Origin of the sequence: Streptomyces gardneri, assembly GCF_006539185.1 — a bacterium.
Lineage (GTDB): Bacteria > Actinomycetota > Actinomycetes > Streptomycetales > Streptomycetaceae > Streptomyces > Streptomyces gardneri.
Genome location: NZ_BJMN01000037.1, coordinates 1 through 56829 on the forward strand (window position 1 = coordinate 1; position 56829 = coordinate 56829).

Annotated in this window: 50 protein-coding genes (1 of these 50 only partly in view); 33 read left to right on the forward strand and 17 right to left on the reverse strand. The window is 72.8% G+C overall.

Translation table 11 applies throughout. The features are described 5' to 3' along the window. Nucleotides 1-85: 85 nt before the first annotated feature. Nucleotides 86-1024, reverse strand: a complete 939-nt coding sequence (ku, locus tag SGA01_RS26910; RefSeq protein WP_141299238.1) for a non-homologous end joining protein Ku — start codon at nucleotides 1022-1024, stop codon at nucleotides 86-88. 66 nt (nucleotides 1025-1090) lie between these two features. Between ku and ligD the strand changes: the two genes are divergently transcribed. The 7 genes from ligD to SGA01_RS26945 all read left to right on the forward strand — a co-directional run bounded on the left by ligD (nucleotide 1091) and on the right by SGA01_RS26945 (nucleotide 10663). Continuing rightward, a complete protein-coding gene (ligD, locus tag SGA01_RS26915) occupies nucleotides 1091-1987 on the forward strand; it encodes a non-homologous end-joining DNA ligase (protein WP_141299240.1) in 897 nt (298 codons plus the stop codon). Nucleotides 1988-2003: 16 nt separating this feature from the next. Then, entirely contained in the window at nucleotides 2004-2912 is a 909-nt protein-coding gene (locus tag SGA01_RS26920) for an ATP-dependent DNA ligase (RefSeq protein ID WP_229917610.1), read from the forward strand. Between the two features lie 200 nt (nucleotides 2913-3112). After that, nucleotides 3113-5299, forward strand: a complete 2187-nt coding sequence (locus SGA01_RS26925; protein ID WP_141299242.1) for a HEAT repeat domain-containing protein — start codon at nucleotides 3113-3115, stop codon at nucleotides 5297-5299. Nucleotides 5300-5603: 304 nt separating this feature from the next. Next, nucleotides 5604-6365: a hypothetical protein gene (locus SGA01_RS26930; RefSeq protein WP_141299381.1), complete on the forward strand. Its 762-nt coding sequence runs from the start codon at nucleotides 5604-5606 to the stop codon at nucleotides 6363-6365. Continuing rightward, complete coding sequence (locus tag SGA01_RS26935; protein ID WP_141299244.1) at nucleotides 6362-7714, forward strand: histidine kinase dimerization/phospho-acceptor domain-containing protein; 1353 nt, start codon at nucleotides 6362-6364, stop codon at nucleotides 7712-7714. Before SGA01_RS26930 ends, SGA01_RS26935 begins: the two co-directional genes overlap by 4 nt. Before the next feature lie 67 nt (nucleotides 7715-7781). Further along, the gene (locus tag SGA01_RS26940; protein ID WP_055641337.1) at nucleotides 7782-9185 is read left to right on the forward strand and encodes an FtsW/RodA/SpoVE family cell cycle protein; all 1404 of its coding nucleotides are present in this window, start codon (nucleotides 7782-7784) and stop codon (nucleotides 9183-9185) included. Then, nucleotides 9182-10663 (forward strand): penicillin-binding transpeptidase domain-containing protein, encoded by a 1482-nt coding sequence (locus tag SGA01_RS26945; protein WP_141299246.1) that lies wholly within the window; start codon nucleotides 9182-9184, stop codon nucleotides 10661-10663. The genes SGA01_RS26940 and SGA01_RS26945 overlap by 4 nt, the downstream gene beginning before the upstream one ends. Before the next feature lie 113 nt (nucleotides 10664-10776). On the opposite strand, the gene SGA01_RS26950 is transcribed toward SGA01_RS26945, so the two are convergent. Beyond that, nucleotides 10777-11886 carry a ferritin-like domain-containing protein gene (locus SGA01_RS26950; RefSeq protein ID WP_141299248.1) on the reverse strand — a complete coding sequence of 370 codons (1110 nt, stop codon included), beginning with the start codon at nucleotides 11884-11886 and terminating at the stop codon, nucleotides 10777-10779. A gap of 193 nt (nucleotides 11887-12079) precedes the next feature. On the opposite strand from SGA01_RS26950, the gene SGA01_RS26955 reads away from it, so the two are divergent. The 5 genes from SGA01_RS26955 (at nucleotide 12080) to SGA01_RS26975 (ending at nucleotide 17181) form a co-directional block, all read left to right on the forward strand. Continuing rightward, a complete protein-coding gene (locus SGA01_RS26955) occupies nucleotides 12080-13024 on the forward strand; it encodes an AurF N-oxygenase family protein (protein ID WP_141299250.1) in 945 nt (314 codons plus the stop codon). 124 nt (nucleotides 13025-13148) lie between these two features. After that, nucleotides 13149-13871 (forward strand): TetR/AcrR family transcriptional regulator, encoded by a 723-nt coding sequence (locus tag SGA01_RS26960; protein WP_141299252.1) that lies wholly within the window; start codon nucleotides 13149-13151, stop codon nucleotides 13869-13871. A gap of 27 nt (nucleotides 13872-13898) precedes the next feature. Then, nucleotides 13899-14213 (forward strand): DUF8847 domain-containing protein, encoded by a 315-nt coding sequence (locus SGA01_RS26965; RefSeq protein ID WP_141299254.1) that lies wholly within the window; start codon nucleotides 13899-13901, stop codon nucleotides 14211-14213. 470 nt (nucleotides 14214-14683) lie between these two features. Next, on the forward strand, nucleotides 14684-15817 hold the full coding sequence (locus SGA01_RS26970; protein ID WP_308699072.1) for a C40 family peptidase: 1134 nt from the start codon (nucleotides 14684-14686) through the stop codon (nucleotides 15815-15817). A 95-nt stretch (nucleotides 15818-15912) separates the two neighbouring features. After that, nucleotides 15913-17181 (forward strand): MFS transporter, encoded by a 1269-nt coding sequence (locus tag SGA01_RS26975; protein ID WP_141299257.1) that lies wholly within the window; start codon nucleotides 15913-15915, stop codon nucleotides 17179-17181. On the opposite strand, the gene SGA01_RS26980 is transcribed toward SGA01_RS26975, so the two are convergent. The 6 genes from SGA01_RS26980 to SGA01_RS27005 form a co-directional block, all read right to left on the reverse strand. Next, complete coding sequence (locus SGA01_RS26980; protein WP_141299259.1) at nucleotides 17162-17689, reverse strand: DUF6584 family protein; 528 nt, start codon at nucleotides 17687-17689, stop codon at nucleotides 17162-17164. The two genes, SGA01_RS26975 and SGA01_RS26980, sit on opposite strands and share 20 nt — an antisense overlap. A gap of 76 nt (nucleotides 17690-17765) precedes the next feature. Then, nucleotides 17766-19001, reverse strand: coding sequence for a styrene monooxygenase/indole monooxygenase family protein (locus tag SGA01_RS26985; RefSeq protein WP_141299261.1), 1236 nt, complete (start codon nucleotides 18999-19001; stop codon nucleotides 17766-17768). A gap of 104 nt (nucleotides 19002-19105) precedes the next feature. Further along, a complete protein-coding gene (locus SGA01_RS26990; protein WP_099054333.1) occupies nucleotides 19106-19801 on the reverse strand; it encodes a GTP-binding protein in 696 nt (231 codons plus the stop codon). Continuing rightward, complete coding sequence (locus SGA01_RS26995) at nucleotides 19782-20204, reverse strand: DUF742 domain-containing protein (protein WP_055641348.1); 423 nt, start codon at nucleotides 20202-20204, stop codon at nucleotides 19782-19784. Before SGA01_RS26995 ends, SGA01_RS26990 begins: the two co-directional genes overlap by 20 nt. A 13-nt stretch (nucleotides 20205-20217) precedes the next feature. Next, nucleotides 20218-20709: a roadblock/LC7 domain-containing protein gene (locus tag SGA01_RS27000; protein WP_141299263.1), complete on the reverse strand. Its 492-nt coding sequence runs from the start codon at nucleotides 20707-20709 to the stop codon at nucleotides 20218-20220. After that, complete coding sequence (locus SGA01_RS27005; RefSeq protein WP_174867509.1) at nucleotides 20706-23735, reverse strand: nitrate- and nitrite sensing domain-containing protein; 3030 nt, start codon at nucleotides 23733-23735, stop codon at nucleotides 20706-20708. The genes SGA01_RS27000 and SGA01_RS27005 overlap by 4 nt, the downstream gene beginning before the upstream one ends. 359 nt (nucleotides 23736-24094) lie before the next feature. Between SGA01_RS27005 and SGA01_RS27010 the strand changes: the two genes are divergently transcribed. Continuing rightward, a complete protein-coding gene (locus SGA01_RS27010) occupies nucleotides 24095-24886 on the forward strand; it encodes a protein phosphatase 2C domain-containing protein (protein WP_141299265.1) in 792 nt (263 codons plus the stop codon). A 97-nt stretch (nucleotides 24887-24983) separates the two neighbouring features. On the opposite strand, the gene SGA01_RS27015 is transcribed toward SGA01_RS27010, so the two are convergent. Beyond that, nucleotides 24984-25415 carry a MarR family winged helix-turn-helix transcriptional regulator gene (locus tag SGA01_RS27015; protein WP_141299385.1) on the reverse strand — a complete coding sequence of 144 codons (432 nt, stop codon included), beginning with the start codon at nucleotides 25413-25415 and terminating at the stop codon, nucleotides 24984-24986. Between the two features lie 424 nt (nucleotides 25416-25839). On the opposite strand from SGA01_RS27015, the gene SGA01_RS27020 reads away from it, so the two are divergent. Both SGA01_RS27020 and SGA01_RS27025 read left to right on the forward strand, forming a co-directional pair. Next, entirely contained in the window at nucleotides 25840-26670 is an 831-nt protein-coding gene (locus SGA01_RS27020) for a lysozyme (RefSeq protein WP_055641353.1), read from the forward strand. 205 nt (nucleotides 26671-26875) lie between these two features. Further along, nucleotides 26876-27760 carry a lytic polysaccharide monooxygenase auxiliary activity family 9 protein gene (locus SGA01_RS27025; protein WP_141299267.1) on the forward strand — a complete coding sequence of 295 codons (885 nt, stop codon included), beginning with the start codon at nucleotides 26876-26878 and terminating at the stop codon, nucleotides 27758-27760. Here the strand turns inward: SGA01_RS27025 and SGA01_RS27030 are convergent. Further along, a complete protein-coding gene (locus SGA01_RS27030) occupies nucleotides 27757-28341 on the reverse strand; it encodes a DUF4240 domain-containing protein (protein ID WP_229917612.1) in 585 nt (194 codons plus the stop codon). The genes SGA01_RS27025 and SGA01_RS27030 overlap by 4 nt on opposite strands. An 85-nt stretch (nucleotides 28342-28426) precedes the next feature. After that, nucleotides 28427-30838 carry an endopeptidase La gene (lon, locus tag SGA01_RS27035; RefSeq protein ID WP_141299271.1) on the reverse strand — a complete coding sequence of 804 codons (2412 nt, stop codon included), beginning with the start codon at nucleotides 30836-30838 and terminating at the stop codon, nucleotides 28427-28429. Between the two features lie 131 nt (nucleotides 30839-30969). On the opposite strand from lon, the gene SGA01_RS27040 reads away from it, so the two are divergent. From SGA01_RS27040 to SGA01_RS27070, 7 genes are read left to right on the forward strand one after another with little or no spacing between them, the layout of a single operon-like run. After that, nucleotides 30970-31608 (forward strand): GNAT family N-acetyltransferase, encoded by a 639-nt coding sequence (locus SGA01_RS27040; RefSeq protein ID WP_141299273.1) that lies wholly within the window; start codon nucleotides 30970-30972, stop codon nucleotides 31606-31608. Nucleotides 31609-31652: 44 nt separating this feature from the next. After that, nucleotides 31653-32306 (forward strand): hypothetical protein, encoded by a 654-nt coding sequence (locus SGA01_RS27045; RefSeq protein WP_141299275.1) that lies wholly within the window; start codon nucleotides 31653-31655, stop codon nucleotides 32304-32306. 56 nt (nucleotides 32307-32362) lie between these two features. Continuing rightward, a complete protein-coding gene (locus SGA01_RS27050; RefSeq protein ID WP_055641358.1) occupies nucleotides 32363-32965 on the forward strand; it encodes an RNA polymerase sigma factor in 603 nt (200 codons plus the stop codon). Next, complete coding sequence (locus tag SGA01_RS27055; protein ID WP_141299277.1) at nucleotides 32962-33876, forward strand: zf-HC2 domain-containing protein; 915 nt, start codon at nucleotides 32962-32964, stop codon at nucleotides 33874-33876. Before SGA01_RS27050 ends, SGA01_RS27055 begins: the two co-directional genes overlap by 4 nt. Then, nucleotides 33873-34688 carry an ATP-binding cassette domain-containing protein gene (locus SGA01_RS27060; protein WP_141299279.1) on the forward strand — a complete coding sequence of 272 codons (816 nt, stop codon included), beginning with the start codon at nucleotides 33873-33875 and terminating at the stop codon, nucleotides 34686-34688. Before SGA01_RS27055 ends, SGA01_RS27060 begins: the two co-directional genes overlap by 4 nt. Before the next feature lie 40 nt (nucleotides 34689-34728). Beyond that, nucleotides 34729-36054 carry a hypothetical protein gene (locus tag SGA01_RS27065; RefSeq protein WP_141299281.1) on the forward strand — a complete coding sequence of 442 codons (1326 nt, stop codon included), beginning with the start codon at nucleotides 34729-34731 and terminating at the stop codon, nucleotides 36052-36054. Further along, nucleotides 36051-36665, forward strand: coding sequence for a hypothetical protein (locus SGA01_RS27070; RefSeq protein ID WP_141299283.1), 615 nt, complete (start codon nucleotides 36051-36053; stop codon nucleotides 36663-36665). Before SGA01_RS27065 ends, SGA01_RS27070 begins: the two co-directional genes overlap by 4 nt. Nucleotides 36666-36721: 56 nt before the next feature. Here the strand turns inward: SGA01_RS27070 and SGA01_RS27075 are convergent, their stop codons facing one another. Continuing rightward, nucleotides 36722-37282 (reverse strand): TetR/AcrR family transcriptional regulator, encoded by a 561-nt coding sequence (locus SGA01_RS27075; RefSeq protein ID WP_141299285.1) that lies wholly within the window; start codon nucleotides 37280-37282, stop codon nucleotides 36722-36724. Between the two features lie 134 nt (nucleotides 37283-37416). Between SGA01_RS27075 and SGA01_RS27080 the strand changes: the two genes are divergently transcribed. After that, on the forward strand, nucleotides 37417-38025 hold the full coding sequence (locus tag SGA01_RS27080; protein WP_141299387.1) for a DUF2867 domain-containing protein: 609 nt from the start codon (nucleotides 37417-37419) through the stop codon (nucleotides 38023-38025). 30 nt (nucleotides 38026-38055) lie between these two features. On the opposite strand, the gene SGA01_RS27085 is transcribed toward SGA01_RS27080, so the two are convergent. Continuing rightward, a complete protein-coding gene (locus SGA01_RS27085; protein WP_141299287.1) occupies nucleotides 38056-38697 on the reverse strand; it encodes a TetR/AcrR family transcriptional regulator in 642 nt (213 codons plus the stop codon). Between the two features lie 159 nt (nucleotides 38698-38856). Here SGA01_RS27085 and SGA01_RS27090 point away from each other — a divergent pair, with 159 nt between their 5' ends. The 7 genes from SGA01_RS27090 to SGA01_RS27120 all read left to right on the forward strand — a co-directional run bounded on the left by SGA01_RS27090 (nucleotide 38857) and on the right by SGA01_RS27120 (nucleotide 48901). After that, a complete protein-coding gene (locus SGA01_RS27090) occupies nucleotides 38857-40602 on the forward strand; it encodes a glycoside hydrolase family 3 protein (RefSeq protein WP_141299289.1) in 1746 nt (581 codons plus the stop codon). 173 nt (nucleotides 40603-40775) lie between these two features. Then, complete coding sequence (gene surE / locus SGA01_RS27095) at nucleotides 40776-41837, forward strand: 5'/3'-nucleotidase SurE (RefSeq protein WP_167534191.1); 1062 nt, start codon at nucleotides 40776-40778, stop codon at nucleotides 41835-41837. A gap of 127 nt (nucleotides 41838-41964) precedes the next feature. Next, complete coding sequence (locus SGA01_RS27100) at nucleotides 41965-42636, forward strand: spermidine synthase family protein (RefSeq protein ID WP_141299293.1); 672 nt, start codon at nucleotides 41965-41967, stop codon at nucleotides 42634-42636. 71 nt (nucleotides 42637-42707) lie between these two features. Then, nucleotides 42708-43445 (forward strand): response regulator transcription factor, encoded by a 738-nt coding sequence (locus SGA01_RS27105; RefSeq protein WP_055641368.1) that lies wholly within the window; start codon nucleotides 42708-42710, stop codon nucleotides 43443-43445. Then, nucleotides 43442-44536 (forward strand): HAMP domain-containing sensor histidine kinase, encoded by a 1095-nt coding sequence (locus SGA01_RS27110; RefSeq protein WP_055641369.1) that lies wholly within the window; start codon nucleotides 43442-43444, stop codon nucleotides 44534-44536. Before SGA01_RS27105 ends, SGA01_RS27110 begins: the two co-directional genes overlap by 4 nt. A 290-nt stretch (nucleotides 44537-44826) precedes the next feature. Next, the gene (locus SGA01_RS27115) at nucleotides 44827-48615 is read left to right on the forward strand and encodes a multifunctional oxoglutarate decarboxylase/oxoglutarate dehydrogenase thiamine pyrophosphate-binding subunit/dihydrolipoyllysine-residue succinyltransferase subunit (protein ID WP_141299295.1); all 3789 of its coding nucleotides are present in this window, start codon (nucleotides 44827-44829) and stop codon (nucleotides 48613-48615) included. 100 nt (nucleotides 48616-48715) lie between these two features. Continuing rightward, on the forward strand, nucleotides 48716-48901 hold the full coding sequence (locus SGA01_RS27120; RefSeq protein ID WP_018102711.1) for a DUF6104 family protein: 186 nt from the start codon (nucleotides 48716-48718) through the stop codon (nucleotides 48899-48901). Nucleotides 48902-48980: 79 nt separating this feature from the next. Here SGA01_RS27120 and SGA01_RS27125 read toward each other — a convergent pair whose 3' ends face one another. Next, complete coding sequence (locus SGA01_RS27125) at nucleotides 48981-49796, reverse strand: hypothetical protein (RefSeq protein WP_141299297.1); 816 nt, start codon at nucleotides 49794-49796, stop codon at nucleotides 48981-48983. A gap of 148 nt (nucleotides 49797-49944) precedes the next feature. Here SGA01_RS27125 and SGA01_RS27130 point away from each other — a divergent pair, with 148 nt between their 5' ends. Continuing rightward, nucleotides 49945-50832: a DUF4097 family beta strand repeat-containing protein gene (locus SGA01_RS27130; protein WP_141299299.1), complete on the forward strand. Its 888-nt coding sequence runs from the start codon at nucleotides 49945-49947 to the stop codon at nucleotides 50830-50832. A 1-nt stretch (nucleotide 50833) separates the two neighbouring features. Continuing rightward, nucleotides 50834-51784 carry a helix-turn-helix transcriptional regulator gene (locus SGA01_RS27135; protein WP_141299301.1) on the forward strand — a complete coding sequence of 317 codons (951 nt, stop codon included), beginning with the start codon at nucleotides 50834-50836 and terminating at the stop codon, nucleotides 51782-51784. Here SGA01_RS27135 and SGA01_RS27140 read toward each other — a convergent pair. From SGA01_RS27140 to SGA01_RS27150, 3 genes are all read right to left on the reverse strand, one after another. Further along, a complete protein-coding gene (locus tag SGA01_RS27140; RefSeq protein ID WP_371866179.1) occupies nucleotides 51750-53198 on the reverse strand; it encodes a cellulase family glycosylhydrolase in 1449 nt (482 codons plus the stop codon). The two genes, SGA01_RS27135 and SGA01_RS27140, sit on opposite strands and share 35 nt — an antisense overlap. 82 nt (nucleotides 53199-53280) lie before the next feature. Next, entirely contained in the window at nucleotides 53281-54246 is a 966-nt protein-coding gene (locus SGA01_RS27145) for a zinc-binding dehydrogenase (RefSeq protein WP_141299305.1), read from the reverse strand. A 229-nt stretch (nucleotides 54247-54475) separates the two neighbouring features. Then, the gene (locus tag SGA01_RS27150; RefSeq protein ID WP_141299307.1) at nucleotides 54476-55687 is read right to left on the reverse strand and encodes an NAD(P)-dependent malic enzyme; all 1212 of its coding nucleotides are present in this window, start codon (nucleotides 55685-55687) and stop codon (nucleotides 54476-54478) included. 538 nt (nucleotides 55688-56225) lie between these two features. On the opposite strand from SGA01_RS27150, the gene SGA01_RS27155 reads away from it, so the two are divergent. Continuing rightward, nucleotides 56226-56829, forward strand: the 5' portion of a protein-coding gene (locus SGA01_RS27155) for an ABC transporter substrate-binding protein (protein WP_141299309.1). It continues 374 nt past the right edge of the window; only the first 604 of its 978 coding nucleotides appear in the window; it begins with the start codon at nucleotides 56226-56228; the stop codon falls past the right edge of the window.

The window sequence follows — 56829 nt, forward strand, 5'->3', positions numbered from 1 at the left end:
GGGGGGCTTCGGGTTGGGGGTGGGGTGGGGTGGGGTGGGGTGGGGTGGGGTGGGGTGGGATTCGGTCGCTTGAGCTGCGCTGCTCTTACGCCGGGCGTTTGCGGGTGGTCGTCTTCTTTGCCGCCGCCTTCTTCGTCGTCGTCTTCTTCGCCGCCGCCGTCGTCTTCTTCGCTGCCGCCTTCTTCGCCGGCGTCTTCTTGCGCGACTTGAGCGGCGTGACCTCGGCCACCTCCGCCGTCTCCCCCCTCGCCTCCTTCGCCGCCCGCACGCTGCTCTCCAGCGCCGCCATCAGGTCGATGACCTGGCCGCCGCCCTCCTCGCCCGGCGTCGGGGGCGCCACCGCCTCGCCGCCCTCCGCCTTGGCCGCGATCATCTCCTCCACCGCCGTGCGGTAGTCGTCGTGGAGGGTGCTGATGTCGACCTCGCCGAGCGTGGCCATCAGCGCGTCCGCCAGGTCCAGTTCGGCCTCCCGTACCGTCACCGACGTCTCCGGCGCCACGCCCTCCGGCGCCCTGATCTCGTCCGGCCAGAGCAGGCCGTGCATCGCGATCACCTCGTCCACGACCCGGAGCATCCCGAGCCGCTCCCGGCCCCGCAGCGCGAACTTCGCCACCGCCACCTTGTCGCTGCGCTTGAGGGCCTCGCGGAGCAGGGTGTACGGCTTCGCGGCGGGTACGCCGTTCGCCGAGAGGTAGTACGCCGCCTCCATCTGGAGCGGGTCGATCTCCCCCGCCGGTACGAAGGCCACGATCTCGATCGTCTTCGCCGTCGGGAGCGGCAGCGCGGCCAGGTCCTCGTCGGTGATCGGGATCATGGTCCCGTCGGCCTCCTCGTACGCCTTGCCGATGTCCGCCGCGGCGACCTCCTCGCCGTCGAGCTCGCACACCTTCTTGTAGCGGACCCGGCCGCCGTCCTCGGTGTGGATCTGCCGGAAGGAGACGGACCGGCTCTCGGTGGCGTTCACCAGCTTGATCGGGATGCTGACCAGCCCGAAGGAAATGGCGCCGTTCCAGATGGATCGCACGGTTCTCCTCTTTTGCGGAGGAATGGAGGGGAGAGGAATGTCGGGAAAACGTGGGATTCTCATCGTATGACGCCCATCACAGAGGTGGAGGGGCGGCGCCTGGCGCTCAGCAACCTGGACAAGGTGCTCCACCCGCTCACCGGTACGACGAAGGGCGAGGTGCTCCACTACTACGCCACCGTCGGGGCCGCGATCCTGCCGCATCTGCGCGATCGGCCCGTGTCGTTCCTGCGTTATCCCGACGGGCCGGACGGGCAGCTCTTCTTCACCAAGAATCCTCCGCCCGGCACACCCTCCTGGGTGAGCACCGCCCCCGTCCCCCGCTCCGAGGACCCGCGGGCGCGGCAGGTCGTGGTCCAGGACCTGGCCTCCCTGATGTGGGCGGCGAACCTCGTCGTCGAGTTCCACACCCCCCAGTGGCGGACCTCCTCCCCCGCCGTCGCCGACCGGCTCGTGTTCGACCTCGACCCCGGGCCGCCCGCCACGGTCGTCGACTGCTGCCGGGTCGCCCTCCACCTGCGCGAGCGGCTCGCCGCCGACGGTCTGGAGGCGTTCGCCAAGACCTCCGGCGCCAAGGGGCTCCATCTGCTGGTCCCGGTCGTCCCGACGCCCTCCGAGCAGGTCTCCGCGTACGCGCGACAGCTCGCCGTCGAGGCCGAGGCGGCCCTGCCCCGGCTCGTCGTGCACCGGATGGCCCGCGCCCTGCGCCCCGGCAAGGTCTTCGTCGACCACAGCCAGAACGCCGCCGCCAAGACCACCGCCACCCCCTACACCCTGCGGGCCCGGGCCCTGCCCGCCGTCTCGGCGCCCGTCACCTGGGAGGAGGTCGCGGACTGCGCCGCACCCGCGGCCGACCCGGAGGAGCTCGTCTTTCTCATGGACGACATCGCGCCACGTCTGGAGCGGTACGGGGAGCTCCTGGCGCCCCTTTTCGCGCCCGAGCGCGCCGGAGGCGTGCCGTGAGCGCCGGGGGCGGGCCGTGAGCGGGGGTGGCCCGGGCGGCGGGGCCGTCGCGCTGCCACCGCCCGTCGACGTCATGCGGCCGCGGTCCGCCGACGAGATCCCCGGGCAGGCGGAGCCGCCGCGGGAGCTCCAGTACTCCCTCAAGCTGGACGGGTTCCGCGCCCTCGCCTTCGTCCTCGACGGGAAGGTCTTCCTCCAGTCCCGCTCGCGCCGCGACCTGGCTCCCGAGTTCCCCGAGATCGCCGCTCACCTGCGCGATCAGCTGCCCGTGGGGATCGTGCTCGACGGCGAGCTGTGCGCCTACCGGGACGGGCGGCTGAGCTTCACCGACCTGCTCCGCTCGCACGGCGACCGCGTACGGGCCGGGGTGCCCGTCTCGTACATCGCCTTCGACCTCCTCGCCGTGCCGGGGCGGGACGTGCGCGCGCTGCCCCTTCGCGACCGGTGGGAGCTGCTCGGAGCGGCCCTGCAGGAGGCGGAGCCTCCTCTTCAGCGCGTCCTCGCGACCCTGGACGAGGAGACCGCCCGGGGGTGGTTCCGCGATCTGCGGGCCGCCGGCGTCGAGGGGATCGTGGCGAAGTCGCTCGGCTCGACCTACCGGGCCGGCGGTACCTGGGCCTGGCGCAAGATCCGGCACGCCGAGACGAGCGACGGTGTGCTGCTCGGCGTGATCGGCCCGCCCGAGAGGCCCCGTGACCTGCTCGTACGGCTCCCCGACGGCCGTACCGTGACGACTTCGCCCCGGCTGACCCCGGCGCAGTCCCGCCAGGTCGGCGCCCTGGTCGCCGACCGCGCCGGAGCCCTCGCCGAGGACCCTGAGCACGGGCCGGTGCGGTGGGTGGACCCGCCCCTTCCCGTCGAGCTGCGCCGGCTCGCGGGGCGGCACGAGAACGCCGCGTTCGTCCGCGTGCGGTCGGAGGGGTGAGGGAGGGATGAGGGAGGGGCGGCGGGGGTGGACCAGGGCGGCCACCCAGAGCAACCGCCCTGCTCCGCCCCGTACATGGCGCAAAGAGACCGCAACCAAGCCCCCGCGCGCGGCCGGTGGCGTCGGCACGGCGTTGTCGCCCTTCCTGTGGTGCACACTTGCTCACTGGTACAGCGCTCACGGGGGAAGGTGGCCTGGCAATGCTGACGGGGATCGAGGAGGTCGACTGGGCCTCGCTGGGGCACGCTTACGGCCCCGCGGACGACGTGCCGGCACTGCTCCGCGGACTCGCCTCCGCCGATCCCGCCGAGCGCGAGACCGCCCTCGACGGCATGTACGGCGCGGTGCACCACCAGGGCGACGTCTACGACTCGACGCTCGCCTGCATCCCCTTCCTCATCGAGCTCGTCGCCGACCCCGCCGTCCAGGACCGGGGCGGCATCGTCGAGCTGCTCACCAGCATCGGCGGGATCGAGCTGGACGACGACGAGGAACTGGACGAATTCGACCCGGACGACGAGGAGTTCATACCGGCGGCCAACTACGCGATGGCCGCGGCCGCCATCGCCGCCGGGTCCGACGTGTTCCTCGGGCTCGTCGGGGACCCCGACCCCGAGGTACGTCTCGCCGCGCCCTGCGCGCTCGCCTCGCTGCACCCCGAACCCGCGCGCGTCCTGACCCTGCTGCGGGAGCGGCTCACCGTCGAGCGGGACACCGAGGTGCGGCTCGCCCTCGTGGCCGCGGTCGGGCGGATCGCCCTGCGGCACGCCTCGCTGCGCTCCGAGACCGTCGAGTGGCTCGACTGGCTCGCCCGCGCCGCGCAGGACCCCGGGCTCCGGCTCGCGTCCCTCGCCCAGCTCGCGCGCTGCGCGCCGAACGAGATCCCGGACGACATCGTGCGGTGGGTGACGGAGCTCCTGGAGGAGATCCGGACCGTCGCGCTCAGGGACGGGAGAGGAAGCGGGGGCAGGAGCGGCGATGCCCTTCTGGACGATCCGCGGGACGGGGGCGGGTTCGCGGGCGGCGGCTGTCCCGGGGCCGACGGCGGGTGGCCCGGTGTGCCCACGCTCGCCGGGCAGGTCCGGGAGTTCCTGGAGGAGCACGCCGCGGGACGGCCCGCCCCCTGGACCGAGGAGCTGCTCCGGACCCTGCACGCGGCGCTCGACGACCGGGTCGACGACAGGATCGCGCTGATCCTCGCCCAGCTGCGCAGCCCCGACCGGTGGCAGCGGTCGGACGCGATCTGGCTGTGCGGCGGGTTGATCCGGGTGTGGCGCGGGCGGTACGAGGAGATCGTCCGGCTCGTCGGCGCGCAGCTCCACGATCCGGAGCCGCGGCTCCGGGAGGCCGCCACCTCGTTTCTGGAGCGGCTCTTCGAGCTGGGCGGGCCCGCCGCCGACGCGCTCGTGATCCGGCTGGCGGGCGACCCTGCCCTGCACGGTGCCTCGCGGGACGGCGCCGGCGGGCTCGTCGGGCGCTCCGTGCGGGACGGGGCGCTCCTCGCGCTGGCCCGTGCCGGGGACACCCGTGCGGTCCCGCTGCTCGCCCGCGCCCTGGAGGAGCCCGACGTGCGGCGCGAGCTGCTGTACGCCATGGACGGCCTCGGGCCGGCCGCGGCGGGCCTCGCCCCGCTGCTGCGGCGCCGGCTCGCCGAGGTCGAGCTCGACGACGGGCTCTTCGACCGCGCGGCGCCCTTGCTGTACGCCCTCGCCGCCGTACGGGGCGGACAGGCGCTCCCCGAGGTGCTGCGGGTGCTCCGCGGCGCGCCGGAGCACCGGCGCGACTGGGTCCGGGAGGCCGCCCTGCGGACCCTGGCCGCCTTCGGGCCGGCCGCCCGGAAGGCCGTACCGGAGCTGCGCGGGCTGCTGACCGCCGAATCGGCCGCGGTCTCCTCGGCCGCGGCGCGGGCACTGTGGGCCGCCGAGGGCGACCAGGGCGACGTGCTGCCGGCCCTGGAGCGGTGGCTGCGGCCGGGCTCCTCGGCCCCGGAGTGGTGCTGCGCGGCGCTGGCCCTGGGGGCGATCGGCCCGGCGGCGGCCGGTTCGGCGGCCGCCCTCCGGCCGGGTCTCGCCTCCCGGGACCTGTGGGTACGGGTCCGCAGCGCGGCGGCCCTGTGGCGGGTCTCCGGCCGCGCCGACGAGGCGCTCCCGGTGCTGCTCGCGGCCTGGGAGGAGAACCGGCACGCGCGCGTGGACATCGCGGAGTGTCTGGCGGAGATGGGCCCGGCGGCCTCGGAGGCCCAGCTCACGATCCTCACCGAGCTCACCCGCAGAGGCCGCCACAACGCCCGCGAGGGCGGCTCCGGCAGCCATGACATCCACCAGGACGAGAAGCTCCTGACCTTGTGCAGGGCGGCCCTGGCGCGGATGGAGCGGGGCGCCTTCTAGCGACGTGCGGAGCGTGGGGAACGGGTGGGGCCCGGGGAGCGTCTGAAGCTTCCGGGGCGTCGCGGGCCAGCAGGCCAGGGGCGTCAGGGGGCGCCCGGCAGGTGAACAAAACGGGCGTCCCGTTGAATAAGGTCTGTGGGGAGACCCGCGCAAGACCCGCTCAGCCCCGTCCGTCCCGTTCGACCCGTCAGCCCGTCAGCCCGTCAGCCCGTCAGCCCCGCCGTATCGCCGTACCGCCGCGCCGCCGTCCGCCCCGAGGAGCCGTGTGAGACCGCACCACGTGCCGCTCGTCGCCGCCCTCGGCATGCTGTGCGCCCTCCTGCTCACCGGCTGCGGAAGCGGGGAGGGCGGGCTCAAGAGCGCCGGGCCCACGCCCACCGCCGTCGGGCCCGTACGGCTCTGGCCCGATCTGCCGCCCGCCACCGACCCGCCGATCGACTACGGCGAGTCGGACACCCAGCGCGTCCCGGGCGTGAAGGTGCCGGACAACGACGTCCACGCCGTCACCCCCGCCGCCGTCGTCCTCGCCGAGGTGCGCGCGCACCCCGACACCTACTCCGGTGCCGACGGCCTGTACGAGGAGACCGCCCGGGCCATCGAGGCCTGCGGCACGAAGCCCGCCGGGTGCCCCGTCCTGCGGCCGTACTACCGCGACCTCACCGGCAACGGCCGGGACGAGCTGATCGTCGGGATCCGGATGCCCGACCAGCAGGTCGGGGTGCGCGTCTACCTCGCCGAGAACGGCGGGCTCACCCGGATCATGTCCACCGTCGACCAGGTCATCAGTGTGGAGCTGGCCGGCCGGGACCTGATCATGCGGGTCAGCTCGGCCGGCATCCCCGGGTACGAGTACCGCACCGCCTGGTCCTGGGACGAGCAGCAGCACAGCATGCTGCCCACCCGGGACGAGATCATCCGGGTGAAGCCGCCCGGCACCGTGGCGTCGCCCGTGCCGCCCGCCCCCCGCCTCGTGAGCCCGACGCCCACGCCGACGTCCGGGGCCGTGCCGCCGGCCCCCGTCCCCGTCCCCACTCCCGCCCCCCTGTCCCTGGAGCCGGGCCCGTGAGAGCGCCCCGGCTCCGGCTGCCCGCCTGGACCGCGACCCTCACCTGGAAGGCCGCCGTCTTCATCGCGGTCATGTGCTGCGCCCTGGCCGCGCTCCTCGGCGTCCTCGTCCATGTCTCGGTGACCGGCCAGACCGTGCACGACGCACGCGAGAAGGCCCTCACCCGGCTCACCGAGGTCACCCGCCTCTACGAGGCGGGCGAGCCGCTCCCCCGGTTCTCCGGCATCGACCCTGAGGGGCTCCCGGCCTCCCTGCGGGCGCTCGCCGCGCGGGGCGAGCACGGCACGATGGTCGCGAACCACGAGGGCCGGCCGACGATGTGGGCGGCGGGACCCGCGGACGGCCGCGCGCTCGCCGTGCGCTTCGACTACACGCAGAGCGCGGAGACGATCGACGCGCTCGACCGGTCGATCCTGGGCTCCTCCGTCCTCGCGATCGGCGCGACGCTGCTCGTCGGCGCCTTCGCCGTCACCCGGGTCACGCGCCGGCTGCACCTCACCGCCCAGGTGGCCCGCCGGATCAGCGCCGGGGACCTGGACGCGCGCGTCAACGACCCCCGTACCGAGGACCCTTCGCGCCCCCAGGACGAGGTGGCGACGGTCTCCGGGGCTCTCGACACGATGGCCTCCTCGCTCCAGCGCAAGCTGCAGAGCGAGCAGCGGTTCACCGCCGATGTGGCGCACGAGCTGCGGACCCCGCTGACCGGGCTCTCGGCCGCCGCCGAACTGCTGCCGGACGGGCGGCCTTCGGAGCTCGTCCAGGACCGGGTCAAGGCGATGCGCGACCTCACCGAGGACCTCCTGGAGATCTCGCGGCTCGACGCCCGCAACGAGGCCGTGGACCTCGCGGTGCACGAGCTCGGCCCGCTCGCCGCGCGGGTGGTCCGCGCCTCGGGCACGCCGACGGAGGTGCGGGTGGTCCGGGACGCCACGGTGGAGACGGACCGGCGGCGGCTCGAGCGGGTCCTCGGCAATCTGATCGCCAACGCGCACAAGCACGGGGCCCCTCCGGTGGTGGTGACGGTCGACGGGCCGACGGTGACCGTGCGGGACCACGGCCCCGGCTATCCCGCGTACCTGCTCGCGTCGGGGCCGCAGCGGTTCCGTACCGAGAACGGGGGCAAGGGCCACGGTCTCGGGCTGACGATCGCCGTGGGGCAGGCGGAGGTGATCGGCGCGGAGCTGGTCTTCGCGAACGGTGAGGGTGAGGAGGACGGCGGGAACGGGGAGAACAGCGGGAGCGGGGAGAACAGCGGGAGCAAGGCCGACGGCGGGAGCGGGGGTGCCGTCGCCCGGTTGCGGCTGCCGGAGTACGTGTCGCTCGCCGACCCGCCCGTCGCCGAGGACTGAACAGCACCACACGGCACACCGTCACACAAAAGGGACATAGGGCATACCGCTTGCTACGTTGCGGACCATGACCACACGGCCGCCGCGCACGGACGCTCCCCCGCCCGGGGTACGCCTCCCGAAGCGCCGCGGCGTGGAACTCTCCCTCCTCGTCTGCGCCGTCCTCATCTCCGTCTCCGGCTACGCCGCCGTCGGCCTCGCCCGCAGCGGCGCCGTGCCGCCGGACGCCGCCCGCTACGGCGCCGGGCTCGGGCTGCTCGCGCTCGTCGCCCATCTCGCGGTCCGCTTCCGCGCCCCGTACGCCGATCCGCTGCTGCTGCCGATCGCGGTCCTGCTCAACGGCCTCGGTCTGGTGCTGATCTACCGCCTCGACCTGGAGACGCCGAACGACCAGGCGGCGGCGACGCAGCTCGTCTGGTCGACGCTCGGGGTCGCGCTCTTCATCGTGGTCGTCCTGCTGCTGCGCGACCACCGCACGCTCCAGGGGTACGCGTACGTCTCCGTGGCCGCCGCGCTCGGCCTGATGATCCTGCCGATCTTCTTCCCCGCCGTGAACGGCGCCAAGATCTGGATCAGGATCGGCGGGCTCTCCTTCCAGCCCGGCGAGTTCGCGAAGATCCTGCTCGCCGTCTTCTTCGCCGCGTATCTCTCCGCCAACCGCAACGCCCTCGCGTACACCGGCCGCCGGATCTGGAAGTTCCAGTTCCCCACGGGGCGGGTGCTCGGGCCGATCGTGGCGATCTGGCTGCTGAGCGTCGGCGTCCTCGTCCTGGAGCGGGACCTCGGCACCTCGCTGCTCTTCTTCGGCCTCTTCGTGATCATGCTGTACGTGGCGACCGGCCGGACCGGCTGGATCGCGGTCGGGCTCGTCCTGGCCTCCGCCGGGGCCTTCCTCGTCGGCTCGCTCGAACCGCACGTGCACAGCAGGGTGGAGGACTGGCTCGACCCCTTCGCCTCGATCCGCGCGGGCGAGGGACCGGGGCAGCTCGCGCAGTCGCTCTTCGCCTTCGCCGCCGGCGGGATGCTCGGCACGGGGCTCGGTCTCGGCCATTCCGTCCTCATCGGCTTCGCCGTGAAGTCGGACTTCATCCTGGCGACGGCGGGCGAGGAGCTCGGGCTCGTCGGTCTCACCGCGCTCTTCCTGCTGTACGCGCTCCTCGTCGCCCGCGGATACCGCGCCGGCCTCTCGCTGCGCGACCCCTTCGGGCGGCTGCTCGCGATCGGGCTCGCCTCGATCGTGGCGCTCCAGGTCTTCGTGATCGCGGGCGGGGTGATGGGGCTGATCCCGCTGACCGGCATGGCGATGCCGTTCCTGGCCCAGGGAGGTTCGTCGGTGGTCACCAACTGGGTGATCGTCGCGCTCCTCATCCGGGTCAGCGACTCGGCCCGCGCGCCGCAGCCGGACTCCGCCGACACCGGGACGCTCGCCCCGGTCAGGGAGGACGCGCACTTCCGGGAGGACGCCCCGTGATCCGGTACATCCGGCGGGCCGCCGCCCTCTGTCTCGTGCTCCTCGTCGCCCTCCTCGTCAACGCGGCCCGTGTCATGGTCTTCGAGGCCGAGGAGCTCGACGACAACCCCGCCAACCGGCGGATCGCCATCGAGCGGTACGCGGAGCCGCGCGGCGAGATCGCCGTCGACGGGAAGCCGGTGACCGGCTCCCGGGACAGCGGACAGCAGCTGCGCTGGGAACGGACCTACCGGCAGGGGCCGTTGTACGCGCCGGTGACCGGCTACGCCTCCCAGACGTACGGCACGACGCTCGTCGAGCACGCCGAGGACTCCGTCCTCGGCGGGACCGACCCGATGCTCGCGCCCCTCCCCCTCTGGAACGACCTCACCCGGGGCCGGCAGCCCGGCGGCGACGTCCTGACGACGGTCCGCGCCCCGATGCAGGAGGCGGCCTACCGGGGGCTCGACGGGAAGCGGGGCGCGGTCGTCGCGGTCGAGCCGTCCAGCGGCCGGATCCTGGCGCTCGTCAGCTCGCCCTCGTACGACCCCGGGGTCCTCTCCGGGACCGGCACGAAGGTCAAGGACTCCTGGAAGCGGCTCAACTCCTCGCCGAACCAGCCGATGCTGAACAGGGCGCTGCGCCAGACGTACCCGCCGGGCTCCACCTTCAAGATCGTGACGGCCGCGGCGGCCCTGGACGCGGGGGCGGTGCGGGACGTGGACGCACCGACGGACACCCCCGACCCGTTCGTGCTGCCGGGGACCCGCCAGGTGCTGCCGAACGAGGCGAAGGGCTGCGGGGACGCCTCCCTCGCGTACGCCATCCAGTGGTCGTGCAACACGGTGATGGCCGGACTCGGGGTGGAGGTCGGCCTGACGGGGATGGTCGACGCGGTGGAGCGGTTCGGCTTCAACGACACGGGGCTGCGGGTGCCGTCCTGGGTCGCGAAGTCCAACTTCGACCGGGAGATGAGCCCGGACCAGCTGGCGCTGTCGTCGATCGGGCAGTTCGACACGACGGCGACCCCGCTCCAGATGGCGATGGTCGCGGCGGCCGTGGCCAACAACGGGGAGATCGCCCGGCCGTACCTCGTCGACCGCACCACGACCTCCGGCGGGACGACGGTGGACCGTACGGGCCGGCGCACCTACCGGCAGGCGATGAACCCCTCGACGGCAATGCGGCTCCAGCGGCTGATGGTGAAGGCGGTCGAGGAGGGCACGGGCACGAACGCGGCGATCCCGGGGGCCGTCGTCGGCGGCAAGACCGGCACCGCGCAGCACGGCTTCGGCAACACGGGCACCCCGTACGCCTGGTTCATCGCCTGGGCGCAGGCGGAGGGCACGGCGCAGCCGGCGGTCGCGGTGGCGGTCGTCGTGGAGGACGCCGAGGCGTCCCGTACGGACATCAGCGGGGGCGGCAGCGCGGCGCCGATCGCGCGGAGGGTGATGGAGGAGGCGCTGCGACTGGAGGCGGAGGCGCGGGGGGAGCGGTGAGGGGCGGGGGTAGGGGGCGCGGAGGCAGGGGTGAGGGGCGGAGGCGCGGGGGCAGGGCGCAGGGGTAGGGCTGGAGGTGGCGGCGTGTGTCCGGGGGTGCCGGACCCCCTTCGCTACTCCCCCGCCGCCCCCTCCTCGATCGCGTCCGCCACCTCCGTCACCCTCGCCTGTTCCTCCGCCGCGAAGCGCTCCGCGTCGAGCCGTTCCGCGATCTCCTCGTCCTGGGTCATCAGCAGATCCAGGTTGGAGTCGCCGAGGTCGAAGACGCCCATGTCGAGGTAGGCCTTCTGGAGCCGCTCGCCCCAGAGGCCGATGTCCTTCACGCAGGGGACGATCCGGCTGAAGAGGAGCTTGCGGAAGAGGTGCAGGAACTCGCTCTGCTCGCTGAGCTCCTCCGCCTCGCGCTTCGGTATGCCGAAGTTCTCCAGGACCTCGACCCCGCGCAGCCGGTCGCGCATCAGGTAGCAGCCCTCGATGACGAACTCCTCGCGCTCCCGGAGCTCGGTGTCCGACAGCTGCCGGTAGTAGTCGCGCAGGGCCATCCGGCCGAAGGCCACGTGCCGGGCCTCGTCCTGCATCACGTACGCGAGGATCTGCTTGGGGAGCGGCTTGTCGGTGGTGTCGCGGATCATGCCGAAGGCGGCGAGGGCGAGGCCTTCGATGAGGACCTGCATGCCGAGGTAGGGCATGTCCCAGCGGGAGTCGCGCAGGGTGTCGTCGAGGAGGCCCTTGAGGTTGTCGTTGATCGGGTAGAGCATCCCGATCTTCTCGTGGAGGAATCGGCCGTAGATCTCGGCGTGCCGCGCCTCGTCCATGGTCTGGGTGGCCGAGTAGAACTTGGCGTCCAGGTCGGGGACGGACTCGACGATCCGGGCGGCGCAGATCATGGCGCCCTGCTCGCCGTGGAGGAACTGGCTGAACTGCCAGGAGGAGTAGTGCCGGCGCAGGTCGCCCTTGTCCTTCTCGGTCATCTTCGCCCAGTGGCGGGTGCCGTAGAGGTTCAGGACCTCGTCGGGGGTGCCGAGCGGGTCGTACGGGTCGACGTCGAGGTCCCAGTCGATGCGGGTGGCGCCGTCCCACTGCTTGTCCTTGCCCTTCTGGTAGAGGGCGAGGAGGCGCTCGCGGCCATCCTCGTACTCCCAGGAGAACCGGGCGGCGCCGGCCGCCGGCACCTGCCAGGTCGAGGTGGACGGGGCCGTGGTGTAGAGGTCGCGCGTCGACACTGACGCCTCCTTGGGGGTCGGATGGCCGTTCCCGTGGTGCGAGTCCTACGTACGAGTCCTGCGGTCAGGCTCACACGGTGGTAGACGGGTCGTCAACAAGTCGCGTGCAAGGGATTGACGAGCCTGCTGACGCGCAGTCTGATAGCAGGTGACCCCCGGTAACGCCACGGCGAGCACAGCGAGGTGCGTCGGCATGACCCCCTTCACCGAGCCCCCAGGGCCTGACTTCAGCCTCCTCCGGGACGCCCTGGGGCCGCTGCGCGACCGTGAGCAGGTCGCCGCACGGCTCCTGGAGTCCTCCCGCAAGCACTCGTACGACCCGGACACCGAGCTCGACTGGGAGGCGCCCTTCGAGGACGGCAAGTGGTTCTGGCCGCCCGAGCTCGTCTCCCTCTACGACACCCCGCTGTGGCGCCGGATGTCCGAGGAGCAGCGGATCGCGCTCTCCCGCCACGAGGCGGCCTCGCTCGCCTCGCTCGGCATCTGGTTCGAGATCATCCTGATGCAGCTGCTCGTCCGGCACATCTACGACAAGTCCCTGACCAGCCATCATGTCCGCTACGCGCTCACCGAGATCGCCGACGAGTGCCGGCACTCGATGATGTTCGCCCGGCTGATCCAGCGGGGCGGCACCCCCGCGTACCCGGTGCCGAGGCTCTACCACAATCTCGCAAGGCTCCTGAAGACCGTCTCCACGACGCCCGGCTCGTTCGCCTCCACCCTCCTGGGCGAGGAGATCCTCGACTGGATGCAGCGGCTGACCTTCCCGGACGAGCGGGTGCAGACCCTCGTGCGCGGGGTGACCCGGATCCATGTGGTGGAGGAGGCCCGGCACGTCCGGTACGCCCGCGAGGAGCTGCGCCGCCAGATGGTGACCGCTCCGCGCTGGGAGCAGGAGTTCACCCGGCTGAGCTGCGGGGAGGCGGCCCGCGTCTTCTCCACCTGCTTCGTCAACCCCGCGGTGTACGAGGCCGTGGGCCTGGACCGGCGCGAGGCGGTCGCGCAGGTGAAGGCGAGCGGGCACCGGAGGGAGGTCATGCAGTCCGGCGCCAAGCGGCTGACGGACTTCCTCGACGACATCGGCGTGCTGCGCGGCGCGGGGCGCCGCCTCTGGCGCTCCTCGGGACTCCTCGCCTGACGGGGTGGGCGGGGCGGAGGAGGGGATGAGCGGGGGCGGTCGGGACGGCCCGGGCGCGAGCCCGGTCGGGGCCGGTTCCGGACCGCCCGCCTGACCGGCCCGTTCCGCGGTTACGCTGCGGGGCATGACGAGCGCCGCCACACCCGCGTACCGCAGGCTCAGTGTCGAGGAGCGGCGCGGGCAGCTGCTCGACGCCGCCCTGGGGCTCTTCGCCCACCGGACGCCCGAGGACGTCTCGCTCGACGACGTCGCCGAGGCGGCCGGTGTCTCGCGGCCCCTCGTCTACCGCTACTTCCCCGGCGGCAAGCAGCAGTTGTACGAGGCCGCCCTGCGCTCCTCCGCCGACGCCCTGAACCGCTGCTTCGGCGAGCCGCCGGTCGGACCTCCGACGGAGCGGCTCGGCCGGGTGCTCGACCGGTACCTGACCTTCGTCGACGAGCACGACGCCGGGTTCAGCGCCCTGCTGCGGGGCGGCAGCGTCGCCGAGACCTCCCGGACCAGCGCGATCGTGGACGAGGTCCGGCGGGCCGCCGCCGAGCAGATCCTCGTCCACCTCGGGGCGGAGCGGCCCGGCCCCCGGCTCTCCATGCTGGTGCGGACGTGGATCGCGGCCGTGGAGGCCGCCTCGCTCATCTGGCTCGACGAGGGGAAGCAGCCCCCGGCGCGCGAACTCAGGGAGTGGCTGGTCGACCATCTCGTCGCCCTCCTCGCCGCGACCACCGCGAGCGACGAGGAGACGGCGGCGGTCGTCGGGCGACTCCTCGCGCAGGAGACCCCCGAAGGACCCGTCGCGGCGCTCGCCCGAAAGGTGATCCCCGTGGTGGGCGAGGCGGCCCACCTGCTGTGAACCGGGGCGGCGGGGGAGACTGGAGGGGTGAGAAGCGAGAACACGCCCTTCCGCGGCGGCCCCCTCGACGGCCGGGTCCTGCCGATCCTGCTCGGTCCGACCGGACACCCGCCGAAGTGGTACGAGGTGCCGGTCCCGGCCCATGACGGACGCCCGCCGATGCTGTACGCCTACCGGCGCGAGCCGGCCGGACACACGAAACGGCTCGGCATCCAGCGCGGCTGGGTCTACGAGTACGCCCCCGAGGGCCGCGAGCGGCGCGAGCTGAAGTGGCCGTGGTCCAAGCCGGGCGGCGGGGCGAGCGGCGGGGCGCGGCCGACGGGTACTGCGCCGAACGAGTGAGCACGCCGAGCGACTCCCGATTCGTACGGTAATCAGATGAAGTGACGCGTCATCATCCCCGTGGAGGTGGTGACGTGTCGCGAAGGCTGCTGCGCACAGTCTGCACGGGGGCGCTGGCCGCGGCGACAGCCCTCACGGGGGTGGTCCCTGCGGCGGGGGCGAGGCCGACGGACCCGCCCGTGGACCCCTCGGCGCAGGCCCCGATCGCCTGGGCGGACCCGGCGGCGGAACCGGTAGGCCCGGTGGATCCGGAGGCCGGGGTGGACTCGGGGGCAGAACCGGTCGATCCGGTGGGTCCGGGGGATCCGGTCGATCCGCTCGTCCCTGTCGGCCCGGAGGCCGGGGTCGATCCGGCCCGTCCAGAGGCCGGGGCCGATCCGACTGACCCGACTGATCCGGCTGACCCGACCGATCCGGCCGATCCGGCCGATCCGGCCGCCGGAGTGGATCCCGTACGTCCCACCACCGGGGTGACTCCGGAGCAGCCAGCCGACGCGCAAGGCGATCCGGCCGGCCCCGCCGGCCCCGCCGACCCCCTCGACGACGACGCCGCCGCACTCCCCCCGCCCGGCGGCGACTCCGTCACCGCGCTCCTCGCCCGCCTGCGGACGCTCTACCAGCGCGCCGAGGAGGCCACCGAGCGGTTCAACGCCGCCGACGAGGCCCTCAAGGTCCAGGCCGCCGACACCAAGAAGGTCACGGCGCGGCTCACCACCGCCCGTACCGACCTCGCCCGGGGGCGGGCCGAGGCCGGGCGGCTCGCCAGGGAGCAGTACCAGGGCAGGGCCGCGTTCTCGTCGTTCCCCGCCTCTCTCCAGGTGCTCTTCGCCGAGGACCCGCAGTCGGCCCTGGACCAGGGGCGCCTGCTCGCCCGCGCGGCCCGCGACCGGGCCGGCACCGTCTCCCGGCTCGAAGGGGCCGAGCGCCGCGCCGGCGCGCTCGCGAGCGCGTCCCGCAAGGCCCTCGACCGGCAGCAGTCCCTCGCCGCCGCGCAGCGCGTCCGGCGCGACGAGGTGACGGCGAAGCTGCGCGAGGTCGAGAAACTGCTCGCGTCCCTCTCGCCGGCGCAGCTCACCCGGCTCACCGAGCTGGAGCGCGTCCAGACCGCGGGCGCCCAGCGTGAACTCCTCGGCTCCGGCGTCCTGGACGGCCCCCGCGCCCCGTCCCGGGCGGGCGCGGCGGCCCTGCGCTTCGCGGTCGGCCAGATCGGCAAGCCGTACGTGTGGGGGGCCGAGGGCCCGGAGTCGTACGACTGCTCGGGGCTGACCCAGCAGGCGTGGGCGGCGGCGGGGCGGGAGCTCCCGCGGACGAGCCAGGAGCAGTGGGCGACGCTGCCCCGGGTGTCGCTGTCCGAGCTCCGGCCGGGCGACCTGGTGGTCTACTTCCCGGGCGCCACGCATGTGGCGCTCTACCTCGGCGAGGGCCTGGTGGTGCAGGCGCCGCGACCCGGCGGGAAGGTGAAGGTCTCCCCCGTCGCGGCGAACCCGCTCCTCGGGGCGGTCCGTCCCGATCCGGACGGGGAGGCCCTGGAGACGTACGCGCCGCCGGACCTTCCGGCCGGGGCCACGGACGGCGGTGACGAGGGGTACGACCGCCGCTCCTGAACTCCCCCTAGGCGCAGGCCTCTTGCTCTCACACGTAATAAGCACCAAGCTTGAGGGATCCTTACAGTCGCCCGCCCCGGACTGGGAGCCCCGTCATGCCCAAGCTGCTGCCGGACACCGGACCACAGCGCACCCTCGCCGCCTCGAACTTCGTCTACACCGTCGGGAGCGGCCTCTTCCTGACCGCCGGGGTCCTGTACTTCACCCAGGCCGTGCACCTCCCGGCCGCCACCGTCGGGCTCGGGCTCGGCATCGCCGGTCTCCTCTCGCTGGCCGTGGGCATCGCCGTCGGCCATCTCGCGGACCGGCACGGCGCCCGCGGCGTCTACACGGCGACCCTGGTGGTCCAGGCGGTGGCCACGGCGGGCTTCGTCCTCGCGGACGGGTTCTGGCCCTTCGTCGTCGCCGTCTCGACGGCCACCGGGGCCAAGGCCGCCGGGCTCGCCGCCCGCGCGCCGCTGATCCGGCACTACGGCGGGGACCGGCCGCAGGAGTTCCGCTCCTATCTGCGGGCCGTCACCAACGTCGGCATCTCCCTGGGGGCGCTGCTCGCGGGCTGGGCGGTCCAGGTCGGCACCCTCGACGCGTACCGGATCCTGGTCGTCGGCAACGCCCTCGCGTTCGCGGCCGCCGCGGTCGTCCTCGTCCTCCTGCCGCCCGTCGCTCCCGCACCGGCCTCCGAAGGGCCCCGCTGGATCGCCCTGCGGGACCGGCCGTACCTCGTGCTCACCGCGCTCGACGGCATCATGGCCGTCCAGTTCAAGGTGCTCACGGTCGCCGTCCCGCTCTGGCTGGTCGGGTCCACGACCGCCCCGCACTGGCTGGTCTCGGGCGCGATGCTCGCCAACACCGTCATCGTCGTCGGACTCCAGGTCCGGGCGAGCCGGGGCATCGACTCGCCCAGAGCCGGGGGCCGCGCCTACCGGCGTGCCGGAGCGGCCTTCCTCGCCTCCTGCGGTCTGGTCTCGCTCTCCGCGGGCGTCCCGGCGTGGGCCGCCGTCGCGCTGCTCCTGACCGCCGTGGTGGTCCACACGGTCGGCGAACTCTGGCACTCGGCGGGCGGCTTCGAGGTGTCCTTCGCCCTCGCCCCGCGCCACGCCACCGGTCAGTACCTGGGCGTCTTCGGCCTCGGCGCGGGCCTCTCGGAGGCCATCGGACCCGGGCTCCTGATCGCCCTCTGCATCACCTGGGGGCGCCCCGGCTGGTTCGTCGTCGGAGCCCTGTTCGCGCTGGCGGGGCTGCTCACGCCGCTCGCCGTCCGCCGGGCGGAGGCGAGCCGGGCCCCTGAGCCTGCACCCACACCGGCACCGGCACCCACGCCCGTGACCGCCGCCCGCCGGACCGTCATTCGAACAGGGCGATGACCCCGCGGATCCAGACCCCGACCGTCACGGTGACACCGAGGAAGGCCCCGATCGCCGCGACGACCGCGGAGAGCCGGCTACCCCCGTCCGGACCCTCGTACGCCTCGTACGCGTCCTCGTCGTAGGAGGCCGGGTCGTCCCAGTCGACCGAGTGCCCCAGCCACTCCGCGCACGCGGTCCGCACCGCGACGAGCCGCTCCTCGGCCACCGCCGTACCGGCCAGCGCCTCGGGGCCGCGCCACGCGAGGGACTTCATGCGCCACGCGGGCGACAGGTAGCGCGCCTCGAAGGCGGCGGTCTCGTCCGCGTCCCGGTCCTCTTCGAGGTACATCCAGCGCCCCGCCTCCGCGGCGTCGCCGTACAGGCGGTACACCTCGGCGAGGCGGCGGCGGAGAGTCAGGTCGTACGGGTAGGACGAGACGAGGCCGCGCAGACGCTGGCGCGCCATCGGCACCCGGCCGGCGGCCAGGTCCGCGTCCACGCGGTCCAGGGTGTTCGAGAGGGGCATGCCCCATTGTCGAACACCCTGGTGCGGCAGATCGACCGGATTTCGCCGGCTGGATTTCGCCAGTCGGATCTCGCCGTCAGGCGCCGGAGACCGAGGCCAGGTACGCGGACGTCTTCTCCGGGTCGAAGAAGAAGTTCTCGAAGTCGGCCGGGTCGTTGAAGCCGTTCGCGAAGCGGTCGGCGACCGGCTGGAGCTCGCCCGCCGCGCCGATCAGGTTCAGGACGTGCTCCGGCGGGACGCCCAGCATCGCGTTCGTCCACTTGGTGACGTGCTGCGCGGTGTCCCAGTAGCGGTCGAAGGTGGCCTGCATCCAGGCCTCGTCGAAGGGCTTGTCGCCGTGCTCGACGATGGCCGCGAGGTACGCGGCGGCGCACTTGGACGCCGAGTTGGAGCCCTGGCCCGTGATCGGGTCGTTGGCGACGACGACGTCGGCGACACCGAGGACGAGCCCGCCGCCGGGCAGCCTGCCGATGGGGTGGCGGACGGTCGGCGCGTACCGGCCGGCGAGGGTGCCGCCCGCATCGGTCAGTTCGACCTTGGTGGCCCGCGCGTACTCCCACGGCGTGAACTTCTCCATCAGCTCCAGCGTCAGCGCCAGGTGCTCGGAGGGGTCCTTGATGCCCTGGAAGACGTCGACCGGGCCGCCGGGGACGCCCTCCCAGAAGAGGATGTCGGCGCGGCCGCCGGTCGTCAGGGTCGGCATGACGAAGAGCTCGCCGACGCCGGGGACCAGGTTGCAGCGGACCGCGTCGAAGTCCGGGTGCTCGGGGCGCGGGCCGAGACCGTGGACGTACGCCACGGCGAGCGCCCGCTGCGGCTCCGCGTACGGCGAACGGGACGCGTCCCGGCCGAACATGGAGACGAGCTCGCCCTTGCCCGCCGCGACGAGCACCAGGTCGTAGTTGCGGGAGAAGTAGTCGAGGTCGCTCACGGCCGCGCCGTGTATGACGAGCTGGCCGCCGCGCTGGGCGAAGGTCTCCATCCAGCCGGCCATCTTCACGCGCTGGTCGACGGACTGCGCGTAGCCGTCGAGCTTGCCGACCCAGTCGATCACCCGGCCGGCGTCGGGGGCGGCGACGGAGACGCCGAGGCCCTCGGTCCTGGGGGCCTGGGACTCCCAGAAGTTGAGGCCGAGGTCCCGCTCGTGCTGGAGGGCCGTGTCGAACATGCACTGCGTGGACATGACGCGCCCGGAGCGGATCTCGTCCGCCGTCCGGTTCGACATGAGGGTGACCTCGTACCCCTGCGTCTGAAGGCCGAGGGCGAGCTGCAGACCGGACTGGCCGGCGCCGACTATGAGTATCTTCCGCATGGGTGGTGCTCCTGCGACTGGTGCGATGCGACGGTACGGGCTGTTCGACCGATCGACTGACCGGCGGTTCGGCGGTGCGGCGGTTCGGCGGTGCGGCGGTTCGGCTACTCGGGGGAGGCTTCGAGTGCGTGCGCGACCATGGAGAGCAGGGTCTCGACGACGCTGTAGCGCTTGCGCGCGTCCATGATCACCACCGGCACGTCCGGGGAGACCGTCAGCGCCTCCCTGACGTCCTCCGGCTCGAAGCGCTCGGTGCCCTCGAAGTGGTTGACGGCCACGATGTACGGCAGGCCGCAGCTCTCGAAGTAGTCCAGGGCCGGGAAGCAGTCGGTCAGCCGGCGCGTGTCGGCGAGCACGATCGCCCCGATCGCCCCGCGCACCAGGTCGTCCCACATGAACCAGAAGCGCTGCTGTCCCGGCGTGCCGAAGACGTACAGCACCAGGTCGTTGTCGAGGGTGATCCGGCCGAAGTCCATCGCCACCGTGGTGGTGAGCTTGTCCGGCGTGGACGTGAGGTCGTCGGTGTCCTCGCTCGCCCGGGTCATCAGGGCCTCGGTCTGGAGCGGGGTGATCTCCGAGACCGCGCGGACGAAGGTGGTCTTGCCGACGCCGAAGCCGCCCGCGACCACGATCTTCGTGGCTATCGGGGCCCGGGTGTGGTCGAGCTGCCAGTCCTGGGCGCCGTCCTCCGTATCGAGCAGGGGATCCTCGGGCCGCGGTTGGGCGGGGATGCCGGCGACGGCCGGGGCTTCCACCGGTGGTTCGGAGACGGCGGTGGCGTCAGAGACGACGGAGTCCACTCAGCACCCTTTCGAGGAGCGCGCGGTCGGGCTGGCCGGTGCCGTGACCGGTCCCGTACACACGGATCTTTCCCTGGTCGGCCAGGTCGCTGAGCAGCACCCGGACGACTCCCAACGGCATCTTCAGCAGCGCCGAGATCTCCGCGACCGTCCGCATGCGGCGGCAGATCTCGACGATGGCCCGCATCTCGGGCATCAGACCGCGGGCGGCGGGCCCGCCGCCCGACAGGACCTTGCGCGCGGGGGCCGCTTCGAGCGCGGCCACGAAGGTCTCGACGAGCAGGACGTGGCCGAAGCGCGTACGGCCTCCGGTCAGCGAGTACGGGCGGACGCGCGAGGGGCGCCGCCCGTCTCCGCGCACCGGCAGTTTGTGGGCGTGAAAGGCCGCGGACGCAGACGTCACTGGGTGCTCTCCCTCACTGGGTGCTCTCCATCGATTTGCGCAGCTCGCTGCGGACTTCGGGGGTGAGTACGTGTCCGGCGCGGCCCACGAAGAGCGCCATGTGGTACGCCACGACGCTCATGTCGCAGTCAGGGGTGGCGTGCACGCCGAGCAGCGAGCCGTCGCTGATCGACATCACGAAGACGCTGCCGTCCTCCATCGCGACCATGGTCTGCTTGACCCCGCCGCCGTCCATCAGCCGGGCGGCGCCGATGGTGAGGCTGCCGATGCCCGAGACGATGGTGGCCAGGTCGGCGCTGGAGCCGCGCGGCCCCTCGGGGCGGACGGCGTCGGCGGCTGCCGCGCCGGCCTGCTGGGTGGCCGGGTCGGACGAGAGCAGCATCAGCCCGTCGGAGGAGACGACGGCGACCGAGCGGACTCCCGGTACCTCCTCCACGAGATTGCCCAGCAGCCATTGCAGGTTGCGGGCCTCCGTGCTCAGTCCGAACGTTCCCGTCGCAGTCAACTGCGTGCCTCCTCGACTGTGTCCCCCGTCATCTCCTCTGTACGTGCAGGCCTTACGGCGTCTATCCGTGCCGCGTCCGTCTCCGTCCCGATCTCCGCCTCCACGTCCCGGCGTCCGGCCTTGGCGCCCTGGTGGAAGCCGCCGAGCCGGCGGCGCAGGGCCTCGGCGTCCACGCCTCCCTTACGGGGAGTGGTGGCGGCGCCGGGCTGGCGGACCACCTGCGGGGTGCGCTTGGGGAGTCCCTTGTCGGTGACCCGCTCCCACTGGGCGGCGCGGGGGCCGGGAACCGGCTGGTCGGAGACCGGTTCGGGGGCGGCGGGCTCGTACGCCTCCACGGGCGCGGCATGGGCGGCGGCGACGGGGTCCCCGTCGGCGGCGCGCTCGTGGGCGTCCGGCTCGGGCTGCGGGTCGGGCAGCCGGACCTGGAGCGTGGTCTCGGAGACGGACTCCCCGAATGCGGCAGGCTCGTACGCCTCCACGGGCGCGGCCTCGGGCTCGTACGCCTCCATGGGCGCCGGCTCGGGCTCGGGCGCCTCCACGGGCGCGGGCGCGGCCTCGGGCTCGTACTGCTGCTGAGGCTCGGGCGCCGCGGGCTGGGTCTGGTCCTGGGCCTGAGGCTGGGTCTGGGTGTCCGCCGCCTCCGCCTCCGCCGGCGCTTCCGTCTCCGCTTCCGCCTCCGCCGCGCGGAACGCGCGCTCCGCGGCCTCCACCAGCGGGTCGCGGTTCCGGGACGGCAGGGTGTTGGAGTTGGCCTCCGCCGCCGAGCCGGGCAGGTGGAGCGTGGGCGCCGCGCCCGCCACCCGTACCGGCTCCGACACCACGGTCGGCGGGGTCGTGGGCAGCAGGGGCAGCGGCAGGACCACGACGGCCGCGATGCCGCCCGTCTTCTGCTCGCGCAGCTCGACGCGGACCCCGTGGCGGGCGGCGAGGAGGGCGGTCACGCGCATGCCGAGACCCTCGCCCTCGAAGGCGTCCGGGTCGGCCGCGGCGAGGCGGGCGTTGAGCTCGGTGAGCCGCGAGTCGGTCATGCCGATGCCCGCGTCCTGGACGGAGAGCATGACCTCGCCGGTCTCCAGGAGCCAGCCGGAGAGCTGGACCTCGGCGTCGGGCGGCGAGAACGACGTGGCGTTCTCCAGGAGCTCGGCGATCAGGTGGCTCAGGTCGTCGGCGGCGAAGCCGGCGATCTGGGCGTGCGGCGGCAGGGACTGGATGGTGACCCGCTCGTACCGCTCGATCTCGCTGACGGCGGCGCGCAGCACGTCGACGAGCGGGACGGGCCCGGCGTGGCCGTGGACGTGCTCGTGGCCGGCGAGGACGAGGAGGTTCTCGCTGTGGCGGCGCATGACGGTCGCCAGGTGGTCGAGCCTGAAGAGCGTCGCGAGACGGTCCGGGTCCTGCTCGCGCTCCTCCAGCTTCTCGATGACGCCGAGCTGCCGCTCGACGAGCCCGAGGCTGCGCAGCGAGAGGTTGACGAAGGTGTGGTGGACGGTGTCCTTGAGGCGTTCCAGGTCGGCGGTGAGGAGGGCGACCCGGCCCTGGAGGTCGGCGCGCTGGGTGGCGAGCTCCGCGCCGAGGGCCTCCTTGGCGGCGGCGAGTTCGGCGTTCTGCCCGGTGAGCCGCGCGCTGTGGGCGGCGAGGCCGGCGAGCTTGCCGTGCAGGGTGTTGAGGGAGCGGACGGCCTGGGCGAACTCGTCGTTGCGGCCGGTGAAGCGGACCGGCTCCTCGGCGTGCGGCTCGGGTGCGGCGGCGAGCCTGGCGGCGCCGATGCGGAGCACGGCGAGCGGCCGGGTGAGGGTGCGGGCGACGTACGTGGAGATGCCGATCGCGACGAGGAGACAGCCGCCGAGGAAGGCGATGCGCAGTTCGAGGGCGGTGACGTCGTCGTCCCGGAGCACGACGAGGTGCTCGACCCGCTCGACGGCGAGACGGGACTCGACGCCGCGCATCTGCTCGATACGGGCGGACAGCGCGGCCTCCAGGCCGACCGGGTCGGTCCCGCGCTCGGCCTCGGTCAGCCGGGGCTGGTCGGTGAGGGTGGCGAGGGAGCGTTCGGCGCTCTTGACGTCGGGGCCCGCGACGGTCGCGGCGATCGCGTCGCGGGCGGCGGCGCCGGCGGCCTGGTCGAAGTCGCCGAGGGCGGCCAGTTCGCGGACGCGGGCCTGCTGGGCGGCCGCGGTGAGGGCGTCGCGGGCGCGGTCGGCCTCCTCGGCGCCCTCGGGCACGTCGGGGACGTAGGTGCCCGTGGCGGGGTCGTAGTGGACCTGGCCGGTCGGCTCGGGCTGCGGCACGGCGAGCGCGGCGACGAGCAGGCCGCGGGTGGCGGAGGCCTGTTCGACGGCGCGGCCGAGGGCGGCGGGGGCGCGGGTGGCCTCGGTGAGCGCGGTGCCGGCCGCGCGGGCCGGGGTCTGCTCGGCGAGTTCGTCGGAGAGGGCCTGGAGCTTGCCGATGACGTCCGAGTAGGCCTTGTGGGCCTCCAGGGCCGTGCCCTTGCCGGTGAGGGCGGCGCGCCGGATGGAGGGGACGCCGGCGAGGTCGCGGCGGAGCTCGGTGGCGGCCGCGGGCCGGATCTCGTCGATCTGCCGGTCGACGCGGGTGGACCGGGTGTCGGTGATCTGCCGCTTGTTCTTGGCGTCGCCGGTCTGCGCGTCGCGGCCCGCCGCGATGTAGGCGACGACCTCGTCGCGCTCGTCGGCGAGGGAGTGCGCGAGGGTGACGGCCTGCCGGTCGAGTTCGGCGAGGGTGACCAGCCGCTGGGAGTCGGTCAGGTCGGCGGAGGCCGTGAGGATCGCGGGGGCGCCGGCGGCGAGGACGGTCACGCTCACGAGGGCGACACCGGCGACCAGGCGGTTGCGGACGCGCTTGGAGCGGCCGGCCGGGGGCTGCGGGGCGGGCGTCGCGGCGGGCTCCGAGGGGTGGCCGCCGGTGGGTGCCGCGGTGGTGCCGACCGGGGTCGGTGCCGCACCGGGGGTCTGGCTCCGCGCGCCGTTCTTGCTCCGAGGCCGCTTCTTCTCCACCGGTGCTCGCATTCTTGACTCGTCCGCCCACAAAGCAGAGATGACGGCCGGTCACGTGGAGCGCCCCCACCCCTGGTACGGCTTCCGACCATTCCAGCGGTTCTGGGAAGGGGACGCGCATCGGCCGCTCCGCCACCCGAACGAGTGAACAACACTCATGAGTTGGCGAACAACTCCCCAGGGCGGGCCCCACGGCCCTCCACCGACCCCCGGTTGGATCTTCCGCGCGGGCTTTGGCAGGATGCCCGCCCGCAGCTCGGCGGAGGTCCTGATTCCGCCTCGCGCGCCACCACCGCCGGGTTGGTACAGGCCTTTTCCGGCCGTTTGGAGGTGCCGTGAAGGAGCGTGGCGGGGCAGGCACACTGGGCATCATGCGCAGCGACGTCGCCACCCTCCCCGGCAGCCCCGAACGCCCCAACGAGGACTGGGCAGCCGCAGCTCTGCCCGCCTCGGGGGCCGGGGGGACGGTCGTCCTCCTCGACGGCGTCACACCGCCGGCCGGTGATGACGGTTGTGTGCACGGCGTGCCGTGGTTCACCGCTCGCCTCGGCGGGGCTTTGACCGAACTGTCCGCTTCTCGACCGGACATGCCCCTGCCGGAGATCCTTTCCGCAGCAATCCGGCGCACCGCGGAAGCCCACCGTGACACCTGTGACCTTTCTCACGTGCGTACGCCCCAGGCGACGGTGGTGCTGGCGCGCTGGGACGAGACCTCGGTCGAACATCTCGTCCTCTCCGACTCCGCCCTCCTCCTGGAGGCGCCGGACGGGTCGGTCCGGGCGGTGCTCGACGACCGGCTCGACCGGGTCCCGGACGAGATCCTGCGCTCCCTGGAGGCGACGGACCGGCTGCGGAACCGGGAGGGCGGCTTCTTCACGGCGGCCGCCGATCCGTCGGTCGCCGCGCGGGCCGTGACGGGGACGACCCCGCGCGCGGAGGTACGGGCTCTGGCGGCACTCACGGACGGGGCGAGCCGCTGGGTGGACCTGTTCGGCGCGGGCGACTGGACGGAGTGCTTCGGCGTCCTGCGCGCCGAGGGCCCGTCGGGCCTGCTCCGGCGGGTGCGGGCGCTGGAGACGGCGGACGCGGAGGCGGGCGGGGTGCGCCGCTGGAAGACCCACGACGACGCGACGGCCGCGTACGCGGAGCTGCGCGACCTCTGAGCGGTCGGCCCTCGGAGCGGACGGCCTCGGTGCGGTCAGCCCCCGAAGCGGTCGACCTCGGTGCGGTCAGCCCCCGATGCAGCCGGCCGCTGTGCGGTCAGCCCTCGGAGCGGACGTTGAAGTGGTGGAGCAGTCTCGCCAGTTCGGCCACCTCGGCGCGGTCCCAGTCGACGAGCTTGCGGACGTACCGCTCGCGGCGGGCGTCCCGGACGTGCCGGAAGCGGTCCCGGCCCTCCTCCGTGAGCCGGACCAGCGAGGCGCGCCCGTCGGCGGGGTCGGGGTCGCGGACGACGAGCCCGAGCATTTCGAGCGCGCGCAGCTGGCGGCTCATGGTCGCCTTGCCGACGCCGAAGTACCCGGCGAGCTCGGTGGCCCGCTGGGGGCCGGCGTCGTCGAGGCGCACGAAGAGTCCGTAGGCGGCGGGCTCCAGTTCGGGGTGGACCTCGCGGGCCATCTCGCCGGACTGGGCACGGGCGCGACGCAGGAAGACGGCCAGCTCCCTTTCGAGGGCGAGGAATTCCGGGTCCACGCCGTGCGGCGGAGCGGCCTGACCCTGGGCGTCCGCGCCGACGGCCGGAGCAGCCTGACCCTGGGCGTCCGCGCCGACGGCCGGAGCAGCCTGACCCTGGGCGTCCGCGCCTGCGGGCGGGACGGCCCGGCCTTCACTTCCCGTACCGCTTCCGTGCACGTCAGCACCTCCCACGCGTTCTCCGGCGGCTTCCCGGCGGCATCCTGCCGCTTCCCGGCGATTTTCCGGCGGCTGAAAGTTTCTTCCCGTCACGGCGATCGCCGCAGCTCTCCCAGTATTTCGCAGGAGTAGACCAACGGCGGTATCCGGGCCCCCTTCCGCAGGGTGGGTCTACGTGCGTAGCGTCTCTCTTGAGCCAGTTAGTGACATGTCCACACCAGGACCTGTCGACTTCTCGATCCCCCACCGCCTTTCGGAGGCACGCATGCGTGTGCACAGATCCGGAACGACCCTCGCCGGTGCCGCCCTCGCGGCCCTGGCCCTCCTCCTCCCCCTCGCCGGCTCCGCCGGCGCCGCCCAGGACCCGGGCACCCGGCAGGTGCCCGCCCGCGGCTCCGCCTCCATGGGCATGGGCGTCCTGAAGCACGACGGCCGCGACGGCAAGCCCGGCGGCATCTCGGTCCAGGCCGTCCAGACGGAAGGCGTGGACGTCTCCGGGCACCAGGGGAACGTCGCCTGGTCCACTCTGTGGAACAGCGGGGTCAAGTGGGCCTACGTGAAGGCGACGGAGGGCACGTACTACAAGAACACCTACTTCACGCAGCAGTACAACGGCTCGTACAACATCGGCATGATCCGGGGCACGTACCACTTCGCCACCCCGGACACGACGACCGGCGCCGCCCAGGCCGACTACTTCGTGAACAACGGCGGCGGCTGGTCGCAGGACGGCAGGACCCTGCCCGGCGTCCTCGACATCGAGTGGAACCCGTACGGCGCGACCTGCTACGGCAAGACCCAGTCCGGGATGGTGACCTGGATCCGCGACTTCCTCAACCGGTACAAGTACCGGACCGGGCGGGACGCGGTCATCTACACGGCGACGAGCTGGTGGACCCAGTGCACGGGCAACTACTCCGGCTTCGCCGCGACGAACCCGCTCTGGATCGCACGGTACGCCGCGACCGTGGGCGAACTCCCGGCCGGCTGGCAGTACTACACGATGTGGCAGTACACCTCCTCCGGCCCGACGGTCGGCGACCACAACCACTTCAACGGCGACTACTCGCGCGTCCAGGCACTCGCCAACGGCTGACCTGGCACTCTCCTCTCTCCTCGCTCGACGGCGGTCTCCGGGTGTGCGGCACCCCGGGGGCCGCTGCGGCTTTTTCCGCCCACCCTCTTGCCCATTGGTATGGACCAATGCGACGCTCTACGGCGGTCGCACGGAATTCAACTTCCGCGTGCCCAGCGCGCGTTGCTCGTTCCGTACTCCCCCACGCACGAGAGAGAGCCCCCGCATGCCCTCCTACCGCCGCACCTCCGCCGTCGCCGTCTCCGCCCTGTCCGCCGCCGCCCTCGTCGGCCTCACCCCCGCCACGGCCGGTGCCCACGGTGCCGTCTTCAACCCCGTGAGCCGGGTGGCGGCCTGTTACGCCGAAGGCCCCGAGACGCCCAAGTCGCAGGTGTGCAAGGACCTCGTCGCCGACTCCGGCACCCAGCCGCTCTACGACTGGAACGAGGTCAACATCGCCAACGCCGACGGTCAGCACCAGGCCCTCATCCCGGACGGCAAGCTCTGCTCGGCGAACCGCGCCAAGTACCGGGCGCTGGACTGGGCGCGCACCGACTGGCCGGCGACGGCGGTCGCGGCCGGCTCCTTCGACTTCAAGGTCCGGGTGACGGCGGCCCACTCGGGCACGATGACGGTCTACATCACCAAGGCGGGCTTCGACCCGACGCAGCCCCTGAAGTGGTCGGACCTGGACGCGACCCCGGTCGCCGTCCACAACACCACCCGCACGGCCACGGACGGCTACTACAACTTCACGGGCAACCTGCCGGCCCGCACCGGCCGCCACATCGTCTACAAGGTGTGGCAGCGCAACGACAGCCCCGAGGCCTTCTACAGCTGCTCGGACGTCACCTTCGGCGGTACGGCGGCGGCGCCGGTCCAGCTGAAGGCCCAGGCCCCGACCGAGGCGAAGATCGCGGCGGGCGCCGACCTGTCCACCGTCAGCCACGCGGGCCACGGCGGCGACGAGCAGGCCCCGGCGCTCTCCGCCGAGGCCACCGGTGCCCCCTCCTCGCCGCTCCCCCTGGCGCTCGCGGGCGCGGGCGCCCTCGCCGCCTTCGCCGGGGGCACCCTGCTCCTGGGCCGGCGCCGGAACCCGTCCGCCTCCTAGGAGCCGGACGACCCGAGCGGGAAGAGGGCGGTCAGCCGGGGTATCGCCAACCCCTCCGGCCGAGACCCCCGGTGCACGTCGTCCTCTTCCCGCTCTCCCCGCTCGTCCGCGAGTTCCTCGACCGCGTCGAGGAACTCGTCCCCCTCGTCGTCCTCCTGGCCGGTCAGCTCGTCGAACGCGTCCTGGGCGACGTAGTCGAGCTCCTCCCACTCGGGCCACTCGTCGTCGTCCCATTCGTCCCGGTGGCGCCCCACGAGGGCCCGGATCCCGGGCACGTCGGCCAGGGCGTCGGGGTCGGCGACGACCGACTCGTACACCTTCCGCCCCTGACCGACCAGCCAGAGCGTGAAGTAGTGGAAGGCGTCCTCCGTGCAGCCGCCGCCCTCGACGCGGTTCGCCGCCTTCCAGACCGCCCGGGTGTCCGCTCTCTCGCAGGCCTCCTCGAGACACACCTGGAACGCCACGCTCTCGGCCGCAGGGCGCCGTATCAGCTCCGCCCGCAGCCACTCCAGCCGCTCGTCCCGGTCACCGGTGCGGCCGCCCAACTCGTCGATGAGAGCCCAGAAGGCGTCGTCGTTCATGCGTACGAGCATGACACCCTCGACTGACATCCGGACACGCCGGAGCGGGGTGCCCCCGACGGACACCCCGCTCACGGCAGGCGAGTTACGCGGCGACGGCCACCGGCACCGCCGCCGGGGCGAGCGCGATCTCCAGGACCTGGCGGACGTCCGTCACCGGGTGGACCTCCAGCTTCTCCAGGATCTCGGCCGGGACGTCGTCCAGGTCGGCCTCGTTCCGCTTGGGGATCACGACCGTCGTGATGCCCGCCCGGTGCGCGGCGAGGAGCTTCTGTTTCACGCCACCGATCGGGAGGACCCGGCCGGTGAGGGAGACCTCTCCGGTCATGGCCACGTCCGTACGGACCTGCCGGCCGCTCAGCAGGGACGCGAGGGCCGTCGTCATCGTGACGCCCGCGCTCGGCCCGTCCTTGGGGACGGCCCCGGCCGGGAAGTGGATGTGCACGCCCCGGTCCTTGAGCCCGGTGACGGGCAGCTCCAGCTCCGCGCCGTGCGAGCGGAGGAAGGAGAGCGCGATCTGCGCGGACTCCTTCATCACGTCGCCCAGCTGACCGGTGAGGGTGAGCCCGGCGGCGCCGGTCTCCGGGTCGGCGAGGGACGCCTCCACGAAGAGGACGTCACCGCCCGCGCCGGTCACCGCGAGTCCGGTGGCGACGCCCGGCACGGCCGTACGCCGCTCGGCCGGGTCCTGCGCCGACTCGGGCACGTGGTGCGGCCGGCCGATCAGGTCCCGCAGGTCCTCCGGGGTGACCGTGAACGGCAGCTCGCGGTCGCCCAGTTCGTGCTGGGCCGTGACCTTCCGGAGCAGCCGGGCGATGGCGCGCTCCAGGGTGCGGACGCCGGCCTCCCGGGTGTACTCGCCGGCGAGCTTCCGCAGCGAGGCGTCCGCCAGGACGACCTCGCCGGGCTCCAGGCCGGCCCGCTCCAGCTGGCGCGGGAGCAGGTGGTCGCGGGCGATGACGACCTTCTCGTCCTCGGTGTACCCGTCGAGCCTGACCAGCTCCATGCGGTCGAGGAGCGCCTCCGGGATGGCTTCGAGCACGTTGGCCGTGGCCAGGAAGACGACGTCGGAGAGGTCGAGTTCGACCTCCAGGTAGTGGTCGCGGAAGGTGTGGTTCTGCGCGGGGTCGAGGACTTCGAGGAGGGCCGCGGCCGGGTCGCCCCGGAAGTCGGAGCCGACCTTGTCGATCTCGTCGAGCAGGACCACCGGGTTCATGGACCCGGCCTCCTTGATGGCGCGGACGATCCGGCCGGGCAGGGCGCCGACGTAGGTCCGCCGGTGTCCGCGGATCTCGGCCTCGTCCCGTACGCCGCCGAGGGCGACGCGGACGAACTTCCGCCCCATCGCGTGGGCGACGGACTCGCCGAGCGAGGTCTTTCCGACGCCGGGCGGGCCGACGAGGGCGAGGACGGCTCCGCCGCGGCGGCCGCCGACGACGCCGAGGCCGCGCTCGGCACGCCGCTTGCGCACGGCGAGGTACTCGGTGATCCGCTCCTTCACGTCCTCCAGGCCCGCGTGCTCGGCGTCGAGGATCGCCTGGGCGCCGGGGATGTCGTACTGGTCCTCGGTGCGCTCGCTCCAGGGCAGTTCGAGGACGGTGTCGAGCCAGGTGCGGATCCAGGAGCCCTCCGGGGACTGGTCGCTGGACCGCTCCAGCTTCTCGACCTCCTTGAGGGCAGCCTCGCGGACCTTCTCGGGCAGGTCGGCGGCCTCGACGCGGGCGCGGTAGTCGTCGGACTCGTCACCCTCGGCCTCGCCGTTGAGGTCGCGGAGCTCCTTGCGGACGGCTTCGAGCTGGCGGCGGAGCAGGAACTCGCGCTGCTGCTTGTCGACGCCCTCCTGGACGTCCTTGGCGATGGTCTCGGCGACGTCCTGCTCGGCGAGGTGCTCGCGGAGCTGGGCGGTGGCGAGCCGGAGGCGGGCGACCGGGTCGGCGGCCTCCAGGAGCTCGACCTTCTGCTCGACGGTGAGGAAGGGCGAGTAGCCGGAGTTGTCGGCGAGGGCGCCGACGCCGTCGATCTGCTGGACGCGGTCGACGACCTGCCAGGCGCCGCGCTTCTTGAGCCAGCTGGTGGCGAGCGCCTTGTACTCCCTGACCAGCTCGGTCACGGAGCCGGGCAGCGGGTCGGGAAGGGTCTCCTCGACGGTGCTGCCCTCGACCCACAGGGCGGCGCCGGGGCCGGTCGTGCCGGCGCCGATGCGGACGCGGCCGACGCCGCGGATCAGCGCGCCGGGGTCGCCGTCGGACAGGCGTCCCACCTGCTCGACGGTGCCGAGGACGCCGGTCCCGGCGTAGGTCCCGTCGACGCGGGGCACGAGCAGCACCCGCGGCTTGCCGCCTCCCGGGCGGGCGGCGGCCTGGGCGGCCTCGACGGCGGCCCGTACGTCGTTGTCGGACAGGTCCAGCGGGACCACCATTCCGGGCAGCACGACCTCGTCGTCGAGCGGCAGCACAGGCAGAGTGAGCGGCGCGGACGCCTTGGACGCAGAAGCCATGATCTCCCCTTCGGCAGTCAAGTTGAGCTGTACGGACTCAATGCACATGAGCCCGGGAATGTTCCCCGACCGCAGTTCGCTCTGAGCGATCACTCTTCCGCGGGGCCGCGAGCTGCCGATGTAATACCTCTATGGATATCGCATCTATTACCTCCGCGTGGGTGGCCGGCTGGACCGTCTCCCGGGGGACCCCGTCCGCCGTCGTCGAGCCCTGGGGCTACCGCATCGACGTCGGCCTGCCCAAGCACGTCCTGCGGCACGTACTGCCCGCCCCCGACGCGGACTCCGTCGGCGCGCTCTGCGCACGGCTCACCGAGCCGTACAGCTGGCTCAAGGTGATGGCGACGCCGGAGGAGGTGGCGCCCTGGATCACCGAGGGGTGGACGATCCCCGACGACCCGGGCTTCATGATGGTCAAGCCGCTGGACCCGGGCGTCCGCCCCGCGCCGCCCGAGGGGTACGCGCGGACCACCGAGGTCCGGGACGGGGTCATCCGGGTCCGCGTCCTCGCCCCGGACGGCACCCTCGCCGCGCGCGGCCAGATCGCCCCGACCGGCTCCACCGCCGTCGCCGACCAGATCGAGACCGACCCCGCGCACCGGCGGCGCGGCCTCGGCGCGAACGTCATGCGGACCCTGGAGGCGGCCGCCGCGCAGGCCGGAGCCGAGACCGGCGTGCTGTCGGCGACCACGGACGGCCTCGCGCTGTACGACTCCCTCGACTGGCGCTACCGCGGGCCGCTCACCGGGATCGTCCGCTCGGGAACCTGACCGTCCGGCTGCGCGGGACACCCCGTACGGGGCATGCTCGATCCATGGTGCGAGGCCGAGGCGTACGGGGGAAGTGGTGCGGGGCCCTGCTGCTGGCGGCGGCCCTGGCCGGCGGCGCGAGCGCGTGCGGGCCCGAGACGCCGCCCGCGCCGGGCGGACCGGCATCGGGGGCGACCGCGCCTCCGGCTCCGAGTGCGCCGGCCACGTCGGACACGTCGGACGCTGCGACCCGTACGCCCGACGCGAGTACGAGCCCGACCACGGGTACGAGCACGACCACCGGCACGAGCCCGACCACGGCCCCGAGTACGAGCCCGACATCGACCTCGACCGCTCCCCCCGGCGAGCCCCGGCCCGGCGAGGTCCTCGTCGAGGTGGTCGTCAACGGCGGCTTCGCCGGGGTCAGCAACCAGCTCGTCGTCCACTACGACGGCAGCTGGACCAGCCGCTCCGGCACCAGGCCGCCCCGCACCGGGCAGCAGACGCCCGCCGAGGCCGCCGAGCTGCGCGCCGCCCTGGAGGACCCGGCGTACGCGCGCGTCCCGAACCGGCCCACCGGGAGCCCGATCGCCGACGGGTTCCAGTACTTCATCACGTACCGCCACCGCCTCGTCGTCTCGGGCGACGGCGAGCGCCCGCCGGCCCTCCAGCGCGTCTTCGCCGCCCTGCCGGAGGGCGGCCCGCCGACGAGCCCCTGAGCCGGGGCTGCGGACCGCCGTGAACCGAACCGGGGTCCGTGCGCGATAGAGAGGGCGTGAGACTGTTGCGCCCCTCAGGGGCAGGCCCCGCAGGGGGAGACGAGGACGACGACGCGGCGCTGCTGCGCGCGGTCGCCCGGGGGGACAGCGAGGCGCTCGGCGTCCTCTACGACCGGCACGCGGGCTGGCTGCACGCCCGGCTCGCCCGGCGCTGCCCGGACGAGGAGACCGTACGGGAGGTCCTCCAGGACACCTTCGTCACGGTCTGGCGCTCGGCCGGCACCCACCGGGGGCGGGGCGAGGCCGGCGGCTGGCTCTGGGTGATCGCGGCCCGGCGTCTGGTCGACGCCCAGCGGGTACGGGCCCGCGCCGACCGCGCCGCCGCGCCCGCGGAGCCCCCCGCCCCCGCCCCCTCCGCCGAGGAACGGGTGCTCGCCGGCCTGGAGTACGGGGAGGTGGGCGCCGCCCTCGACCGGATCTCGCCCGAACTCGCCGAGGTCCTGCGGGCGACCGTCGTCGACGGCCTGACGACCCGCGAGACCGCCCGGCTGCTCGGCATACCCGAAGGCACCGTCAAGACCCGCGCCCTGCGCGCCCGCCGCGAACTGCGCGCCGCCCTCGGCGCCGGCGGCCCGTACCCCCTGGGAGGCACCGCATGACGTCCCCCAATTCGTCCCCCACGCCACCCCCGTGGCACGTCAGCGACGCGCTGGCGCTCCGGTACGCGGAGGGCGCCGCACCCGAGACGGACGCCTGGTCGCTGGAGAAGCACGTCGAGTCGTGCTCCCCCTGCGCGGGGCGCGTCTCGGCCGCCGTCCGCGCCGGAGCCGCGGGCCCGGCCCTGGCCGCCGTACGGGCGGATCTCCTGGCGGCCGTGGGACACCGCCCGGCACCGGCACCCACCCCCACTCCGGCGGCCGCATCCGTGTCCGCCGGCCATCCTCTCGGGCGCGGTGCGCGGCTCTGGTGGGCCGCCGGGCCCGCGCTGCGCGGCTCCTGGGTCGTGGCCGTGGCGCTCGTCCTCGGCGGCGCCTTCGCCCTGGCCTACGGCGCGGGGTTCCAGGGCGCGCGGAGCTGGCTGCTCGCCGCCTCCCCGGTCCTCCCGCTCGCCGGGGTCGCCGTCTCGTACGGACGCCATGCCGATCCGCTGTACGAGATCACCGCCGCGACCCCCTCCGGCGGGCTGCGGCTGCTCCTCACCCGTACCGCCGCCGTGCTCGCCGTCTGCGTACCGCTGCTGACCGCGGGCGGGGCGCTGCTGCCGCCGGTGGCCGGCTTCCCCGGGGCGGCCGCCTGGCTGCTGCCGGGGCTCGCGCTGACCCTGGCGACCCTCGCGCTCGGTTCCTTCGTCGGCTGCCGGGCGGCGGCCGCGACCCTCGCCGGCGGGTGGCTGCTCGCCGTGACGGGCCCGGTCCTCGGACAGCCGGGGACGGACCCGGGCGGCGCCGCCGTCCTCACCAGCTACTTCTCCGGCCCTGTCGCACAGGGGAGTTGGGCCGCCGCCGCTCTCGCCTGCGCCGCCCTGCTCGTGCTGCGGCGCCGTTCCTTCGACCACTTGGAGACCCGGTGAACCAGCCCGCCACGGTCGCGGTGACCGGACTGACCGTCCGGCACCGCCGCACCGTCGCCCTCGACGCGCTCGACCTGTCGCTCTCCCCCGGCATCCACGGCCTCCTCGGCCCGAACGGCGCCGGGAAGACCTCGCTCATCCGGGTCCTCGCGACCGTCGCCGCGCCCGCCTCCGGGCGGGTGGAGCTGCTCGGCGGGGACGTCGGGAGCCACGGCGAGCGCACCGCGATCCGGCGCCGACTGGGCTATCTGCCCCAGGAGTTCGGCTGCTACCCGGCGTTCACGGTCCGCGAGTTCGTCGCGTACGTGGCCTGGCTGAAGGAGGTGCCCGCGGACCGGGCAGCGGCGGCCGTGGAGCGGGCCGTCGAGCGCGTCGGGCTCGCCGACCGGATCGACGCACGGATGAAGACGCTCTCGGGCGGCATGGTCCGGCGGGCGGGCATCGCCCAGGCGATCGTGAACGAACCGGAGCTGCTGCTGCTCGACGAGCCGACGGCCGGCCTCGACCCGGAGCAGCGGGTCGACTTCCGCGCGCTGCTGCGGGAGCTCGGCACGGAGGCGACGGTGGTGGTCTCCACGCACCTGGTGGAGGACGTGGCCGCGGCCTGCACCGATGTCGCGCTGATCGAGTCGGGAGTGCTCGCCTTCCGCGGCACGACCGCGGAACTCGCCGCGCTCGGGGGCGAGTCGGGGGATCCGGGCGACTCGACGACGAACGCGATCGAGCGCGGCTACACCGCCGCCCTGCGCGCCCACCGCGACCGCCTCGCCGCACGCCCCGCCGGACAGCGCGCGAAGGAGTCGCTCCGATGACGCCGACACCCGCCCGGACCCTCCCCAAGGAGTCGCTCCGATGACCACGACCCTCACCCCGCCCCGCGCGGAGAAGCCGGCGCCCGCACGCGCGCCCGCCCCGCTCCGCACCGAGCTGCGGCGCGGCCTCGGGCCGTGGACCGGCGCCGCCGTCGCACTCACCGTTTTCGTCACGATGTACGGCAAGGGGCTCGGCTGGCAGGGACGTTGGGCCGACGCGACGAACCTGCTGCACGTCGTCGCCGGCCTCCTCTGCGGGCCCCTCGCGCTCGCCGCGGGCTGCTGGCAGGGCGGCCGGGACCGGCGACGGCGGACGACAGAGCTGTGGGAGTCCGTCCCCCGCTCCCCGCTGCGCCGCCTCTTGGTCTCCGTGGCGCCCTCCGCACTCTGGCCCGCCGCCGGGCTGCTGCTCGCCGACGCCGTCTGTCTGCTCGCCACCTGGCCGTACGTCTCCGCGGGGCGCCCCTTCCTCGAACTCCTCGCCGCCGACGCGGTCGCCGTCGCCGCCCTCGGCGCGCTCGGCCATCTCGCCGGGCGGGTCGCCCGGTGGCGGCTGACGGCCCCGCTGCTCGGGATCGTCGGATACGTCGCCCTCGGGCTCGCCGCCTACACGGAGGGCACCGCGCGCTGGCTCGGCCCGGCGGGCGAGCACCAGTTCTCCTGGGACCGGCCGGTGTGGTGGTACGGCCCGGTGTCGATGGCGTGGACGGCGGGGCTCACGCTCGCCGTACTCCTCGCGTACGGGCTGCGTCCGGCCCGCCTGAGGGTGCTCGCCCTGGTCCCGCTGGCCGTCGCGGTCGCCGCCGCCGGCCTGATCCTGCGGCTGCCGCAGGATCAGGGACCGTGGCGACCGGACCCGGCCCTGTCCCGGCAGATCTGCGACGACGGCACGCCGCAGATCTGTCTGACGGCCGTGGACGAGGCACTGCTGCCCGAGGTGTCGGCGGCCCTCGCCCCGCTGAACAGCCGCCTCAAGGGAATGCCGGGCGCCCCTGCCCGCTGGGTGGGCGGCATCAGCGGACCCGCTCTCCCCGGCGACATCGAGCTGCCCAGCCCCCGGCAGGACGCGGTGCGTAACCGGCTCGTACGCCCTGATCTGTATCTCAACTCGGCGGTGAACTGGCTGTTCTCGGACACGTGCCAGGATGGTGACGGCGCGGGCCCCAACGCCGAGCGGTCGTGGGCCATCCACCTCGCCGTCACCGAGTGGCTGGCGCCGACCCCGGACGACTACGGCCCCGACACCACCGGCGCCCAGCCCTACATCGACCGGCTGGACGCCAAGTCCCCGGCCGAACAGCGCGACTACCTGACCCGCTACCTGGCAGCGAACACCTGCCGCCCGGACGAGGTGCCGATCCCGTGAGGCTCCCCCCGCAGGCCCTCTACCTGCGCTCCCGCGGCCTGCCCGGCGCGCTGGCCGCCCTGCTCGGCACGGCGGCGGCCGCCGCCTGGGCGGCCTGGTGGCTGGTGTCGCTGCCGGACTTCGACCACACGGCGCGGCTGCCGGTCGTGGTCCTCGGGCCGCTGCTCGCGGCGGGCGTGATCGGGACGAGCCTGCACACGCCGAGCGACGAGCTGGACCGTACGGCGGTACGGGCCTGGTGGCCGCGCCGTCTCGTCCACGTCCTCGCCCCGACCGCGCTCGCCGTGGCGCTGCTCGCCCTCGCGCTGCCGGGGCACGCCGAGGAGTTCGGCGCACCCGCCGCCGTGCGCAACACGCTGGGCCTGATGGGCGTGGCGGCGGGCGCCACGACCCTCCTCGGCGCCCGGCTGAGCTGGCTGCCGCCGACCTTCTACGCCGGCGTCGTCTACCTGGCGGCCCCCGCCGGCGCGGAGGGCGGCGCGGTCTGGTGGGCCTGGGTGACGCGCCCGGGCCCGGAGGGCGAGGCGTGGGCGGTCGCCGCCGTCGCCTTCGCGGCGGGGGCGGCGCTGTACGCGTGGCGGGGCTCCCGGCGCACGACCGGCGAGGCCTGAGAGCCCGAAGGGCACGACCCGAAGCCCGAGCCCTTGGGGCGAGCCCCAAGCCCTCCCTACCTGAGCAGCCAGTCCCTGGTCAGCGCGTTCATCTCGGCGGGGGTGCGCCCTCCGTGGTCGACCGCGATGAAGTGGTCGGCGACGCGCAGCGAGAAGACGATCAGGCAACGGACCTCGACGTCGTCCTCGTCGGCGCAGAAGGTCCGGAAGAGCGAACGCAGGTACTCCATGCGCCGGTTGTCGGTGCGGCGGAGGCGCCCGGCGACGGCCTCGTCGCGCCGGGCCCAGTCGCGGACGGCGAGGTCGACGGTGAGGCCGGTCACCGGCCCGTCGGCGACGTTCTGGACGAACTCGAAGAGCCGGCCGAGCTTGGTGCGGGCGTCTCCCCCGCCGCTCTCGATCCGCTCGATCACCGCGTCGGCGACCTCGCGCTCCCAGGTGTCGAGCATCTCGGCGAGCAGGGCGTCGCGGTTGGCGAAGTACCCGTAGAAGCCGCCCTTGCTGACACCGAGGGCCTGGGCCAGGGGTTCGATGCGCACGGCCTCCGGGCCGCCCTGCGCGAGCGCGCGGAGGCCCTCCTCGATCCACCGGCCGCGCGGTGTGCGGATCGCGCCCATGGTGTGTCCCTCCTCACCTCGCCGCTTCTCCACCCGACTATACGGTGCCGTACAGACGGGTCTACGCTTGATCTATACGCCACCGTATAAATGCTGGCCGGGCGTAGAACCGACGAAGGAGCAGGGGCATGACCATGAGACTTCCCCGCACCGCGCACACGTCCCGCCCCTGGCGGATCCACGAGTTCGCGGACGACTTCCAGGTGGAGGACGTGTGGGCACTGCCCGTGACGGGTGGACCCGACGAACTCGACCGTCTCGTCAGGCAGTTCACGAACGACGACAGGACCGCCCTCTCCTCCCCCGTGGTGCGCGTGCTCTTCGCGATCCGCTGGAAGCTGGGAGCCCTGCTCGGCCTGGACAAGCCGGACGCCGGCCTGAACTCACGGGTGGGCTCGCTCCGGGAGCGGCTGCCGGAGGACCTGCGCGCGGGGACGCGCGGGCCCGACCTGCGGGCGGTGCCGTTCACGTCGGTCTACCAGACCCGCCAGGAGTGGGTGGCGGAGAGCGCCAACCGGACCGTGCACGCGGTGATGCACATCAGCTGGGTCCCGGACCCCACCCCGGACGACCCCACCCGCCACCGCGCCCGGATGGCCGTCCTGGTGAAGCCCAACGGCCTGCTCGGCGCGGTCTACATGGCGGGGATCAAGCCCTTCCGGTACCTGGGCGTGTACCCGAAGCTGCTGAGCTCGATCGGCCGGGAGTGGGAGGCGGGCAGGACGGCGAAGGCGACGGCCTGAAGACCCCGGCCGGGGCGGAGAAGGCCCCCGTCACCCCCGCGGCGCCACCATCTCCGCGTACCGCCGCTCCAGGAAGGACCGGACGCGCGCGGGCATGTCCATCGACTCCGGGTCGAGGGCCCACTGGATCTGCAGCCCGTCCATGACGGCGAGGTGCTCCTGCCCGACGGCCCGGCAGTCGATGTCGGCGCGCAGCTCCCCGCGCCGCACGGCCTCCTCCAGGAGTTCGACCGTGTGCCGGAGCACGCGCGCGTAGCGCTCCTTGAAGTACTGGTGGGCGGGGTGGCCGACGTTGCCGGACTCACCCACCAGGACGTTGTACATCCGGACGATGCCGGGGCGCCGGGTGTTCTCCTCGATCAGCGCGACCAGGGTCTCCAGGTAGGCCGCGTACGACTCGGGCTCGACGCTGAACAGCCGCTCCACGTCGTGCTGTTCGCTCTGCCCGAGGACCGAGAGGAGCAGGTCCTCCTTGCTGCGGAAGTGGTGCAGCAGTCCGCCCTGGGTGATCCCGCAGTCGTTGGCGATCCGGGCCAGCGAGGAGGCGTGGAAGCCCCAGCGCCCGAAGTGGTCGACGGCGGTGTCCAGGATCTTCTGGCGGCGCGCGTCACCGACCGCGTAGCTGCCCCGGCCTGCGGATCCACGAGGCGTCGATTCCTTCTTCTCCGGCATGCGCCCCACCCTACGGGGACGCCTTCCCGGGGCCGGATCCCCGCCCCGAAAGGACCTTTCGACCTGTGACCCAGGACACATTCCAGAAACCTAGTGGTCACTCGGTTTTCGCACTTAGCCTGACGCCGTCATCCGGCCACGCAAGCAGGGACGTACGCCATGCACCCCTACCAGGACGCCAGCCGTCCCGTCGACGAGCGCGTCGAGGACCTCCTCTCCCGGATGACCCCGGAGGAGAAGGCCGGCCAGCTCTTCCACTCCATGCTGATGATGAATCCCGACGGCACCCCGGTGACCGACACGGACGGTTCGATGCTGCCGCTCACCACCCCCGACCTCATCGAGGACCGGCGGCTCACCCACTTCAACCTGCTCGGCACCTACGGCGCCCGCGAGATGGCGCTCTGGCACAACGCGATCCAGGAGATGGCCGCGGGCACCCGCCTCGGCATCCCGGTCTCGCTCTCCACCGACCCCCGCCACGCCTTCACGGACAACATCGGCGCCTCCTTCAACGCCGGCGCCTTCTCCGCCTGGCCCGAGGCCCTCGGTCTCGCCGCCGTCGGCGACCCCGAGCTGGTCCTCGCCTTCGCCGACACGGTCCGCCGCGAGTACCTCTCCGTCGGCTTCCGTACGGCGCTCCACCCGCAGATCGACCTCGCGACCGAGCCCCGCTGGGCCCGCCAGTCCGGCACCTTCGGCTCCGACGCGAAGCTGACGGGCGAGCTGGTCGAGGCGTACGTCCGCGGCCTCCAGGGCGAGAGCCTCGGCAAGGACTCGGTGGCCGCGATGGTCAAGCACTTCCCCGGCGGCGGCCCGCAGAAGGACGGCGAGGACCCGCACTTCCCGCACGGCAAGGAGCAGGTCTACCCGGGCGGCATGCGGGAGCACCACCTGGAGCCGTTCCGGCACGCGATCGCGGCCGGCTGCTCGCAGATGATGCCGTACTACGGCCAGCCGATCGGCACCGACTGGGAGGAGGTCGGCTTCGGCTTCAACCAGGGTGTGATCACGGGACTCCTCCGCGAGGAGCTCGGCTTCACCGGCATCGTCTGCACCGACTGGGGCCTGCTCACGGACTCCTCGATCTTCGGCGAGCCGCACGCGGCACGGGCCTGGGGCGTCGAGCACCTGAGCGTGGCCGAGCGGACGGCGAAGGCCCTCGACGCGGGCGTGGACCAGTTCGGCGGCGAGCAGTGCCCCGAGGTGATCGTGGAGCTGATGGCCTCGGGCCGGATCCCCGAGGCCCGCGTCGACGCGTCCGTACGCCGTCTCCTGCGCGAGAAGTTCCTCCTCGGGCTCTTCGACGAGCGCCGGTACGTCGACCCCGACGAGGCCGCGGAGACCGTCGGCCGCGCCGACTTCACGGCCGCGGGCGCCGCCGCCCAGCGCCGCTCCCTCACCGTCCTCACCGACGGGCCGCTCCCCCTGTCGGGACGGCCGAAGCTGTACGTGGAGAACGTCGACCCGGCGGTCGCCGCGGCGTACGGGGAGGTCGTCGCCGACCCGGCCGCCGCCGACCTCGCGGTGCTGCGGCTGCGCACGCCGTACGAGGAGCGGCCGAACCTCTTCGAGTCCTTCTTCCACTCCGGCTCGCTCGCCTTCGCCGAGCCGGAGCTGACCCGAATCCTGGACCTGCTCGCCACCGTGCCGACGGTCGTCTGCGTCAACCTGGAGCGGCCGGCGGTCCTGCCGGAGATCGCCGAGCGGGCGGCGGCGCTGATCGCCGACTTCGGCGCGAGCGACGAGGCCCTGCTCGACGTGGCCTTCGGACGGGCGAGGGCCGAGGGGCGGCTCCCCTTCGAGCTGCCGCGCTCGATGGCCGCGGTGGAGGCGGCCCGCCCGGACGTACCGAACGACACGGCGGACCCGGTCTTCGCGCACGGCCACGGCCTCTCCCTGTAGGGCCCCGCACACGCGGTCTGCACAGAGACCCGCACACCCGGCGCCGCGCCGGGACACCCATGGACCGCGGGGGACCTGAACGACCCCGCGAAGGATCCGGGGCCCGCCCGTGGGGGGCCGGGCCCCGGATCTCCCTCCCCTGCCCGCATGTCATGCACCTGAAGGGTTCTCCCATGCGCAAGTACATCGCATCGGCCGCGGCCGCCGCCCTGCTCGCCGGCCTCGGCGCCACCGCCTACGCCACTACGGGCACCGCCTCCGACTCCCGGCCGCTCGCCGGGATGCGGATCCTGATCTCCAACGACGACTCGATGCAGGCCGCGAAGGCGAGCAACTCCGACGGCCTCGGCCTGTACGAGCTCCGCCGCGCGATGTGCGCCGCCGGCGCCGACGTCGTCGTGATGGCCCCCTGGCAGGTCCAGTCCGGCAAGGGCACCGCCGTCACCAACGGCGGCGTCGTCACCGCCCAGCGCCGCACCGCCCTGCCCGCCGGGTACGAGAACGACTGCGCGGGCGCCCCCGCCCGTGGCGCGGTCTACGGCGTCTGCCTCTCCGACGGCCCCTGCACGAAGGACTCGGCGAGCGCCACCCCCGCCGACACCGTCAAGCTCGCCCTGCGCGGCGGCCTCAAGGCCAAGGCCGGCTGGACCGAGGCCCCCGACCTCGTCCTCACGGGCATCAACTCCGGCCCGAACATCTCCGCCAGCGTCAACGACTCCGGCACCGTCGGCGCCGCCGTCGCCGCCGTCGACCAGGAGGTCCCGGCCCTCGCCTTCTCCTCATCCGGCGACGAGAGCAACACCTTCTTCCCCCGCGCCAACTACCGCGCCCACGCCGAGTTCGGCGCCCGGCTCGTCGCGGGCCTCAAGCAGCGCGGGCTGCTGACCTCGAAGTTCGCCCTCAAGGTCGACTACCCCGACGTCAGCACCGGCGTACCGGCCAAGGCCCCGGTCTGGACCCGCGTCGGCGACGGGGCGGTCGTCTACCACGCCTTCGAACAGCGCGGGAACAGCGACTCCTTCGACATCGCGCTCGGCCTCTGCCCGGTGGACGGCAGCGGCGAGGGCGAGTGCGCCGAGGGCCGGAAGGACGCCGACTCCACCTGGCTCCTCGACAAGGGCCACGTCACGATCGCCCCGATCACCTGGGACCGCACCTACGGCACCCCGGTCGACGCCCGCCGCGAGCTGAACCGGATCGAGCACTTCGTGAAGCACGAGGCCCCGCGCCCGTAACGACCTCACCTCGGGTGCCACCGCACCGTGTGACTCCGCGACTCCGTTAAGTGTTTGTCCCGGCCGTCCCCGCCCCGCGAGGATGGCCGGGCCAGCCATTGCCGAGCCGAGAGCGGAGTGACCGACCTTGACCAGTCCCGTGACACTCGACCGCCGAGACGGACCGCACGGAGAAGTCGTCCTGCGCCGCCGCGCCGAGCACTTCGAGATCATCGCCAACGGCACCTTCCTGATGGACACCTCCGACGGGCGCTCCGAGCGGCTCCTCGTCGACGCGGCCCTGGCCGCCCTGCCCGAGGAGTCCCGCTCCGGCGCCTCCGTCCTGGTCGGCGGCCTCGGGGTCGGTTTCTCCCTCGCGCACGCGGCGGCCGACCCGCGCTGGGGCCGGATCGTCGTCGCCGAGCGTGAGGACGCGATCATCGACTGGCACCGGGAGGGGCCGCTCTCGGCCGTCTCCGGGAGTGCGCTGGCCGATCCGAGGACCGTGATCCTGCACACGGACCTGGTGACCCACCTCCGCACCTCCCCCGACACGTACGACGCCCTCTGTCTGGACATCGACAACGGGCCGGACTGGACGGTCACCGAGGACAACGAATCCCTGTACTCGGCCGAGGGGTTGGCCGCCTGCGCGGCCCGGCTGAACCCCGGCGGCGTCCTCGCCGTATGGTCCGCTCAGCCCTCGGCCGATTTCGAAGACTCGTTGCGGAATGCCGGATTCAGCGGGGTACGGACCGAAGAGGTGCCCGTTGCCCGGGGCGTCCCCGACGTGGTCCACCTCGGCATCCGCCCCCGATAACTCCTGGATAGCCGGGACACCACCCGTACCTCTAGGCTGCTGCACCGACATCGGCGACGCGAGGCGGGGCAATGGAGCAGACACACACCACTCACCACGGTGCGGCGGCCACTCCCGGGGCCCAGCGACGGGTGCTCGTGGTCGAGGACGACGCGACGATCGTCGAGGCGATCTCCGCGCGGCTGCGCGCCGAGGGCTTCCTCGTGCAGACCGCGACGGACGGCCCAGCGGCGGTCGACGCCGCCGAGGCCTGGCAGCCGGACCTGATGGTCCTCGACGTGATGCTCCCGGGCTTCGACGGCCTGGAGGTGTGCCGCAGGGTCCAGGCCCAGCGCCCCGTCCCGGTCCTCATGCTGACCGCCCGGGACGACGAGACCGACATGCTGGTCGGGCTCGGCGTGGGCGCGGACGACTACATGACGAAGCCGTTCTCGATGCGCGAGCTCGCCGCCCGGGTGCACGTCCTGCTGCGCCGGGTCGAGCGGGCCGCGCTGGCGGCCGTCACCCCGCGCAGCGGGATCCTGCGCCTCGGCGAGCTGGAGATCGACCACGCGCAGCGCCGGGTCCGGGTGCGCTCCGAGGACGTGCACCTGACCCCGACCGAGTTCGACCTGCTGGTCTGCCTGGCGGGCACCCCGCGGGCGGTCCTCTCGCGCGAGCAGCTGCTCGCCGAGGTGTGGGACTGGGCGGACGCCTCCGGCACCCGGACCGTGGACAGCCACATCAAGGCGCTGCGCCGGAAGATCGGAGCCGAGCGCATCCGTACGGTCCATGGCGTGGGGTACGCGCTGGAGACCCCGGCGCCGTGAGGCGAGGGCCGGGCAGGCGCACCGGAGCCCGGCGCCGGATCGTCATCTCGATCAAGACCAAACTCGGCGCCCTGGTCGTCGGCGCGGTCCTGCTGACCTCGTGCCTCGCCCTGGTGGCGATCCGCACGTCCACCGAGTTCCGGTACATCACGATCTTCGCGATGATCGCGACGCTGCTGATCACCCAGTTCGTGGCGCAGTCCCTGACGGCGCCGCTCGACGAGATGACCACGGTGGCCGGGACGATCTCGCGCGGCGACTTCAGCCGGCGGGTGCGGGGCGCGGACCGGCGGGACGAGCTGGGCGACCTCGCCTCGACGATCAACCGCATGGCGGACGACCTGGAGGCCGTCGACCGGCACCGCAAGGAGCTGGTCGCCAATGTGTCGCACGAGCTGCGCACACCGATCGCCGCGCTCCGGGCCGTCCTGGAGAACGTCGTGGACGGGGTGTCCGAGGCCGATCCGGAGACGATGCGCTCGGCGCTGAAACAGACGGAGCGGCTGGGCCGGCTGGTGGAGACGCTGTTGGACCTGTCACGTCTTGACAACGGTGTCGTGGCGTTGAGGGCGAGCCGTTTCGAGGTCTGGCCGTACCTGTCGGGCGTGCTGCGGGAGGCGAATCTCGCCGCGTCCCAGCGCGGCATGTTCTCCACGTCGGGGCTGCACAACCGTACGGACGTCCATCTGCACCTGGACGTGTCGCCGCCCGAGCTGGTCGCCCACGCGGACGCGGAGCGGCTCCACCAGGTGATGGCCAATCTGATCGACAACGCGGTGAAGCACTCTCCGCCGCACGGCCGGGTCACGGTCCGGGCCCGGCGCGGCCCGTATCCGGACTCGCTGGAGCTGGAGGTCGAGGACGAGGGTCCCGGCATCCCGGAGTCCGAGCGGCACAAGGTCTTCGAGCGGTTCAACCGCGGCACGGCGCAGCTCCGGCAGGGCCCGGGCAGCGACGGCGGCACCGGGCTCGGGCTCGCGATCGCCCGCTGGGCCGTGGATCTGCACGGTGGCGGGATCGGCGTGGCCGAATCGTCACGCGGCTGCCGTATCCGAGTCACTCTTCCGGGCAGCCTTCCACCAAGAGATTGACGTAGGGTTCGAACCGGAAGAGCACGTTCTGCGTGTACGTGGGCGGGACCTGCGCGCACGTGAACGGGGTGCGATCAGGGATGCGGTCGAAGAGGGCCGCGCCCTCGGTTTTCCGTACCCTCACACGTTCGGAACCACGGTTGTTTCCCGCCATTCACGGTCCCGAAACACCTCGTCAAGTGTGACTTGCGCGACGTTGGAGTGCCCGGCCTGCACCTCCCGGCCGGACAGGCGTAGCCTTTATTTCCGCTGTCCATCACCTTGTGAAGCGGAAGAGGGCGGTTGCCGCCGTGTCGTCTCAGTCCCCCAGTACCCCGAGCTCCCCGACCGACCAGGACGGGCAGGGTAAGAACCCTGCCGCCGCCTTCGGTGCCAATGAGTGGCTCGTCGACGAGATCTACCAGCAGTACCTCCAGGACCCGAATTCGGTCGATCGTGCCTGGTGGGACTTCTTCGCCGACTACAAGCCGGGAGCGTCGGCGACCCCGACCGCCCCGGCCGCCACCACCACCCCGAGCGCGCCCGCCGCGCCGCAGGCGAGCCCCGCACAGGCCGCGCCTTCGGCTCCCGCGGTCGTTCCGGCCCCCGCGCCCGCCCCGGTCGCGGCCCCGGCTCCGGCTCCGGCTCCGGCGAAGCCCGCCGCGGCCGTCGCGAAGCCCGCCGCCGCCGCTCCGGCGCCGGCCAAGGCCGCCCCTGCCGCCGAGGCCCCCGCCGGCCCCGAGCTGATCACGCTGCGCGGCCCCGCCGCCGCGGTCGCGAAGAACATGAACGCCTCGCTGGAGGTGCCGACGGCCACGTCCGTCCGCGCCGTCCCGGTGAAGCTGCTCTTCGACAACCGGATCGTGATCAACAACCACCTGAAGCGCGCCCGGGGCGGGAAGATCTCCTTCACGCACCTCATCGGCTACGCGATGGTGCAGGCGATCAAGGCCATGCCGTCGATGAACTACTCCTTCGCGGAGAAGGACGGCAAGCCGACCCTGGTCAAGCCGGAGCACGTCAACTTCGGTCTCGCGATCGACCTGGTGAAGCCCAACGGCGACCGCCAGCTCGTCGTCGCGGGCATCAAGAAGGCCGAGACGCTCAACTTCTTCGAGTTCTGGCAGGCGTACGAGGACATCGTCAAGCGGGCCCGCGTGGGCAAGCTGTCGATGGACGACTTCACCGGTGTCACGGTCTCCCTGACCAACCCCGGCGGCCTCGGCACCGTCCACTCCGTGCCGCGTCTGATGCCCGGCCAGTCGGTCATCATGGGCGTCGGCTCGATGGACTACCCGGCCGAGTTCCAGGGCACGTCCCAGGACACGCTGAACAAGCTGGGCATCTCGAAGGTCATGACCCTGACCTCGACCTACGACCACCGGGTCATCCAGGGCGCCGCCTCCGGCGAGTTCCTGCGCGTCGTCGCGAACTACCTCCTCGGCGAGCAGGGCTTCTACGACGACATCTTCAAGGCGCTGCGCATCCCCTACGAGCCGGTCCGCTGGCTCAAGGACATCGACGCGTCGCACGACGACGACGTCACCAAGGCCGCGCGCGTCTTCGAGCTCATCCACTCCTACCGGGTCCGCGGCCACGTCATGGCCGACACCGACCCGCTGGAGTACAAGCAGCGCAAGCACCCCGACCTGGACATCACCGAGCACGGCCTCACCCTGTGGGACCTTGAGCGGGAGTTCGCCGTCGGCGGCTTCGCCGGCAAGTCGATGATGAAGCTCCGCGACATCCTCGGCGTCCTGCGCGACTCGTACTGCCGCACCACCGGCGTCGAGTTCATGCACATCCAGGACCCGAAGCAGCGCAAGTGGATCCAGGACCGCGTCGAGCGCCCGCACGCCCGTGTGGAGCGCGAGGAGCAGCTCCGGATCCTGCGCCGGCTGAACGCGGCGGAGGCCTTCGAGACCTTCCTGCAGACGAAGTACGTCGGCCAGAAGCGCTTCTCCCTGGAAGGCGGCGAGTCCGTCATCCCGCTGCTCGACGCGGTCATCGACTCGGCCGCCGAGTCGCGCCTCGACGAGGTCGTCATCGGCATGGCCCACCGCGGCCGTCTGAACGTCCTCGCGAACATCGTCGGCAAGTCGTACGCGCAGATCTTCCGCGAGTTCGAGGGCAACCTCGACCCGAAGTCGATGCACGGCTCCGGCGACGTCAAGTACCACCTGGGCGCCGAGGGCACCTTCACGGGCCTCGACGGCGAGCAGATCACGGTCTCCCTGGCCGCCAACCCCTCCCACCTGGAGGCGGTCGACCCGGTCCTGGAGGGCATCGCCCGCGCCAAGCAGGACGTCATCAACAAGGGCGGCACGGACTTCACCGTCCTGCCGGTCGCCCTCCACGGTGACGCGGCCTTCGCCGGCCAGGGTGTCGTCGCCGAGACGCTGAACATGTCGCAGCTGCGGGGCTACCGCACCGGTGGCACGGTCCACATCGTCATCAACAACCAGGTCGGCTTCACCGCCGCCCCGGAGTCCTCGCGTTCCTCGATGTACGCGACCGACGTGGCCCGCATGATCGAGGCGCCGATCTTCCACGTGAACGGCGACGACCCGGAGGCCGTGGTCCGCGTCGCGCGGCTCGCCTTCGAGTTCCGCCAGACGTTCAACAAGGACGTCGTGATCGACCTCATCTGCTACCGCCGCCGCGGTCACAACGAGGGCGACAACCCGCAGTTCACCAACCCGCAGATGTACAACCTGATCGACAAGAAGCGTTCGGTGCGCAAGCTGTACACCGAGTCGCTCATCGGTCGCGGTGACATCACCCTCGAAGAGGCGGAGCAGGCGCTCCAGGACTTCCAGGGCCAGCTGGAGAAGGTGTTCGCGGAGGTCCGCGAGGCCACCGCGGCGCCGGCCCCGGCGCACGTCCCGGACGCCAAGGCCGAGTTCCCGGTCGCCGTCACCACCGCGGTCTCCGCCGAGGTCGTGAAGCGGATCGCCGAGTCGCAGGTCAGCATCCCGGAGCGGATCACGGTCCACCCGCGTCTGATGCCGCAGATGCAGCGCCGTGCCGCCTCCATCGACGACGGCACCATCGACTGGGGCTTCGGCGAGACCCTCGCCATCGGCTCCCTGCTGATGGAGGGCACCCCGGTCCGGCTCTCGGGCCAGGACTCCCGTCGCGGCACCTTCGGCCAGCGCCACGCGGTCCTCGTCGACCAGGAGACCGGCGAGGACTTCACCCCGCTGCTCTACCTCGCCGAGGACCAGGCCCACTACAACGTCTACGACTCGCTGCTCAGCGAGTACGCGGCGATGGGCTTCGAGTACGGCTACTCGCTGACCCGCCCGGACGCCCTGGTCGTCTGGGAGGCCCAGTTCGGTGACTTCGTCAACGGCGCGCAGACCGTCGTCGACGAGTTCATCTCCTCGGCCGAGCAGAAGTGGGGCCAGACCTCCGGCGTCACGCTGCTCCTGCCGCACGGCTACGAGGGCCAGGGCCCGGACCACTCGTCCGCGCGCCCGGAGCGCTTCCTCCAGATGTGCGCCCAGGACAACATGACGGTCGCCATGCCGACGCTGCCGTCGAACTACTTCCACCTCCTGCGCTGGCAGGTGCACAACCCGCACCACAAGCCGCTCATCGTGTTCACCCCGAAGTCGATGCTGCGTCTGAAGGCGGCGGCGTCGAAGGTCGAGGAGTTCACCACCGGCGGCTTCCGCCCGGTGATCGGCGACGAGACGGTCAACCCGGCCGACGTCCGCAAGGTCGTCTTCTGCGCCGGCAAGGTCTACTACGACCTGGAGGCCGAGCGTCAGAAGCGTGGCGACACGGAGACCGCGATCATCCGTCTGGAGCGCCTGTACCCGCTGCCGGGTGCCGAGCTCCAGGCCGAGATCGCCAAGTACCCGAACGCCGCGAAGTACATCTGGGCGCAGGAGGAGCCGGCGAACCAGGGTGCCTGGCCGTTCATCGCGCTCAACCTGATCGACCACCTGGACCTGGCGGTCGGCGCGGACATCCCGGCGGGCGAGCGCCTGCGCCGGATCTCGCGTCCGCACTCCTCCTCCCCGGCGGTCGGCTCGGCCAAGCGCCACCAGGCGGAGCAGCAGCAGCTGGTCAACGAGGTCTTCGACGCCTGATCGACCACTCCGTGCGCGTAGCCGCGCGTACGGGAGGAGGCCCGGCATCCCGAGAGGGGTGCCGGGCCTCCGGCGTTTCCGGATTGCCTATCCTGGTCGCATGTACTTCACCGACCGTGGCATCGAGGAACTGGAGAAGCGGCGCGGCGAGGAGGAGGTCACCTTCGAGTGGCTCGCCGAGCAGCTGCGGACCTTCGTCGACCTCAACCCCGACTTCGAGGTGCCGGTCGAGCGCCTCGCGACCTGGCTGGCCCGTCTGGACGACGACGAGGACGAGGACGAGTAGGAAGCCTCGGGCAGCCGTCAGGGCTGCTGAGGCACGGGCTCCGGCTTCCGGGGCTCCGGCCCTGGCTCCGGCCTCCCCGTCAGCGGTCCCGCAGCCGGTCGTAGGCGAGTCCCAGCGCGCCGTGCGCGACGAGCAGCGCCCCCGCAGTCGCCCAGCCGCCGCTGCGCCGGCCGATCCCCCAGACCAGCAGCGGCACGCCCGCCGCGAGTTGCGCCCCGTTGAGTGCCCGCGCCCTGGGGCCGCGCAGGTACGGGCCGAGGGGCCCTTCCTCCATCACGTCCAGCTCGGCTCGTACGGCGTCCCGCCAGCCGAGCCATTCGAGCTGCTCGGCGCCCTGCGCCAGGGCGACGGAGCGGAGCCGGTCGGCGCTGTCGCCGGGGACGAGGCCGGTCGGCAGGGCGAGGCCGGTGCGGGCGAGGACCGCGACGACGCCGACGAGCCGGCTGTGGGCGTCGGCGTCCGCGTCGGGCTCGGTGAGCGGTTCCAGGGCCTGCACGTCCAGGACGGGGTCGAGGGCGAGCCGGGCGGCGAAGGTACGCATGGCCTCGTCCTCGCCGACGGGTGTGCCGTCCGCGAGCCAGGTGTAGCCGACGGTGCGGCGGAAGCCGGCGGCGAGGGTGATCCCGGCCCGGTCGCGGTCCCACCAGAGGGCGAGGACGGGCCAGGTCGCGGCGGAGACGGCGAGGGCGGTGGCCCAGCCGGTGACGACCTGTTCGACGGGCTCCCCGCCGTGGAGCCAGGGCTTCCCCTCCGGTACGAGCACGCTCCAGTCGACGCCCGCGGGGGCGAGGAGCAGGTGTTCCCGCAGGAGCTGGGCCGGTGGCCTGACCGCCGCGGGGTCGGCACGGCAGAGCAGCAGCGCCCCTGAGGGGCTCGATCCGGATGTCGCGTTCATGCCCCCACGCTAGCCAATTTGTCCATGTACGGCGGTGATTGCCCCCTACGCATCAGGGAAGAGTCAGGGTTGACTTCCCCCGACCGCGATATATCGTGTCTATCGAGAGTCGCGATATGTTGCGTTGCCGAAACGGGAGGTCAGCACCATGACAGAGTGGTCCGTCACCGAGCCGACGAAACTTGCCCCGGCCGACCCCGTGACGCGCCTGCAGGTCCGCATCGTCAACGGCACGGTGAACGTGGTGGGCACGGACGAGAGTTCCGCCCGCGTCGAGATCTCCGAGATCCAGGGCCCGCCGCTGATCGTGACGCAGGACGGCTCCACCCTGACCGTCACCTATGAGGACCTGCACTGGAAGAACCTCCTCAAGTGGTTCGACCGCAAGGGCCACAAGCGCCGCGCCGTCGTCTCCGTCGCCGTCCCCGCGGGCGTCGACGTCGAGGTCGGCGCGGTCGACGCCGAGGCGGTCGTCTCCGGCATCAGAGGACGTACGGAGGTGCGCGGCGTCACGGGCGACACGACCCTCCTCGGCCTCTCCGGTCCGGTCCGCGCCGAGAGCGTCTCCGGAAGCCTGGAGGCCCAGTCGGTCACGGGCGCGCTGCGGATCACCTCGGTGACGGGCGCCGTCACGGTGATCGAGGGCGCCGGCGGCTCAGTGAAGGCCGATACGGTCAGCGGTGACATGGTCATCGACCTCGACCCGGCCGAGCTCGACGGCCCGCCCGCCGACATCCGGCTCACCAGCGTCTCCGGTCAGGTCGCCATCCGGCTGCCGCACCCGGCCGACGCCCAGGTGGAGGCGAGCACGACGAGCGGCTCCGTGTCGAACGCCTTCGAGGACCTGCGGGTGACCGGCCAGTGGGGCACCAAGTCCATCACCGGCACCCTGGGTTCCGGTCGGGGCACGCTCAAGGCGACCACCGTCTCCGGCTCCATCGCCCTGCTCCGCCGCCCCGAGACGGCCGAGGACACCGAGTCCACCCCCGCCACGGCCCCCGCGGCCTCCCCCTCCGCGACCGGAAAGGTGCTCTGACATGTCGCCCGTCTTCGCCCATGGCCGCCTCCGCCTCTACCTGCTCAAGCTGCTTGACGAGGCCCCCCGCCACGGCTACGAGGTGATCCGGCTCCTGGAGGAGCGCTTCCAAGGGCTGTACGCGCCCTCCGCCGGCACGGTCTACCCGAGACTCGCCAAGCTGGAGGCCGAAGGCCTCGTCACCCACGCCAGCGAGGGCGGCCGGAAGGTCTACTCGATCACCGACGCGGGCCGTGCCGAGCTGGCCGGCCGCGGGGCCGAGCTGACCGACCTGGAGCGGGAGATCCGCGACTCGGTCTCGGAGCTGGCGGCGGAGATCCGTGACGACGTGCGCGGCGCGGCCGGCCGGGTGCGCAGCGAGATGCGCGCGGCGGCCGGGCAGACGCGGAAGGCGGAGGGCTCGTCGTTCGCCGACGCCAAGGAGGAGCTGCGCCGGGCCAAGCAGGAGTGGAAGGAACAGGCCCGCCAGGCCAAGGCGGAGGCCCAGTCGGCCCGCCACCAGGCGAAGGAGTTCCAGCGCATCGCCCAGCAGGTCCAGGAGGAGGTCCAGGACCGGTTCTCGCGGGGCGACTGGCCCAAGGGGGTCTGGGAGGGCCTCTCGGACATCACGGCGCAGCTCGGCGGCCTGGTGGCGGGCACGACCCACCCGAAGGCGGCGGCCGAGGCGGCCGGTGCCTTCGGAGGCGGCAGAGCCACCGGCGAGGCCGGAGGGGCCGCTTCGGCCGATGCCGCCGACGAGGCCGCGAGGGCGCCGGAGTGGGCGCGCGACACGGAGGGTTCGGGCGATCCGGGCCGCGATCTCGACCGGCTGCTCGACCGCTTCCGGGACGAGATCCGTGACGCGGCCCGGGACCACGGGGTGACCGGGGACCAGCTGGCCGAGACCCGCCGCCATCTGTCGACGGCGGCGGTCCGGATCACGGACGTGCTGAACCCCCGGCGGGAGGGCTGAGCGGGCCGGTTGAACCCCGGGTGACGGTGACCGTCACCCGGGCGTCCGGGGCCGCGAGGACCCAGGCCCTCCCCCGGTCCTTGCGGAGCACGAGCGCCGCGCCCCGGACCTTCACCCGCCAGTCGCCCGGCGGGAGCGAGAGCTCGGTGACGCGGGGGCCGCGCCGCCCCGCGGAGTCGTACGACAGGCGGTAGACCCCCGCCGCCGCGTCGTAGGCCGCGGAGCGGACCGTGCCCGCGACCGCCTCCGCGTACGGCTCGGCGGTCAGCTCCTTGTTGGTACGGAAGGCACCCGTACCGTCCACCGCGCAGTAGCCGCCGCCGTAGCACCACTCCCAGCCGGCCCATCCGGAGCTGTAGCGGCCGAGCGAGGCCATGGCCTCGCGGTAGAAGCGGTTCATGTTCGGCCGGGAGTTGTTGAGCGGGCCCCACTCGCCCACGAGGACGGGCACCTTGTACTCCTTCGGGTACAGGGTGACGGCCTGCTCGTAGTTCTCGATCCAGCCGGCGTCCGGGTCGTAGTCCCCGCCCGCCTCCATGCCGCCGTTGTAGAAGTGCGGGGCGTAGACGACCTTCGGGTCGTCGATCCGGCCGAGCCCCGTGGGCACCCCCTCGCCCACGATCGGGGTCGGTTCGACGAAGAGCCAGTTGTCGTCGTCGACCGAACGGATCGCGTCCGCGATCCGGTTGTACATCGGGGTGATCTGGTCCCGTTCGATGCGCCGGGCGGCCGTCGCCAGGTCCTCGCCCTCCCGCAGCTCGCCCATCGGCTCGTTGATCAGGTCGTAGCCCAGGACGGCCGGGTGGTCCTCGAAGCGGTCGGCGAGCACCCGCCACATGCGGGCCTGGGCGAGCCGGAGGTCCTCGTCCTCGTACAGGTGGGTGAAGGCCCGCTGCACGGCGGGCTCGAAGTACTCGGAGAACCAGTCCTCGGGGTGCGGGGTGAAGGGCAGGCCGTCGGTCCTCGTGGCCCAGGCGGGGATGCCCCGGTGGTCGAAGGCAGGCCCGAAGACGTCCTGGTGAGCGTCGAGGACGACCTTGACGTCGTGGCGCGCGGCCCAGTCCAGGACCCGTTCGATCTTGCGCAGGTACGCCTGGCTGTACCGGCCGGGCGTGGGCTCCAGGTCGTCCCAGAAGACGAGGACCCGGGCGAGGTTGAAGCCCTTGGCGCGCATGTCGCGGAAGTGCTTCTCGGTGATGGCGGAGAGGGCGGCGTCGCCGCTGTGCGCCTTGTCCCCGACGTTCCAGCCGCGCAGGGTGAGGACGCGGCCGCGGTCGTCGGTGAGGGCGGGTATGCCCGTCCCCGCCGAGGTCTCAGGACTCGCCGGACTCGCCGGACCTGCGGGATCCGCGTGGGCGGCCGTCGGGGCGAGCAGCGCGGCGACGACGGCGGTCGCGGCAAGGGTGGTTCGCAACAAGGAGGACCTCCGACACGACAAGGTGAGTGATGTTCACGTTTCTCGTGTCGGAGATCCCATCAGGAGAACTGACGAGTCATCAAGAGGTCGTCAGGACGATCTTTCCGAAGAGTTCACCGGAGGCCATCTTCTCGAAGCCCTCGCGCGCCCGGTCCAGCGGAAGGACCTCGTCGACGACCGGCCGGACACCCGTCGCCGCGCAGAACGACAGCAGGTCCTCCAGCTCGTCCTTGGTGCCCATCGTGGAGCCGACGACCTTCAGTTCCAGGAAGAAGATCCGGGTGAGCTCCGCGTGCGCGGGCCGGTCCCCGCTCGTGGCGCCCGAGATGACGAGGGTGCCGCCCGGCCGCAACGACTTGACCGAGTGCGACCAGGTGGCGGCGCCGACGGTCTCGATGACCGCGTCCACGCGCTGCGGCAGCCGCGCCCCCGGCTCGTACGCCTCGACGGCACCGAGCTCGACGGCCCGCTTGCGCTTGGCCTCGTCGCGGCTGGTGGCGAAGACCCGCAGGCCCGCCGCCTTGCCGAGGGCGATCGCGGCGGTGGCGACGCCGCCGCCCGCGCCCTGCACGAGCACCGAGTCCCCGGGGCGCACACCGGCGTTGGTGAAGAGCATGCGGTACGCGGTCAGCCAGGCGGTGGGCAGACAGGCGGCCTCCTCGAAGGAGAGCTCCTTCGGCTTGGGCAGCACGTTCCAGCGGGGAACGGTCACCCGCTCGGCGAAGGTGCCCTGGTACCGCTCGGTGAGGATGGAGCGGGGTTCGTCCGGCCCGACACCGTGGCCGGTCTGGCCGATCACGGAGTGCAGGACGACCTCGTTGCCGTCCTCGTCGATGCCGGCGGCGTCGCAGCCGAGGATCATCGGCAGCTTCTCCTCGGGCAGCCCGACCCCGCGCAGCGACCACAGGTCGTGGTGGTTGAGCGAGGCGGCCTTGACGGTGACGGTGGTCCAGCCGGGCCGGACCTCGGGCTCGGGGCGTTCGCCCAATTCGAGCCCGTTCAAGGGCTGGTCGCGGTCGATTCGGGCGGCGTAGGCAGCGAACATGGCCCCGACCCTAGGGTCCGACGGGCGCATGGCGGAACCACGCACCCGTGTGACACATGCCTCCGCCCGGCGACACGCGGACGACCACCGGGCACGACGGGGCCCGGTACCGGCGTACGCGGACGAGACCCGGTCCCGGCGTACGCGACAAGGCCCCGCCCCGGCATACGCGACAGGGCCCCGTCCCGGTGGTCCGGAACGGGGCCCTGTCGGGGGCTCAGATACGAGCTCAGCGGCGCGCGATGCCCTCCGCACGGGCAGCGGCGGCCACCGCGGCCGCGACGGCGGGGGCGACCCGCTCGTCGAACGGCGACGGGATCACGCAGTCGGCGGCGAGCTGGTCGCCGACCACGTCGGCGATCGCGTTGGCCGCGGCGATCTTCATGCCCTCGGTGATCCGGGAGGCCCGGACCTGAAGCGCACCGGCGAAGATGCCGGGGAACGCGAGGACGTTGTTGATCTGGTTCGGGTAGTCCGAACGCCCGGTCGCCACGACGGCCGCGTACTTGTGCGCGATGTCGGGGTGGACCTCGGGGTTCGGGTTGGCCATGGCGAACACGAAGGCGTTCGGGGCCATGGAGGCGACGGCGGCCTCGGGGACCGTACCGCCGGAGACGCCGATGAAGACGTCCGCGCCGGCGAGGGCGGTCTCCAGGGAGCCGCTCAGGCCCGCCTTGTTGGTGATCTCGGCGAGCTCGCGCTTGACGTCGGTGAGGTCCTCGCGGTCGCGGCTCACGATGCCCTTGCGGTCGGCGACGGCGACGTCACCGAGGCCGGCCTCCAGCAGGAACTTGGCGATGGCGACACCGGCCGCACCGGCGCCGGAGATGACCGCGCGCAGGTCGCCGAGGGTCCGGTCGGTCAGCTTCGCCGCGTTGCGGAGGGCGGCGAGCGTGACGATCGCGGTGCCGTGCTGGTCGTCGTGGAAGACCGGGATGTCGAGGCGCTCCTGGAGCTTGCGCTCGATCTCGAAGCACCGCGGCGCCGAGATGTCCTCCAGGTTCACTCCGCCGAAGGACGGGGCGAGCCGGACGACCGTCTCGACGATCTCGTCGGTGTCGGTGGTGGCGAGGGCGATCGGGACCGCGTCCACGCCGCCGAACTGCTTGAAGAGGATGGCCTTCCCCTCCATGACCGGGAGGGAGGCCTCCGGGCCGATGTCGCCGAGGCCGAGCACCGCCGTACCGTCGGTCACGACGGCCACGACCTGGGACTTCCAGGTGTAGTCGTTGACCAGCTCGGGCTGCTCGGCGATCGCGGTGCACACCTTGGCGACGCCGGGCGTGTACGCGAGGGACAGGTCGTCCTTGTCCCGGAGGGGCACGGTGGCCTGCACAGCCATCTTGCCGCCCCGGTGGAGAGCGAAGACAGGGTCGAAGAGCTCCTCGGGAGCCCCTTCCGTACCACTGTCATTGCGAGGATTGACGATCTCCGCTGCCATTGGGTTGAACCCCTTAAGTCTGCTTCATTTGAGGGTGGCCGCTCCTGGTTGAGGAGGGGTGGGGAGGCACCGCGGCCGCCTTGTCGGGCAGCCGCTCGGGCGCGCCGCACAACGCGCCCTGAGCCCCGGATGAGGGGTGTAAGGATCCTTCTTACCGGACGGACGGCACCGCAGACGAGTCCATAACCTCTCGGTGACGCGACTCATACCGAGTGCATCCGGACACGGACGGAGAGCGACACGTCACCCGATGTCCCTATAGATGCCTACGGCACCCGAATGGCCGCTTTCGGCTCGTCCGAATGGCGAGATCAACCGGAGATTTTCCGGTGACGGGGAAGGCTTTCCGAAGAAGGTCCGGCCTTGATGTACCGGCCTGTCGGGATTCGGGGGTCACCCGTTACCCGATTTTGACATCCGTGGCCGTCGGTTTGAGGCAGTCCGAATGGCAAGATGCCGTAATCACACGAGGTCGCGACACTCGAAGATGCGTACGCGACCTACTGGCAACTCCCTCACACGCCGGAGGAACCCGACCATGACCGCACGCTCCACGCGCTGTACGACCGCTGCCAAGACCCGCACGTCCCGTCTTGCCGCGGTCGCCGCCATCGCGGTCGTCGGCTCCGTGCTGCTGACCGCCTGCGGCGACCAGACCGAGGGTGGCTCCGCGACCCCGACGAAGAGCGGTGACTCCGCGTCCGGCAACGCCAACGCCGCCCCGCTCTTCTCCAAGCTCCCCGCCGACATCCAGAAGGCCGGTGTCATCAAGGTCGGCACGGACGCCTCGTACGCCCCCATGGAGTTCACCGAGGGCGGCAAGATCGTCGGCGTCGACCCCGACATCGCCGCGGCCCTGGGCAAGCAGCTCGGCGTCGAGTTCGAGTTCACCTCGGGCACCTTCGACGGTCTGATCACCTCGATCTACACCGGTCGCCAGGACGTGATCATGTCCTCGATGACGGACAACAAGAAGCGCCAGGAGGGCCTGGACGACAACGGGAAGAAGATCGGCAAGGGCATCGACTTCGTCGACTACTTCAGCTCCGGCGTCTCCCTCCTGGTCAAGAAGGGCAACCCGCAGGGCGTCAACTCCCTCGACGACCTCTGCGGCAAGACCGTGGCCGTCCAGCGCGGCACGA

Excerpts from the sequence above, each read along its gene's own strand:
- ligD (WP_141299240.1), top strand. The coding sequence starts at position 1,091 with ATGACGCCCATCACAGAGGTGGAGGGGCGGCGCCTGGCGCTCAGCAAC.
- SGA01_RS26925 (WP_141299242.1), top strand. The coding sequence starts at position 3,113 with ATGCTGACGGGGATCGAGGAGGTCGACTGGGCCTCGCTGGGGCACGCT.
- SGA01_RS26930 (WP_141299381.1), top strand. The coding sequence starts at position 5,604 with ATGCTGTGCGCCCTCCTGCTCACCGGCTGCGGAAGCGGGGAGGGCGGG.
- SGA01_RS26940 (WP_055641337.1), top strand. The coding sequence starts at position 7,782 with ATGACCACACGGCCGCCGCGCACGGACGCTCCCCCGCCCGGGGTACGC.
- SGA01_RS26955 (WP_141299250.1), top strand. The coding sequence starts at position 12,080 with ATGACCCCCTTCACCGAGCCCCCAGGGCCTGACTTCAGCCTCCTCCGG.
- SGA01_RS26960 (WP_141299252.1), top strand. The coding sequence starts at position 13,149 with ATGACGAGCGCCGCCACACCCGCGTACCGCAGGCTCAGTGTCGAGGAG.
- SGA01_RS26975 (WP_141299257.1), top strand. The coding sequence starts at position 15,913 with ATGCCCAAGCTGCTGCCGGACACCGGACCACAGCGCACCCTCGCCGCC.
- SGA01_RS26980 (WP_141299259.1), bottom strand. The coding sequence starts at position 17,689 with ATGCCCCTCTCGAACACCCTGGACCGCGTGGACGCGGACCTGGCCGCC.
- SGA01_RS26985 (WP_141299261.1), bottom strand. The coding sequence starts at position 19,001 with ATGCGGAAGATACTCATAGTCGGCGCCGGCCAGTCCGGTCTGCAGCTC.
- SGA01_RS27005 (WP_174867509.1), bottom strand. The coding sequence starts at position 23,735 with ATGCGAGCACCGGTGGAGAAGAAGCGGCCTCGGAGCAAGAACGGCGCG.
- SGA01_RS27010 (WP_141299265.1), top strand. The coding sequence starts at position 24,095 with ATGCGCAGCGACGTCGCCACCCTCCCCGGCAGCCCCGAACGCCCCAAC.
- SGA01_RS27020 (WP_055641353.1), top strand. The coding sequence starts at position 25,840 with ATGCGTGTGCACAGATCCGGAACGACCCTCGCCGGTGCCGCCCTCGCG.
- SGA01_RS27025 (WP_141299267.1), top strand. The coding sequence starts at position 26,876 with ATGCCCTCCTACCGCCGCACCTCCGCCGTCGCCGTCTCCGCCCTGTCC.
- SGA01_RS27030 (WP_229917612.1), bottom strand. The coding sequence starts at position 28,341 with ATGAACGACGACGCCTTCTGGGCTCTCATCGACGAGTTGGGCGGCCGC.
- lon (WP_141299271.1), bottom strand. The coding sequence starts at position 30,838 with ATGGCTTCTGCGTCCAAGGCGTCCGCGCCGCTCACTCTGCCTGTGCTG.
- SGA01_RS27040 (WP_141299273.1), top strand. The coding sequence starts at position 30,970 with ATGGATATCGCATCTATTACCTCCGCGTGGGTGGCCGGCTGGACCGTC.
- SGA01_RS27045 (WP_141299275.1), top strand. The coding sequence starts at position 31,653 with ATGGTGCGAGGCCGAGGCGTACGGGGGAAGTGGTGCGGGGCCCTGCTG.
- SGA01_RS27055 (WP_141299277.1), top strand. The coding sequence starts at position 32,962 with ATGACGTCCCCCAATTCGTCCCCCACGCCACCCCCGTGGCACGTCAGC.
- SGA01_RS27065 (WP_141299281.1), top strand. The coding sequence starts at position 34,729 with ATGACCACGACCCTCACCCCGCCCCGCGCGGAGAAGCCGGCGCCCGCA.
- SGA01_RS27075 (WP_141299285.1), bottom strand. The coding sequence starts at position 37,282 with ATGGGCGCGATCCGCACACCGCGCGGCCGGTGGATCGAGGAGGGCCTC.
- SGA01_RS27080 (WP_141299387.1), top strand. The coding sequence starts at position 37,417 with ATGAGACTTCCCCGCACCGCGCACACGTCCCGCCCCTGGCGGATCCAC.
- SGA01_RS27085 (WP_141299287.1), bottom strand. The coding sequence starts at position 38,697 with ATGCCGGAGAAGAAGGAATCGACGCCTCGTGGATCCGCAGGCCGGGGC.
- SGA01_RS27090 (WP_141299289.1), top strand. The coding sequence starts at position 38,857 with ATGCACCCCTACCAGGACGCCAGCCGTCCCGTCGACGAGCGCGTCGAG.
- surE (WP_167534191.1), top strand. The coding sequence starts at position 40,776 with ATGCGCAAGTACATCGCATCGGCCGCGGCCGCCGCCCTGCTCGCCGGC.
- SGA01_RS27105 (WP_055641368.1), top strand. The coding sequence starts at position 42,708 with ATGGAGCAGACACACACCACTCACCACGGTGCGGCGGCCACTCCCGGG.
- SGA01_RS27120 (WP_018102711.1), top strand. The coding sequence starts at position 48,716 with ATGTACTTCACCGACCGTGGCATCGAGGAACTGGAGAAGCGGCGCGGC.
- SGA01_RS27125 (WP_141299297.1), bottom strand. The coding sequence starts at position 49,796 with ATGAACGCGACATCCGGATCGAGCCCCTCAGGGGCGCTGCTGCTCTGC.
- SGA01_RS27130 (WP_141299299.1), top strand. The coding sequence starts at position 49,945 with ATGACAGAGTGGTCCGTCACCGAGCCGACGAAACTTGCCCCGGCCGAC.
- SGA01_RS27135 (WP_141299301.1), top strand. The coding sequence starts at position 50,834 with ATGTCGCCCGTCTTCGCCCATGGCCGCCTCCGCCTCTACCTGCTCAAG.
- SGA01_RS27145 (WP_141299305.1), bottom strand. The coding sequence starts at position 54,246 with ATGTTCGCTGCCTACGCCGCCCGAATCGACCGCGACCAGCCCTTGAAC.
- SGA01_RS27150 (WP_141299307.1), bottom strand. The coding sequence starts at position 55,687 with ATGGCAGCGGAGATCGTCAATCCTCGCAATGACAGTGGTACGGAAGGG.